At 50.2% G+C, this 57,671-nt stretch carries 45 protein-coding genes, 1 tRNA gene, 3 rRNA genes and 1 pseudogene; 17 read left to right on the top strand and 33 right to left on the bottom strand.

What is annotated here, in order from left to right:
- Positions 1–6 precede the first annotated feature (6 nt).
- Positions 7–1,191, bottom strand: a complete 1,185-nt coding sequence (locus O1Q74_RS20130; RefSeq protein ID WP_271875304.1) for a benzoate/H(+) symporter BenE family transporter — start codon at positions 1,189–1,191, stop codon at positions 7–9.
- Between the two features lie 91 nt (positions 1,192–1,282).
- On the opposite strand from O1Q74_RS20130, the gene O1Q74_RS20125 reads away from it, so the two are divergent.
- Positions 1,283–1,846 (top strand): helix-turn-helix domain-containing protein, encoded by a 564-nt coding sequence (locus tag O1Q74_RS20125; protein ID WP_271875302.1) that lies wholly within the window; start codon positions 1,283–1,285, stop codon positions 1,844–1,846.
- Positions 1,847–1,941: 95 nt separating this feature from the next.
- Here the strand turns inward: O1Q74_RS20125 and O1Q74_RS20120 are convergent, their stop codons facing one another.
- The 11 genes from O1Q74_RS20120 to O1Q74_RS20070 all read right to left on the bottom strand — a co-directional run bounded on the left by O1Q74_RS20120 (position 1,942) and on the right by O1Q74_RS20070 (position 15,861).
- Entirely contained in the window at positions 1,942–2,712 is a 771-nt protein-coding gene (locus O1Q74_RS20120; protein ID WP_271875300.1) for a molybdate ABC transporter permease subunit, read from the bottom strand.
- The gene (locus O1Q74_RS20115; protein ID WP_271879009.1) at positions 2,709–3,596 is read right to left on the bottom strand and encodes an extracellular solute-binding protein; all 888 of its coding nucleotides are present in this window, start codon (positions 3,594–3,596) and stop codon (positions 2,709–2,711) included. Before O1Q74_RS20115 ends, O1Q74_RS20120 begins: the two co-directional genes overlap by 4 nt.
- A 231-nt stretch (positions 3,597–3,827) precedes the next feature.
- Complete coding sequence (phoU, locus tag O1Q74_RS20110; protein ID WP_271875298.1) at positions 3,828–4,559, bottom strand: phosphate signaling complex protein PhoU; 732 nt, start codon at positions 4,557–4,559, stop codon at positions 3,828–3,830.
- A 13-nt stretch (positions 4,560–4,572) separates the two neighbouring features.
- Entirely contained in the window at positions 4,573–5,346 is a 774-nt protein-coding gene (pstB, locus tag O1Q74_RS20105; RefSeq protein WP_010681437.1) for a phosphate ABC transporter ATP-binding protein PstB, read from the bottom strand.
- A gap of 86 nt (positions 5,347–5,432) precedes the next feature.
- Positions 5,433–6,320 (bottom strand): phosphate ABC transporter permease PstA, encoded by an 888-nt coding sequence (gene pstA, locus O1Q74_RS20100; protein ID WP_015842339.1) that lies wholly within the window; start codon positions 6,318–6,320, stop codon positions 5,433–5,435.
- Complete coding sequence (gene pstC, locus O1Q74_RS20095) at positions 6,320–7,279, bottom strand: phosphate ABC transporter permease PstC (protein ID WP_015842338.1); 960 nt, start codon at positions 7,277–7,279, stop codon at positions 6,320–6,322. Before pstC ends, pstA begins: the two co-directional genes overlap by 1 nt.
- Before the next feature lie 170 nt (positions 7,280–7,449).
- The gene (gene pstS / locus O1Q74_RS20090) at positions 7,450–8,490 is read right to left on the bottom strand and encodes a phosphate ABC transporter substrate-binding protein PstS (protein ID WP_271875294.1); all 1,041 of its coding nucleotides are present in this window, start codon (positions 8,488–8,490) and stop codon (positions 7,450–7,452) included.
- A gap of 310 nt (positions 8,491–8,800) precedes the next feature.
- Positions 8,801–10,066, bottom strand: coding sequence for a Wadjet anti-phage system protein JetD domain-containing protein (locus tag O1Q74_RS20085; protein ID WP_271875293.1), 1,266 nt, complete (start codon positions 10,064–10,066; stop codon positions 8,801–8,803).
- A complete protein-coding gene (locus O1Q74_RS20080) occupies positions 10,059–13,520 on the bottom strand; it encodes an ATP-binding protein (RefSeq protein WP_271875291.1) in 3,462 nt (1,153 codons plus the stop codon). Before O1Q74_RS20080 ends, O1Q74_RS20085 begins: the two co-directional genes overlap by 8 nt.
- Positions 13,517–14,380: a DUF4194 domain-containing protein gene (locus O1Q74_RS20075; protein WP_271875289.1), complete on the bottom strand. Its 864-nt coding sequence runs from the start codon at positions 14,378–14,380 to the stop codon at positions 13,517–13,519. Before O1Q74_RS20075 ends, O1Q74_RS20080 begins: the two co-directional genes overlap by 4 nt.
- Positions 14,381–14,400: 20 nt before the next feature.
- Positions 14,401–15,861 carry a DUF3375 domain-containing protein gene (locus O1Q74_RS20070; RefSeq protein ID WP_271875288.1) on the bottom strand — a complete coding sequence of 487 codons (1,461 nt, stop codon included), beginning with the start codon at positions 15,859–15,861 and terminating at the stop codon, positions 14,401–14,403.
- Between the two features lie 124 nt (positions 15,862–15,985).
- Here O1Q74_RS20070 and O1Q74_RS20065 point away from each other — a divergent pair.
- A pseudogene (locus O1Q74_RS20065) lies at positions 15,986–16,174 on the top strand (IS3 family transposase); the annotation flags it as partial.
- A gap of 103 nt (positions 16,175–16,277) precedes the next feature.
- On the opposite strand, the gene glmS reads toward O1Q74_RS20065, so the two are convergent.
- Both glmS and glmU read right to left on the bottom strand, forming a co-directional pair.
- Positions 16,278–18,110, bottom strand: a complete 1,833-nt coding sequence (gene glmS / locus O1Q74_RS20060; RefSeq protein WP_271875286.1) for a glutamine--fructose-6-phosphate transaminase (isomerizing) — start codon at positions 18,108–18,110, stop codon at positions 16,278–16,280.
- Between the two features lie 185 nt (positions 18,111–18,295).
- Positions 18,296–19,666 (bottom strand): bifunctional UDP-N-acetylglucosamine diphosphorylase/glucosamine-1-phosphate N-acetyltransferase GlmU, encoded by a 1,371-nt coding sequence (gene glmU / locus O1Q74_RS20055; RefSeq protein ID WP_271875284.1) that lies wholly within the window; start codon positions 19,664–19,666, stop codon positions 18,296–18,298.
- Between the two features lie 315 nt (positions 19,667–19,981).
- Between glmU and pelX the strand changes: the two genes are divergently transcribed.
- Both pelX and O1Q74_RS20045 read left to right on the top strand, forming a co-directional pair.
- Positions 19,982–22,216: a pectate disaccharide-lyase PelX gene (gene pelX, locus O1Q74_RS20050; RefSeq protein WP_271875283.1), complete on the top strand. Its 2,235-nt coding sequence runs from the start codon at positions 19,982–19,984 to the stop codon at positions 22,214–22,216.
- A gap of 372 nt (positions 22,217–22,588) precedes the next feature.
- Positions 22,589–23,917, top strand: a complete 1,329-nt coding sequence (locus O1Q74_RS20045) for an IS4 family transposase (RefSeq protein ID WP_271875281.1) — start codon at positions 22,589–22,591, stop codon at positions 23,915–23,917.
- Between the two features lie 125 nt (positions 23,918–24,042).
- Here O1Q74_RS20045 and O1Q74_RS20040 read toward each other — a convergent pair whose 3' ends face one another.
- The 13 genes from O1Q74_RS20040 to asnC form a co-directional block, all read right to left on the bottom strand.
- A complete protein-coding gene (locus O1Q74_RS20040) occupies positions 24,043–24,462 on the bottom strand; it encodes a F0F1 ATP synthase subunit epsilon (protein ID WP_015842332.1) in 420 nt (139 codons plus the stop codon).
- Positions 24,463–24,481: 19 nt separating this feature from the next.
- Complete coding sequence (atpD, locus tag O1Q74_RS20035) at positions 24,482–25,864, bottom strand: F0F1 ATP synthase subunit beta (RefSeq protein WP_015842331.1); 1,383 nt, start codon at positions 25,862–25,864, stop codon at positions 24,482–24,484.
- 47 nt (positions 25,865–25,911) lie between these two features.
- The gene (gene atpG / locus O1Q74_RS20030; protein ID WP_015842330.1) at positions 25,912–26,775 is read right to left on the bottom strand and encodes a F0F1 ATP synthase subunit gamma; all 864 of its coding nucleotides are present in this window, start codon (positions 26,773–26,775) and stop codon (positions 25,912–25,914) included.
- A gap of 52 nt (positions 26,776–26,827) precedes the next feature.
- Complete coding sequence (gene atpA, locus O1Q74_RS20025) at positions 26,828–28,369, bottom strand: F0F1 ATP synthase subunit alpha (RefSeq protein WP_005976551.1); 1,542 nt, start codon at positions 28,367–28,369, stop codon at positions 26,828–26,830.
- 12 nt (positions 28,370–28,381) lie between these two features.
- Complete coding sequence (gene atpH, locus O1Q74_RS20020; RefSeq protein WP_271875276.1) at positions 28,382–28,915, bottom strand: F0F1 ATP synthase subunit delta; 534 nt, start codon at positions 28,913–28,915, stop codon at positions 28,382–28,384.
- Positions 28,916–28,929: 14 nt separating this feature from the next.
- Complete coding sequence (gene atpF / locus O1Q74_RS20015) at positions 28,930–29,400, bottom strand: F0F1 ATP synthase subunit B (RefSeq protein ID WP_010681466.1); 471 nt, start codon at positions 29,398–29,400, stop codon at positions 28,930–28,932.
- A 63-nt stretch (positions 29,401–29,463) separates the two neighbouring features.
- Positions 29,464–29,703 (bottom strand): F0F1 ATP synthase subunit C, encoded by a 240-nt coding sequence (gene atpE, locus O1Q74_RS20010; protein WP_005976545.1) that lies wholly within the window; start codon positions 29,701–29,703, stop codon positions 29,464–29,466.
- Between the two features lie 49 nt (positions 29,704–29,752).
- On the bottom strand, positions 29,753–30,553 hold the full coding sequence (gene atpB / locus O1Q74_RS20005; protein WP_010300092.1) for a F0F1 ATP synthase subunit A: 801 nt from the start codon (positions 30,551–30,553) through the stop codon (positions 29,753–29,755).
- Between the two features lie 22 nt (positions 30,554–30,575).
- Positions 30,576–30,959: a F0F1 ATP synthase subunit I gene (gene atpI / locus O1Q74_RS20000; RefSeq protein WP_271875263.1), complete on the bottom strand. Its 384-nt coding sequence runs from the start codon at positions 30,957–30,959 to the stop codon at positions 30,576–30,578.
- A gap of 622 nt (positions 30,960–31,581) precedes the next feature.
- Positions 31,582–32,202: a 16S rRNA (guanine(527)-N(7))-methyltransferase RsmG gene (gene rsmG, locus O1Q74_RS19995; protein ID WP_271875261.1), complete on the bottom strand. Its 621-nt coding sequence runs from the start codon at positions 32,200–32,202 to the stop codon at positions 31,582–31,584.
- An 82-nt stretch (positions 32,203–32,284) separates the two neighbouring features.
- Positions 32,285–34,174 (bottom strand): tRNA uridine-5-carboxymethylaminomethyl(34) synthesis enzyme MnmG, encoded by a 1,890-nt coding sequence (gene mnmG / locus O1Q74_RS19990; RefSeq protein WP_271875259.1) that lies wholly within the window; start codon positions 34,172–34,174, stop codon positions 32,285–32,287.
- Positions 34,175–34,564: 390 nt separating this feature from the next.
- Entirely contained in the window at positions 34,565–35,008 is a 444-nt protein-coding gene (mioC, locus tag O1Q74_RS19985) for an FMN-binding protein MioC (RefSeq protein WP_271875257.1), read from the bottom strand.
- Between the two features lie 89 nt (positions 35,009–35,097).
- On the bottom strand, positions 35,098–35,505 hold the full coding sequence (gene asnC, locus O1Q74_RS19980) for a transcriptional regulator AsnC (protein WP_223193289.1): 408 nt from the start codon (positions 35,503–35,505) through the stop codon (positions 35,098–35,100).
- Between the two features lie 206 nt (positions 35,506–35,711).
- On the opposite strand from asnC, the gene asnA reads away from it, so the two are divergent.
- The gene (gene asnA, locus O1Q74_RS19975) at positions 35,712–36,704 is read left to right on the top strand and encodes an aspartate--ammonia ligase (RefSeq protein WP_271875255.1); all 993 of its coding nucleotides are present in this window, start codon (positions 35,712–35,714) and stop codon (positions 36,702–36,704) included.
- Here the strand turns inward: asnA and viaA are convergent.
- Together viaA and ravA are read right to left on the bottom strand one after the other, a co-directional pair.
- Positions 36,701–38,179: an ATPase RavA stimulator ViaA gene (viaA, locus tag O1Q74_RS19970; RefSeq protein WP_271875253.1), complete on the bottom strand. Its 1,479-nt coding sequence runs from the start codon at positions 38,177–38,179 to the stop codon at positions 36,701–36,703. The genes asnA and viaA overlap by 4 nt on opposite strands.
- A gap of 5 nt (positions 38,180–38,184) precedes the next feature.
- Positions 38,185–39,684: an ATPase RavA gene (ravA, locus tag O1Q74_RS19965; RefSeq protein WP_271875251.1), complete on the bottom strand. Its 1,500-nt coding sequence runs from the start codon at positions 39,682–39,684 to the stop codon at positions 38,185–38,187.
- A gap of 337 nt (positions 39,685–40,021) precedes the next feature.
- Here ravA and kup point away from each other — a divergent pair, with 337 nt between their 5' ends.
- Complete coding sequence (kup, locus tag O1Q74_RS19960; protein WP_271875249.1) at positions 40,022–41,890, top strand: low affinity potassium transporter Kup; 1,869 nt, start codon at positions 40,022–40,024, stop codon at positions 41,888–41,890.
- Between the two features lie 169 nt (positions 41,891–42,059).
- On the opposite strand, the gene qseC is transcribed toward kup, so the two are convergent.
- Both qseC and qseB read right to left on the bottom strand, forming a co-directional pair.
- Positions 42,060–43,409, bottom strand: coding sequence for a quorum sensing histidine kinase QseC (gene qseC, locus O1Q74_RS19955; RefSeq protein WP_271875247.1), 1,350 nt, complete (start codon positions 43,407–43,409; stop codon positions 42,060–42,062).
- Positions 43,406–44,068 carry a quorum sensing response regulator transcription factor QseB gene (gene qseB / locus O1Q74_RS19950; RefSeq protein WP_271875245.1) on the bottom strand — a complete coding sequence of 221 codons (663 nt, stop codon included), beginning with the start codon at positions 44,066–44,068 and terminating at the stop codon, positions 43,406–43,408. The genes qseC and qseB overlap by 4 nt, the downstream gene beginning before the upstream one ends.
- 246 nt (positions 44,069–44,314) lie before the next feature.
- On the opposite strand from qseB, the gene O1Q74_RS19945 reads away from it, so the two are divergent.
- The 11 genes from O1Q74_RS19945 (at position 44,315) to rrf (ending at position 56,272) form a co-directional block, all read left to right on the top strand.
- Positions 44,315–44,710, top strand: coding sequence for a YgiW/YdeI family stress tolerance OB fold protein (locus tag O1Q74_RS19945; protein WP_271875243.1), 396 nt, complete (start codon positions 44,315–44,317; stop codon positions 44,708–44,710).
- A 197-nt stretch (positions 44,711–44,907) separates the two neighbouring features.
- A complete protein-coding gene (gene rbsD, locus O1Q74_RS19940; RefSeq protein WP_039325667.1) occupies positions 44,908–45,327 on the top strand; it encodes a D-ribose pyranase in 420 nt (139 codons plus the stop codon).
- A gap of 7 nt (positions 45,328–45,334) precedes the next feature.
- On the top strand, positions 45,335–46,840 hold the full coding sequence (gene rbsA, locus O1Q74_RS19935; RefSeq protein ID WP_271875241.1) for a ribose ABC transporter ATP-binding protein RbsA: 1,506 nt from the start codon (positions 45,335–45,337) through the stop codon (positions 46,838–46,840).
- 7 nt (positions 46,841–46,847) lie between these two features.
- The gene (gene rbsC / locus O1Q74_RS19930) at positions 46,848–47,816 is read left to right on the top strand and encodes a ribose ABC transporter permease (protein ID WP_015842315.1); all 969 of its coding nucleotides are present in this window, start codon (positions 46,848–46,850) and stop codon (positions 47,814–47,816) included.
- A gap of 25 nt (positions 47,817–47,841) precedes the next feature.
- Positions 47,842–48,729 (top strand): ribose ABC transporter substrate-binding protein RbsB, encoded by an 888-nt coding sequence (rbsB, locus tag O1Q74_RS19925; protein WP_271875239.1) that lies wholly within the window; start codon positions 47,842–47,844, stop codon positions 48,727–48,729.
- A 74-nt stretch (positions 48,730–48,803) separates the two neighbouring features.
- Complete coding sequence (gene rbsK, locus O1Q74_RS19920; protein ID WP_271875237.1) at positions 48,804–49,730, top strand: ribokinase; 927 nt, start codon at positions 48,804–48,806, stop codon at positions 49,728–49,730.
- A gap of 3 nt (positions 49,731–49,733) precedes the next feature.
- Positions 49,734–50,729, top strand: a complete 996-nt coding sequence (gene rbsR / locus O1Q74_RS19915; RefSeq protein WP_271875235.1) for a ribose operon transcriptional repressor RbsR — start codon at positions 49,734–49,736, stop codon at positions 50,727–50,729.
- Between the two features lie 428 nt (positions 50,730–51,157).
- Positions 51,158–52,699, top strand: a 16S ribosomal RNA gene (locus O1Q74_RS19910).
- Between the two features lie 86 nt (positions 52,700–52,785).
- Positions 52,786–52,861: transfer RNA gene (locus O1Q74_RS19905), tRNA-Glu, on the top strand.
- A gap of 251 nt (positions 52,862–53,112) precedes the next feature.
- Positions 53,113–56,019, top strand: a 23S ribosomal RNA gene (locus tag O1Q74_RS19900).
- 137 nt (positions 56,020–56,156) lie between these two features.
- Positions 56,157–56,272: ribosomal RNA gene (gene rrf / locus O1Q74_RS19895) — 5S ribosomal RNA — on the top strand.
- Together the 16S, 23S and 5S rRNA genes with 1 tRNA gene alongside form the textbook arrangement of a ribosomal RNA operon.
- 159 nt (positions 56,273–56,431) lie before the next feature.
- On the opposite strand, the gene mobB is transcribed toward rrf, so the two are convergent.
- Both mobB and mobA read right to left on the bottom strand, forming a co-directional pair.
- Entirely contained in the window at positions 56,432–56,953 is a 522-nt protein-coding gene (mobB, locus tag O1Q74_RS19890) for a molybdopterin-guanine dinucleotide biosynthesis protein MobB (protein WP_271875233.1), read from the bottom strand.
- Positions 56,943–57,521, bottom strand: a complete 579-nt coding sequence (gene mobA / locus O1Q74_RS19885) for a molybdenum cofactor guanylyltransferase MobA (protein WP_271875231.1) — start codon at positions 57,519–57,521, stop codon at positions 56,943–56,945. Before mobA ends, mobB begins: the two co-directional genes overlap by 11 nt.
- Positions 57,522–57,671: the final 150 nt, after the last annotated feature.

Genomic DNA, 57,671 nt, shown 5'->3' with positions numbered 1-57,671 from the left:
CTTCACTCAGCGTAACGCCACTTTTCCCCCAGACAGCACCAGCCAGGTCATCATCCCTCCAATCAATCCCCAAAACGCCGCGCCAATCCCCCACAGCGTCAGCCCAGAAGCGGTAATCAGGAAAGTAACCACTGCGGCATCACGCTGTGTTTCATCCAGTAAAGCGCGATACAGACTGCCCGAAATGGTACTCAGCAGCGCCAAACCGGCGATGACATGAATCAGCGTCTGCGGCAGCGCCGTGAAAAGCTGCCCGATCGATCCGCCGAAAACGCCCGCCAGCAGATAAACCCCACCGGCAGCGACGGCGGCAAGATAGCGCTTCTTCGGATCGGGGTGTACATCCGATCCCATACAGATCGCGGCAGTAATCGCGGCGATACAGACAGAAAAGCCACCGAACGGCGTCAATATCAACGCTATTAATGCCGTAACGGTAATCAGCGGTGACACAGGAACCTGATAGCCAGCGGCTTTCAGCGTGGCAATGCCCGGTGCGTTCTGCGATGCCATAGTGACAATGAAAAACGGAATACCGACACCCAGCAGCGACGCCCACGAAAAATGTGGCGTAATAAACATCGGTACAGCGAAGACCAGCGGTGAATCAGAGAGCGCAATTTGCCCTTTAAATAAGGCCAGCAGCAGGCCAGCAAGCAACGTCAGCACAATGGCAAAACGGGGCAACAGCCGACGGCTGAGCAAATAGGCCACGCACATTGTGAAAGCCAGCCAGAAGTCCTGTTGCAGGGAAAGAAAGGCATCCGCGCCAAATCGCAGCAGAATCCCCGCCAGCATCGCAGCAGAAATAGCCTGCGGAATCACATTCATCAGTCGGGCAAAGAGACCTGTGATCCCACAGATAAAGATCAGCGCGGAAGCAAACAGGAACACGCCGATCGCCTCATTGAGCGACGTCCCCGGTAGGCTGGTGACCAGCAGCGCCGCTCCTGGCGTTGACCAGGCCGCCAGTATCGGCGCACGGTAGTACAGCGACAGGCTAATAGACGCCAGCCCTTGGGCAATCCCCAGCATGCTTAACCAGCCGCCGATCTGCACCGCACTGGCACCCGCTGCTTCTGCCGCCTGAAAAATGATGGCGACCGAACTGGTGTAGCCCACCAGCACGGCAACAAAACCGGCGATGAGGGTCGAAAAACTGACATCTTTTAGCGCAAATGATGCAGGCATGGTATACCTTCATTCTTGTCGTGCGCTATAACGCACAGAAAGCGTTAACATAGCAGTGTGCTGCTATAACGCACAAGCAGGAGCCGCCTTGATGTCTGATGAGCTAACCCGCCGTATTGGCAATACGTTAAAAACGCTAAGAAAAAGTAAAGACTGGAGCCTCACGCGTGCAGCGGAGGAAACAGGAGTAAGTAAAGCGATGTTGGGCCAAATCGAGCGGGGAGAATCCAGCCCGACGGTGGCCACCTTGTGGAAAATTGCGACTGGTATGAATGTGGCGTTCTCTACTTTCATTGAACCGACGCTCGCAGCGGAAGACGTGACGTATCGATCGGGGACAGGTTCGGCATTCAGGGAAAACGAGGCAGGAATGCACGTTGTGCCACTCTTCCCCTTCGACGAAAAACTGCGTTTTGATATGTTGGTCATTGAACTGGCGGCGGGTGCCAGCAGCACCTCATCGGCGCATGAAAACGGGGTGATCGAGCATATTATTGTGCTAGATGGTCAGTTGGAAATGACCATTGATGGGCAGACACATTTACTGTCCGCCGGGGATGCTCTGCGCTTTGCCGCCGACAGAGAACACCGCTACCACAACCCTGCCGATACCATCGTGCGCTTCCACGATCTGATTCACTATCCTGAAAATTAAACGCTTCGTATCGACATATTGATATACCCATAATACTTCACGTTGTCGGTCCATCAGCCAAGGTCAGGAGAGTTTCATGTTCTATCACATCATTCCTATTCCCCCGATACTCGCACGTTGCGGCTCAAAGTCAGACATAGCATGGGTAATGGAATCGTTACCAACAACAGTAACCACAGTAGGCTATAAACCGCGTCAACACCATCATTTTGCAAATTGGTATATAACTTAACCGGAATACCCTGTGGAAAGTAGGCGAAGATCATAACAATACCGAATTCTCCCACAGCCCGAACCCACGCCAATGCCACGGCCGATGCCAGCCCAGGAAATGCCAACGGCAGCGCCAGATGCCGAAAACGTTGCCACCCAGATGCCCCCAATGTTTCCCCCACTTCGAGAATATCCTTCGGCACAGTAGCAAATGCGGAACGCGCAACCACAACAAAATAGGGCAGCGCACCGTAGATTTGAGCCAAAACAAACGCTCCAGGATTATTTACCAGTGTGACACCAACATGGGATAACCATTTGCCAACATCGCCATAAGGTCCCCAAACAGAGACCAGTAATATCCCCATAGCCAGCGGAGGTGTCAGCAGAGGGATCAACACAAGCAATTCCCCGATCACTCGCCGCCTTCCTGTCACACGAGACAACCACCACGCCACAGGAAGACCAAGCAGAATGATGAGACATAGCGCTATCCCCCCCAATCCTAACGATACTGCAATCGCATTTTTATCACGCCATGCAAGATGAAAATGGAACCAAGGCGTTTCGTGGATAAGCGTCAAAAATGGGAAACTCAATAACACCATTGCAGGGACGGATAACCATCCCGCAATTCGTCCCAAACCTGTCATTTCGTGTACAGCGCATCCCCCTTCGGGGCAGCATAACCATATTGATCAAACACTTTCTGACCTTCGGCGCTTTGCATAAATTGAACAAACTTTTCGCCCTGATCCATGCCATTCGGCGCATTTTTCAGGACTGCTGCGTAATAAACGAGAGGTTGTGTATGGATGATCTCACGGTTACCCGCACTGTCTTTGATAGGAAAACTGACGGTGTCATACCACTGTTTCGCCATAACGGGATTACTGAGATTTATTTCATCCGGCAGGGCAACGTAAGGCAAATGCGCCGAGCGAACTTCACTTTCGTAACCTGCAGCGGCGTCAATCTGCCCACTTTCAAGACGCGCTAACAAGCCACCTTCCTGATGAGTCTGCTCTGGATTTTGTAATTCACCGAGAATGGACTGTGCGATACCCGGTTGTTGGTAATATTTTTCCGCCAGCAACAAAGTGAAAACGATATTTTGACCTTTTGGGTCAACATAAGGATCGGTTCGACCGAAGCTAATATCTTTTTGCGACAATAATTTTAGCCAGGAATCATCATGCTTTTTATTCGCCGCCTCAAATTCTGTACCATGCTTCCCTTTCGGATTATAGGCAACCACCATACTCGTGCTGGCGATGGGTACAGCGGCATCAATCAATCCCGCATCTTTTAGAATCTGCATCGGCCCTGGGGTAATAGAAACAAATACATCAGCGGTCAGTTTATGACTGGCCAGCAAACGAGCCATTCCATAGGCTCCTTGCCCTTGTCCCTGGTAATCTCCTTGCTGTTGGTGAGCAAAAAGGGGACCAAGCCCCTGATCCATGACTTTCCCCATTGACCCTGCGTAAGTAACGCGAATATCCTTAGCCATCACAGACGTGGTGCTCAATGCCATCCATACCAACGCAACACAGCTCTTTACCGCAATACCGTCATTCATGACCACTTCTCTGTATAATTATTTATACAGCGATTATCCTCAACCTGATTCCGTGGGCAATATTAAAGCAGCCATTGTTGATGTATGGTTGAAGGTTAATTCAATGATGGTAAGGCCGGATACGACTAACGCTCTCCGGCACAAAACAGGCAAGCGACATTTCCGTCGCATCAAGAATACGCGGTATTACTCTTCGGCTTTTTTATCTTTCTGCGCCAGCAGTTTTTCCAGCGCATCGCCACCCAGGTGACGGAAGTCCTGACCTTTGACGAAGTAGAAGATAAATTCACAGATGTTCTGGCAACGGTCACCGATACGCTCGATGGAACGGGCGCAGAACAGTGCCGTCAGCACGCTGGGAATGGTACGGGTATCTTCCATCATGTGGGTCATCAACTGACGCACAATCCCTTCGTACTCTTTATCCACTTTTTTATCTTCGCGATAAATACGAATCGCTTCGTCCAGATCCATACGGGCAAACGCATCCAGCACGTCATGCAGCATCTGCACGGTGTGGCGGCCCAATGACTCCAGACTCACCAGCAGCGGCTGATGCTGATGGGAGAATTTTTCCAACGCGGTGCGACAAATTTTATCCGCCACGTCACCGATACGTTCCAGTTCAGAGATGGTTTTGATGATCGCCATCACCAGACGCAAATCGCTGGCGGTGGGCTGACGTTTCGCAATAATGCGCACGCAGGCTTCATCGATCGCCACTTCCATCATGTTAACTTTGGCGTCGCCTTCAATCACCTGCTGAGCCAGTTCCGCATCCTGATTATGCATTGCGGTGATGGCATCCGTCAGTTGTTGCTCCACCAGCCCGCCCATGGTCAGGACCTGCGTGCGGATATGTTCCAGTTCGGCGTTAAACTGACCGGAAATGTGTTTGTTCAGATTCAGATTATCCATGATGCTTTCCTAATCAACCGTAACGGCCGGTGATGTAATCTTCAGTCTGTTTCTGCCGTGGAGCAGTAAACAGGGTATCAGTATCGCTGAACTCAATCAGCTCACCCAAATACATAAACGCCGTATGATCTGAACAACGTGCTGCCTGCTGCATGTTGTGCGTCACAATGACCACGGTGTAATCTTTTTTCAGCTCGGAGATCAGCTCTTCAATGCGCCCGGTAGAAATCGGGTCGAGTGCAGAACAGGGTTCATCCAGCAGCAAGACATCCGGGCGAATCGCAATACCGCGTGCAATACATAAACGCTGCTGCTGACCACCGGACAAGCTATAGCCGCTCTGATGGAGCTTATCTTTCGTTTCCTGCCACAGCGCCGCTTTGGTTAGCGCCCACTGAACGCGCTCATCCATATCGGCGCGGGACAGTTTCTCAAACAGGCGAACACCAAACGCAATGTTATCGTAAATGGACATCGGGAACGGCGTCGGCTTCTGGAAAACCATCCCCACCTTGGCGCGTAGCAGCGCGATGTCTTGCTTATCGGTCAGGATGTTATTGCCATCCAGCAGGATATCGCCCTCGGCGCGCTGCTCAGGGTAGAGCTGATACATTTTGTTCAACGTGCGTAGCAGCGTGGATTTACCACAGCCGGACGGACCGATGAACGCAGTAACCTGATTCGCGGCGATATCCAGCGTAATGTTTTTCAACGCATGGAATTTCCCGTAATAGAAATTCAGATCGCGTACCTGGATTTTGTTGGATGTCTCAGTAGCCATACTCATCAAGACTTCTCTCTTTTTCCTGGCGCTGCCTGGCAACGCCTTGAATTTATTTACTGTTTCTCAACGAATTACGATTTCTTCGCTAATTAATGCTTCTTAGCAGAGAAAATAACGCGCGCCAAAATATTCAGCAGCAGAACGCACAGCGTAATCAGCAGAACCCCTGCCCAAGCCAACTGTTGCCACTCCACAAACGGACTCATGGCAAATTTGAATATGGTAACTGGCAGGTTGGCAATCGGATGCATCAGATCCGTGCTCCAGAACTGATTCGACAGCGACGTAAACAGCAGCGGTGCGGTTTCCCCAGCAATACGCGCGATAGCCAGCAGCACCCCGGTGATGATGCCCGATACCGATGCCTTCAGGGTAATCGCAGAAATCATTTTCCATTTCGGCGTACCCAGCGCATAAGCCGCTTCACGCAGGCTATCCGGCACCAGCTTTAGCATGTTCTCGGTGGTACGAATCACAATCGGCACCTGCAACAGCGCCAGCGCAATCACACCCGCCCAGCCGGAGAAGTGCTGCATCTTTGCCACCACCAGCGTGTAGACAAACAGACCGACGACAATTGACGGTGCTGACAGCAGGATATCGTTGATGAAACGAATCACTTCGGCGATCCAGGATTTACGCCCGTATTCCGCCAGATAGATACCCGCCATAATGCCCAGCGGCGTCCCCAGTAGCGTCGCCCATAGGATCAGTAATCCGCTCCCGACGATGGCGTTTGCCAGTCCGCCACCTGCCGTATTCGGCGGCGGCGTCATCTCGGTAAACAATGCCAGAGACATACCGTCTACGCCGCGGGTCACCGTCGAGAACAGGATCCAGATCAACCAGAACAGGCCAAATGCCATCGTGGACATGGATAAGAACAGCGCAATGCGGTTTTTCTGGCGACGCCAGGCCTGCATTTTACGCCGCGAGCGTGCCAGTTCGGCTTCTTGTTCTATGCCTAATGTAGCCATTAGCGCGCCCCCTCATTTTTTGCCAGACGCATAACCATCAGCTTTGAACACGCCAGAACAATAAAGGTAATCACAAACAGAATCAGGCCCAGCTCCATCAGCGCCGCCGTGTGCAGACCCGATTCGGCTTCAGCAAATTCGTTTGCCAGCGCAGAGGTAATACTGTTGCCAGGCATATACAGCGACGCGCTGTCGAGCTGGTAGGTGTTACCGATGATGAAGGTGACCGCCATGGTTTCCCCCAAGGCGCGCCCTAATCCCAACATCACCCCGCCGATAACGCCGTTTTTGGTGTAAGGCAGCACAATGCGCCAGATCACTTCCCACGTCGTACAGCCGATGCCGTAGGCAGACTCTTTCATCATGACTGGCGTTTGCTCAAACACATCACGCATCACCGCCGCAATGTACGGGATAATCATAATGGCCAGAATGACGCCGGCCGCCAGAATACCAATCCCGAACGCCGGGCCGGAGAACAGCGCGCCCACAATAGGAATGCCGGACAGGACGTTGCCTACCGGCTGTTGGAAGTATTCGGCAAAAAGCGGAGCGAAAATGAACAGCCCCCACATGCCGTAAACAATACTCGGTATGGCCGCCAGCAATTCAATCGCCACGCCAAGCGGGCGTTTCAACCATGCAGGTGCCAGTTCGGTCAGAAATAACGCAATCCCGAAACTAATCGGGATGGCAATAATGAGTGCAATCAGTGAGGTCACGACGGTACCGTAAATCGGCACCAGTGCACCAAACTGTTCTGCGGGCGCATCCCACTCTTTCGTCCACAAGAAGGCAAAACCGAACTTCTCGATGCTGGGCCAGGACGCCACAATAAGGGAAACAATGATGCCTCCCAAGAGCAGTAGCGTGACCAGCGCCGCCAGTTTTACCAGCGTGCTGAAGAGGATATCGCCATATTTTCCCGGGGCTTTGATAGTTGGCTTGTACTCAGCCATACGTCTCTCTTCTCATTTTTATAACTACATATGAAAGGCAGAGAGGTTATGATTGCCTCTCCGCCCCGATACGGCTTGTTATTCCACTACGTATTTCCCAGAACCTGACAACCTCATCACGATCTGGTTATCAACACGACTGTCGATGCAATACGTTGTTGATGCAATAATTAGTACAGCGCTTTACCGTTGCTGTCTTTTACCTGGGTTTTCCAGGCAGCACGGATTTGCTCAACCACTTCTTTTGGCAGTGTGGCGTAATCCAGAGCAGTCGCCTGCTCGCCGCCTTTCTTGAACGCCCAGTCGAAGAATTTCAACACTTCAGCGCCCTGCTCAGGTTTATCCTGCTTGGTGTGAACCAGGATGAAGGTGGTTGACGTGATTGGCCACACGTCCGCGCCTTTCTGGTTGGTCAGATCCTGAGCAAAAGATTTGCTCCAGTCGATCTCTTTAGCCGCGTTGCTGAAGCTCTGTTCAGTCGGGCTAACTGGCTTGCCATCAGCAGAAATCAGTTTGGTGTAAGCCAGGTTGTTCTGCTTGGCATACGCATATTCTACGTAACCGATAGAACCAGGCAGACGCTGTACGAACGCGGCAATACCATCGTTACCTTTACCGCCCAGACCGGTTGGCCAGTTAACGGTAGAGCCAGAACCGATTTTCTCTTTCCACTCCGCATTCACTTTCGCCAGGTAGCTGGTGAACACGAAAGAAGTACCTGAACCATCAGCACGACGAACGACAGCGATATCCTGATCCGGCAGTTTGGCATTCGGGTTCAGTTTGGTGATTGCCGGGTCGTTCCATTTTTTGATATTGCCCAGGTAGATATCACCCAGAGTTTTACCATCCAGCGTCAATTCGCCAGATTTGATACCAGGAAGGTTAACGGCCAATACCACACCACCGATAACGGTAGGGAACTGGAATAAACCATCCTGTGCTAATTTGTCGTCAGCCAGCGGCGCATCAGAAGCACCGAAGTCTACCGTTTTAGCGATAATCTGTTTTACACCGCCAGAAGAACCGATGCCTTGATAGTTAACTTTATTGCCGGTTTCTTTTTGATAAGAGTCAGCCCATTTAGCATAAACAGGCGCAGGGAATGTCGCACCGGCACCGGTGAGGTTAGCAGCAGCAAAAGCAGAGAATGCCGTCAGAGAAAAGGTTGCCGCAACAACACTGGCAAGAGTGGTACGCATCAGTTTCATAATCCCTCCTGTGGGATAATCGACGTGTCGACGTGGAGTCGTTATCAATCAGAGTTGTCAAATCAGAGTGTAGTTCGCAGGAGGAAAAATAGGACAATTTAGTGACAGTAAAATGTACACAATATGACATTTTTATGACAAATCGCGTTCGACGAGGAAATACAGGTAGCCCCAGCCAGCGCCCATTCAATAAAGGCGTTCTTCATACGCATCTTTAGCGGATACCGGCGGTGGGGTCTTCGTATTGCGAGACATAATTACTCCTTGAATGCATGTTATGCCTTAAACACGCAATTCATGACCGTCCCACTTAGTTAGCCCACTGCCGCACTTTCTCGTGGACAAAATCCATCGGCAAACGCTCTTGTTCTAAACGCGTACAGCCGTAATCACCATTGCGCAGAATTCTAAAAAGCATCAGCTCACGGTCAGTCAATGCAACAGGCTCTCTAGCTAACGATTCTGGCTCGTCAACCATCCTATCTCGGTAGGCCTCAACGGTCTCCAAATCCATCATCAGCGGGATAACCGAACTCAACTTGCTACGAACATCACTGAGTATGGCAAGTCCTTCAGAATCAACATCACCCCAATAGGCAACTCGCTTATTGCCAAGCCAATCAGCCCTCATCCATGAAACGTTCTTACCTCCTCCCGAAACAGCGATCGTGTCAGGGATATTATCGAGAGACAGGCATGACTGCTCATTCTCAATCACAAGAATATTTTTAGCAGGCAACTCGAAACCTAATAATGTTTCAGACGACATTCGTAACACTTTCAGACCTCCGAGGGAATCTACAGTGTTTTTACACAGCGGCCTTACTAACAACCAATCTTTTGGCTTGTCTCTGCAATCCAGCCAACTCAAAAGCCCCATTTCCTTTGCAGAGCAATCGATGATGGCAGCGATAACAGACTCAATAAATCCCAGATTTTTCTCTATGAATTTGGTATCGACAAATATGACAGGAAGAGCCCTTAAATAACATCCACTCCCCATGCCTTTGTGAAACTGAGGAATGAGTTTAACCAGTAATTGCATGTCTAAATCACTAAAATCGGATAAGATTTCCAGATTCGCAATTAGTACGGAGAACAATTCACGCTCATAGGTTGACCTTATTGGGTGGACAGTGCGTTTAGCAAATTCTATGGAGAGTGATTCAAAGATATTTGCAATTCTGGACTGCCAGCCTCTAAGCTGCTGCCCTGCCTCATCACCAAGCATTCGAGCAAGCGAGCTGATATCAGGTATTGTCAAATAGGTTGGCACTTTCTGCTCAGAAAGCGCTCTAAATGTTACGATATCCCAACGGACGTTAACTTGTATGGACTCATATGCAGCCTGTTCGCAGAACGACTTCCAGGAATCCACAAACTCCTGAAAATGACTGATATTATTCAGAGCTGCATTTCCTTTTGGCGGCTTCAGAGATATCTGTATCGGAAATTCGGTCTTACCAATAAGCAAGCTCTTTAAAGTCTTCCTATTGTTCCAATACTTAGCCCTCAGTACTTCAACGGCATCTTGCTGGAGAAGCCCCCATGGTGGTCGACTATTTGTTTCAGACATCACTAGGCTCAACTTCTGTGTTTCGCAACTCTTTCAGCTCGATTTCACCAGCTATTTCCTTTAACTGGGCTGATTCCTTCTGATGAGCCATGCGCTGATCTATTTCTTCCCATGTGACTTCGCACAGATGACTTTCATGGAGCGCTGGGGCGCGCTCAGCAATGAGTAGCGATCGTGCAGACTCCCTTGCCAGATTGAGGTTTTTATAAGGCGTAATCAAATTAACGTGTATATGCAATTCCTTGAATACTCTAAGAACGCGACGACTTACAGCCTCTGCGGTATTAGAAAACGCCTCATCCAGAAACACAGTGCAGTAAATTGGCCTGTTGTATCCATCCGGTGTTAATACATAAGCAAGACTTGCCGCAACGATAGTGCCAGCAAATGACTCTTTCTCACCACCAGACTTTCCACTGCTTGATTCAAGCACATCTCGAACTTCAAGCGTCTGCGAGTCAATCTCTTCAGCAAAAAATGACATTTGGTAACGCGGGTCTAGAAGCCTTTTGCTTTCTTCGTTGGTGGATGTGCCCGGTGCACTCGCCTTATCAAGAATATCAACCACGTCAGATAAGAGCCTGAATCGAGCTTCATGGTCATCACTCGTTGCCTGGCTCAGTGCACTTCTGACTTTTCGCTCAAATTCCAGCACATGTGGATATTTTTCACGCTTGGACCCCAGCCTTAAATGGCTTCCTTGTTTAAATTCAGTGCGCCTCAAAACCTGATTGATCGTATCTATTCTTTCTAAAATATCTTCTCTTTCAGATTCAAGCTTTGTCTTGATGCGAGCCAATGATTGAGTGGCATGCTTGTTCAATCGCTCTTTAAACTGATCAATTAGCTCTGGGAGTCCTTCCGTCTCAATATAAGCATAATGTTCCAGATAATATTGCAATCCTTCCAGCCCTGTAGGCCAGTCAACGGTGATAGGTTGCCATTTATCCTTTCCTCGGAACGACCCCATTATCCCGTTTGCGACATTCTCCGCTGTGCTCTTAGAGGAACGTATCTTGTCTAATTCGCCATCAATAGCTTTTTCAAAGTACGCTTGTCTATGGGCATCATCTAACCGAATTTTGCCCACCCTTGATTGAAGCCATTGCCTGACGTCATCTGTCATTCCGGCTGCGGCTAACTGCTGGTATTTGTCCAACTGTTCTTGAGCATGAGACTCATTGTTCCCTAGTGACCCTTTCTTCGTTAAAAGCTGCCCCTTGCTTTCCTGAATCTTTTTCAGGTGTTCTTTAGCCGTATCCCACCGGCTTCTGGCCACTTCAAGGTTGCCACCCGATTTTTCCAGTTCCTCCAGATCAGATTGCACACTTTCCAAACGTCTTTGCCAGTATGGTGCATTGATCTGCTCCCATGTGTACGAACTCAGGCGTTCCCAGAGATTGGCTCTCTCAGCGTTTTTATTGAGTGCTTCTCTTGCCTCACTTAAAGTCTTATCCAACTCAAACAAACGACGTTCCGCAAACCCTTTATCTGTATTTAGCAGCGCCAAGCGCGATTTGTTCGAGAATCCAAGACTCCAACTTCTGCGATCATCTATCTTCCGCTGATCTTTTTTCTCAAAACGGCCTCGCTCCATATGCACAAGGCCTTCCCTGGTCATTGAAAATAGAGTGGCATCAAGTTCATCCGTGCCAGACACACACTGTAAATCAAAATTGTGCAAATGACTTTTCAACCAATCTCGATACGCATGGTCTTTCCATATCAATTTGCGTAGATAACCCCGCTCACTGAATTCAGTGAAACCTGTGGATTTTTGATCTGTTCGAACTTGAGAGACAACTTGAGCCCGTACATGCAAACCAGTATGTCTAACATTGAGCCAGCGCGTGACCATCGAGTAATTCTTTTGGGGCACAAGCATAGTCGTTTTTAGTCCACCCAGTGCCCGTTCAATGGCCCCTTGCCATGGTTTTTCGTCATTTTTGACATCCAGCAATTCACCGATGAAAACAAGTTCCTCTCTTGGCAAGTCAAGTGATTCAATCATTTCATCTCGGAGCTTCTGGTAACGAACGTCGATATTTGAATCTGGACGAGCCTCTATATCCAGAATCTCGCCTTTAATCGCATTTAAATTTTTCTGTTGCTCACTTAGCTGAGCGGCAACATCACCAAAGCGATCTTGTGCCTGCTTAGTGTCTTCTTCAATTTTGGCCAAGTTCTCGATTGCCGTGCTCTTGTTAGTGAAAAAAACGCCTTCATTAATCTCCGAATTCAAGCTAAGTCTTCGGCAATCAACCTGATATTTAGATGAAACCTGAATTACATCATCAAGCTTGCCTTTAATATATTTAATATCGTTTTTCAGTGATTCAATTTTATCGCCACCAAGATTCAGATATTCTTCATGCCTCTTCTCAACGGATAACTGGGCATCACTTTCGTCGATTTCTACGCGGTTAATTTCTCTTGATATTGAATCCAGCGCTTTATCTATATCTTCTAACTTCTCCACCCAAAGAATGGAAAGCGCCTCACCAAAGTACGTCGCCAGGTTACTTTTTTCCAGCAGGAGTGAATCAAGGGACTTGGTGGCCTTTGCGATGGAATCGGCCAACTCAGGCAATCTGCTTAAATGGCTGTACTGCTCTTTCGCATCAATCAACTGTTCATGTATTGCTACGAGGTCGGAAAATTCCTCCACAACATTTTTCGCATCCTCTTTTACACCACTTGGTTCGAGCACTAATTCACGTATTAGCTTGGTTAGATCATCAATCTTTTTTAAACCAAGCGCTCGCGACAACAATGCAGGGGCGTTCTTGTTGTCCATATAGAGATGCTTTCGGTATAGCTCCTGATAATCTGAGAAATTACTGTCGCAATCTGTTATGGCAGGATCGTCCCGTAACCACTGTTTGAGTTGCCTCGTATTACCTTCACCAAAGGCATCAAGAAGTTCTTTAAGTTGGAGATTACGCAGGGCCACAAGATAAACACGCTTTACATCACTTAATGTATTTGTTGCGTTTGTCGTCCAGAAAAGTGCCGCTAAAGTGATACATGAACCATCGTCAGCTCGATAAAGTGCTCTCAGGCCGGTAACAACGCCCTTTTCCCTTTTACTTTTTACACGGGTTGAAGCACCATCATGAACCGAACCAAAACTTCCCCGCATATAAGACAGGAGAGAGCGGTCTGAGCGATCACCTTGTGCTGCGGCGACATTGAATGTTGCTTTGCCTGCTGGTAGAAGAAGAGCCATCAATCCATCAATAAAAGTCGACTTTCCGGCACCATTATCTCCCGTTACCAACGTTCCTTCTGGGTCAATAGCAGCAGTATGTAACCTATGAAAAGATCCCCAGTTGAACACTGACAGTTCAGACAACCTTATTTGCCCCTGAGAAAACAAATCATTATTGAATATTGAGTCACCGACCTCATTAGTAGAAGACTGAGCTAAGTTTTCGAATAAATCAGCAGTCATTTCTGATCACTCCCCACACGACCTGTTTCGTTGAGTTGCTCTTGGGCTAGCACAGTGTATTCAGTCAACATTGTCTCTAAAAAACTGGCATTCACTACATAACGAATGATCGGAGTGATTTCGTATCGATCTTCTTCGCTTCTGATCGTCGACAACACTTTCCGCTTAACCATCTCTTTTACTCTAATCAGTAGCTTTTTTCGATCTTTTGACGCGTGGTCAGTTATCGGAAGGAAGGGCGTCAGATAGGATTCTAAACGTTCGATATCAATCGTAATTTTTTGTTCTCCTGCAGACTCTCGATCCTGATAATGCTTTCTTAAAACCAGTAGTATCAATGTATCAAACAGGGAAAGGGTACGCTTTGGGATCAAGGTGGCTGAGTCGTCAGAATCTAACGCCTCATCTTCCAACCCATCATCTTCGATATTGCCAACATGCTCTGAGAGAGTAGTGGCCACGAATGCCACACCAGATTTCTGATCAAGTACCAGTTGGAGGTAAACTTCAGATAGATGCTTCCGTATCGCCAATTCATAACGGCAAAGCTGCTCAAATAGTTTCGGTTTTTGTGATGCCATAATGGAACCCTGCCGCATCAGATGAACCAAAACTCGCCGGGCATCATGAGGCATTTCAGAATCACTGAATTTGGCGCTCTCCGTTATTAACCCCACCCTGTCGCTTTCCAACGACTGATCTACGAAGTCTCGATTCGGAGCGTTGGGAATTAGATCATCTAAATTATGGGGATCATCCAATACCTCGCGGTTTCCTTCATTACCTTCGTTATGTAGCTTTTGATCGGATTTGCCTGTTACCATCGAGAAGAAGCTATTGGGTGGCGTGTTGTTCGTCATTGGCTTTCCTTTGCTACCCGCTAGAGGGTAAGTTCATCGATGTCTTCTGGGAATAGCTCGGCAGTTAATAGATAGGTAGGTATAGACGCTTTCAGCTTAACACCTTGCTTATCAACTACGATTACGTCTTCTTTTTCATCTAGCATGGTCGCATTCACCGCTTTTGCTATTCGCAAATACGCGACCAGTTCCTCCAACCCTGACGTCAACGGGTTTTCGTCTGCAAGCCTGGCAATCGACATCGGGCCGCGTTTTCTCAGGGTGTTAAGGATCTGATAAGCCACCAGCCTTACTTGAACAGCATCGAGACAATCAAGCACGTGAGCACTTGGTTCTCTTCTATTAGCGTTTTCTTCAACACCCGATGTATCGAGCTTGTCATCCGGGGTTCTTAATTTGATCGATTCAGGGGATTTAATTTCTATAGAACCTACAGGGAGACTAAGTCCCGTTTCTGTAGTCAAATCCAAACCTTCATCGCGCAGCAATACAGCTTGTCTTTCTAGCTTTGAAAGCAATCTATCAACCGCCTGATTTTCGGCAGCAGCGCCACTCTCTATATAGGAACGCAGGCTCTCTTCAGTACGCCGCCTGACACGAAAAACTCTTTCGCTCTCGCGACTCAGCTCACGCATAAGGTGACTAAGAAACTGATGCTGACTACTAGATAATTGCTGACCGATCGGTCTACTAAGAATGCTGCGGAGCTGCTCACGAAATTCCATTGAGCGGTTTTGATCACACAGCAACTGAAAAAAGCCTTCAAACGCACTTCCTGCTTCTGTAGTAGAAAGCAATGCTTCTCTTTCCATTACGGAGAGCAGCACATCCCCACGAGAGACGCCACCTTCTATAATATCAATCCTGAGTTCTCTATCTAGAGTCCTGATTTCGTCCTCTACACGACGAAAATCACCCGTCAGTACTGAAGCCAATTGATAGATCTGACGGATTCGCTCTCTTTGCTCAGATTCACTTAGAACTGAGATAACCCCAGCTTGAAGCGCCTCGATTTCACGTTGAATCTCTGCCTTTTTGCTTTCAAGCAAAGTCACTTTCTCATCAACGTTAGGGCTAATTGCAACCGCTAAGTCACGAACGGCTTCTTGAACAATACGCAAATGTGAGGCTGTTGTACCTGAATTGCGTTCATCGAGCCCTTTACAGAATCTAAGCGCTATTTCACTAGCGTCAGTTTTAGTCAGTGAATCATCCATTTCTCGTAACCAGCCATTCTTAATCCATTGATTTAGATAAGTGGCTGCCGACGTATCGGTTGGCCAAATGCCGAGCTCGCGGCTGCGTTCAATCTCAACATCCAACAAGATTCGAGCTCGACCATAGGGAACTTCACAGTCTTCCAAAAAGAGATCAGCAATGAACGCAAGGATATAAGGCGCATTATCGGCCTTTAACAACTTCCAAGCTGCGCTCTCGGCAAATAGCCGCCGGTACTTGGCTTGCAAACCTTGGAAGTTCAATCCTTTTCCCCCATACGAATCTCTCTTTACGGGCTGAGGCCACTGATTACTATAGAGCTGAACCCATCTATTGAAAAGCGCCCAAAAAATGAATGTCTACAAACTAACACAGCTAACTGCTCCTATTCACGGAGAGCGCTTCATCTGTCGGGAAATAATGCGAACGGCGGTGTTTAATTATATTGAGTGCGATTACAATCGCTGGCGACACTACAATGCCTGTAGTGGTCTCAGCTCGGAACAATTTGAAAATGAAAATCTCACTCAGGGCTGTGTCCACATTACGTGGGTAGGATCACAGCCCAAATTGTGATGAACCAAAAAAGTCCAGTATGCTTTTTAAGCAGCATTACTGGACTTTTTCATTTTATAAATATTTTGTCACCCGACAGTTATTTACCTTCGTTTTTTAAAAGTTACTCTACCGTAACGGATTTCGCCAGGTTACGTGGTTGGTCAACATCCGTGCCTTTAATCAGTGCGACGTGATAAGACAGCAGTTGCAACGGCACCGTGTAAAAGATTGGCGCAATCACTTCTTCTATGTGCGGCAGCGGAATAATTTTCATATTTTCGCTGCTGGTGAAACCAGCATCTTCATCAGCGAAGACATACAGTTCACCACCGCGTGCCCGAACTTCTTCGATGTTGGATTTCAATTTCTCCAACAGTTCGTTGTTCGGCGCTACCACCACTACCGGCATGTCCGCATCGATCAGCGCCAGCGGGCCGTGTTTCAGCTCGCCTGCCGCATAGGCTTCCGCGTGGATGTAAGAGATCTCCTTCAGCTTCAGCGCGCCCTCCATTGCGATCGGATACTGATCGCCACGGCCAAGGAACAGCGCATGGTGCTTGTCAGAGAAACCTTCTGCCAGAGATTCGATGAGCTTGTCCTGAGACAGCATCTGCTCAATACGCGCAGGCAGCGCCTGCAAACCATGAACGATGTCATGCTCAATCTGCGCATCCATACCACGCAGACGACCAACGCGAGCCACCAGCATCAGCAGAACGGTAAGCTGCGTAGTGAAGGCTTTGGTCGAGGCCACACCAATCTCTACGCCCGCTTTGGTCATCAGCGCCAGATCGGATTCACGCACCAGCGAGGAACCTGCAACGTTACAGATAGCCAGAGACCCCAGATAGCCCAGCTCTTTAGACAAACGCAGCGCCGCCAGCGTATCCGCCGTTTCACCGGACTGAGACAAGGTAATCATCAGGCTATTCTTACGTACGGCAGGCTTGCGATAGCGGAATTCTGAGGCGATTTCTACGTCGCACGGAATCCCCGCCAGCGCTTCAAACCAGTAGCGGGAAACCATACCAGAGTTGTAGGACGTCCCGCAGGCGATGATCTGAACGTGCTCAACCTTTGCCAGCAGTTCATCCGCTTTCGGGCCTAATTCAGAAAGATTGATCTCGCCGTGGCTGAAACGCCCTTCGAGGGTGTTCTTGATCGCCATCGGCTGTTCGTAGATCTCTTTCTGCATGTAGTGACGATACGCGCCTTTGTCACCGGCATCGTAATTCACTTTTGATTCAATTTCTTCGCGTGTAGCAAGCTGGCCGGCTTTATCAAACACGCGCACGTCACGGCGGGTGATTTCCGCGATGTCGCCTTCTTCCAGGAACATAAAGCGACGCGTTACGGGCAGCAGCGCCAGTTGATCGGAGGCAATAAAATTCTCACCAACACCACGGCCAATCACCAGCGGGCTACCAGAACGTGCAGCAACCAGTACGCTTGGATCACGGTTATCCAACACGACCATGCCATAGGCACCGCGTAGCTGTGGGATCACACGCTTAACAATATCAACCAGCGTTCCACCGTTCTGCTTCTGTTCAAAATGCACCAGATGGGCAACCACTTCCGTATCGGTTTCAGAAACAAAACGGTAGCCACGACCGATCATCAGTTCACGCAGCGGCTCATGGTTTTCGATAATGCCGTTATGGACGATAGTGATATGTTCAGAAACATGCGGATGTGCGTTTTCTTCAGAAGGTTCGCCGTGTGTTGCCCAGCGGGTATGGGCGATACCCGTACCACCGTGCAACTCATGCTCATCAGCGGCCTGAGACAGCACCTGCACTTTCCCCAGACGACGTAAACGAGCAACATGTCCTTCGCTATCAACAACTGCCAGACCCGCTGAGTCATAGCCGCGATACTCAAGGCGGCGTAAACCTTCCAACAAAATCTCAGCAACATCACGTTGCGCAACTGCGCCTACAATTCCACACATCGATGGTATTCCTATAAAAGTGACATATTGTGTCACCAGGGATGTCTTAGACCTGATTATTCCGGTTGTTCCGGGTTCCCCGAGCCTTGTAGAGAGTTGGGGATTATTATGTTTTGTTCTGTACTCTGGGAGACGCCAAAGCACAGGACAAAATGGCCTCCACAATAGGCAGAGGCATTAAAATACTATTTCTTTTTCACCGGACGCTGCCAGCCGGAAATATGCTGTTGTTTCACGCGGCTGATCACCAGCTCATTCTCTGCCACATCGCGCGTAACCGTCGTTCCCGCGCCGATTGTCGCGCCATTGGCTATGCTAACGGGCGCCACCAATTGACTATCCGAGCCGACAAACACGTCGTCGCCAATCACCGTTTTGTGTTTATTCGCACCGTCATAATTACAGGTGATCGTTCCCGCGCCAATATTAACACCGGAACCGATATCCGCATCCCCCAAATAGCTCAAGTGGCCTGCTTTTGATCCTTTACCTAAACGCGCCTTTTTCAATTCGACAAAGTTACCGACATGCGCGCCTTCAGCCAGCTCAGCGCCTGGGCGCAAACGGGCAAACGGGCCAACGGTACACTCTGCTTCTAACACCGCGTCTTCCAACACAGAGTAAGGGCTGATCTCACAATCGTCGCCAATGATGCTGTTTTTAATCACACAGCCTGCGCCGATTTTCACCCGGTTGCCTAGCTTAACATTGCCTTCTACGATGACATTGACATCAATCACCACATCGCGACCGTGAGTCAATTCGCCACGCAGATCAAACCGTGCCGGGTCGAGCAGCATGACACCAGCTAACAGCAGCTTGTCCGCCTGTTCACGTTGATAAACCCGCTCCAGCGCCGACAGTTGCAGACGGTTATTGATGCCCTCCACTTCACTCAGCCGCTCGGGATGAACCGCTTCAACGCGCTGGCCTTCTTCCGCCGCCATCGCAATAATATCGGTGATGTAAAATTCGCCCTGTGCGTTGTTGTTGTTCAAACGGCTTAGCCAGCGCTTCAAATCTTTGCCGTTGGCAATCAATATGCCAGTATTAATCTCGTTAATCTGGCGCTGTGCTTCGCTGGCATCTTTGTGCTCAACGATCCCGACTACAGCACCGTTCTCACGCACGATTCGCCCATAGCCCGTCGGATCGTCCAGTTTCACCGTCAACAGACCAATACCACCCTGCGGCTTAGCCTGACGTAAACGCCCTAGCGTTTGCGATGAAATCAGCGGCACATCGCCATACAGCATCAAGATATCTTCATCATCAGCAAAATGTGGAGCGGCTTGCTGCATCGCATGACCCGTTCCCAGTTGTTCCGCCTGTAGCACCCAGTTCAATGCCGGATCGGCCAATTCACGTTTTAGCAAATCACCGCCGTGACCATATACCAGATGAACGTGCTGTGCACCTGTTGTCATTGCCGCATTAATGACGTGCTGAACCATCGGCTTACCTGCCAGCTTATGTAACACCTTAGGAAGGTCGGAATACATGCGGGTTCCTTTACCCGCAGCAAGGATCACCACACTCATAGCACTATTCGACATAAGCATCCTGACAGTGCGAAGCCACCGCTCCGCAAGAATAAAAATGGCCAACCTGTTACGGCATGAATAACCAGAGTTTACCGAAACTCATGCATAACGCGGATACTTTTTGGTGAGTTTTTTCTGAAAATCTTGCACAACACGATGAATGCTCATGGCGGGAGAATGACGACCCCAAAAACCAGAAGTGGCACTGAGTTTCATAAAAAACAGACTTTGTTTTTAAGTATTTCCATTTGTGACGCAAGCAAAAGAAACAGCGTTTCATTTATAGCAATATACGCGGGCGAATAATTCAATAATGAAGGAGATACAATGAAACGTTGTTCTTCACCAAAATGTGACTCTTTACGGAAACACCGTTCTTCACGCCTCGCAGCCGTCGCGCTGACGAATGCATTACTCTTCAGCTTCAGTACACACGCCGCGACAGAATCAACACCTGTCTGGCACGGAATGGCTTTTGGTCAGTCGACAGATGTGAACTTCTCATCCAATGTCCTGCCGGAAAAAATTGGCGTTAACGACGTCACCATTAACGGCAAGAAATTAGCGCCGGGGGATAAGGCAGATTTGTCCGCACCGATCACGATCGAGAGTCGCGGCGGAAAGATTGCTAACACCCATGACGGACTGACATTCTTCTATACGCAGTTGCCTGCCAATGTGAACTTTACGCTTCAGTCTGATATTACCGTGGAACAATTTGGGCCAGAAAACGGTGCCAAACCTGCGGCTCAGGAAGGGGCGGGGATTCTGGTACGCGATATTATCGGCGTACCGCGTCAGGAACCGCTGAAAGAAGGGTATGAAGAATTCCCTGCCGCATCCAACATGGTGATGAATGCCATCATGACGCAGGATAAAAAGTCTCATACCGAAGTCAAACTACAGGCGATTTTACGTAATGGCGTCACGCAACCGTGGGGCAACGCAGGCGCGAAGATTACCAAAACCAGCTATCAGGAAAATGTGAATCTGGAGCAAACGCCCACCTTCCGCCTGAAACTGGAGCGTACCAACGACGGCTTCATTACCTCTTATGCGCCGAAAGGCACAGATAACTGGGTCTCGAAAGAAGTCAAAGGCGCGGACGTTGTTACCAAGTTGGATAAAGACCACTACTACGTCGGTTTCTTTGCTTCTCGTAACGCCAAAATCACCGTCAGCAATGCACAGTTGACGACGACAGCAGCCCAAACCAAAGCGTCACCGGAGTTTAAGGCTAAGGTTTATGATCCTCTGCTCCAGGTGATGTCATCACCGAAAACCACCAGCGAACACTATGTCGTGCAGGCGAAAGTCAATTACAACGGCACGATAACCGTATCACAAGACGGTAAGTCACTGGGTGATGCCAAGCAGGTAAAAGCAGGCGAGATGTTCTCTCTGCCAGCGAAAATTGCCGGTAATAGCGCTGAATTCAAACTCGCTTATCAGCCTGCGGAAGGGGATGATAAAGCGGTAAAAGAAAGTACGTTCAAGGTTGAAAAAGTGGCCTATGCAGACGCTAAAAATCTGTATGTTTCACCACAAGGCTCAGCCAGCAATGATGGCAGTAAAAATGCACCGCTCGATTTTGCCAGCGCCGTCGCCGCTCTGCCAGCAGGCGGTACCATTTGGCTCAGCGACGGCGATTACAGCGCGTCAGAAATTCCTGTCAGCGCCAGCGGCCAGCAAAAAGCCGTCAAAAACCTGTTTACTGTCGGTAATAAAGCCGTCATTCATGGCCTGCAACTGAAAGCGAGCCATTGGCATGTTAAAGGGATTGAAATCACAGAGAAACCGTTCCGTATCGAGGGGAGCTACAACACCATCGAACGCGTTCTGGCGCATCACGCTGACGATACCGGTATTCAGGTAACCTCAACGGCCGATGTAGGCAGACCACTGTGGGCCAGCCATAACCTGATCCTGAACTCAGAATCTCACAGCAACCAAGACCCAGGCAAGATTAACGCCGACGGTTTTGCGGTGAAAATGCGTGTGGGTGAAGGCAACGTGATTCGCGGTGCGTTCTCGCACAATAACGTCGATGACGGCTTCGACCTGTTTAACAAAATTGAAGACGGCGCAAACGGCGTTGTGGTGATCGAGAATTCAATTGCCATGAACAACACCAGCAACGGCTTCAAAATGGGTGGAGAAGGTCAGCCGGTGGCGCATCAGGTTAAACACAGCATTGCTGTGGGTAACAAACTTGATGGTTTCACCGACAACTTCAACCCTGGCGCCTTGATCGTTGAAGACAACATCGCGTTAGATAACGAACGCTTTAACTTTATTTTCCGCCCAAGCCCTTACTCTGGCCCGGAAAAACAAGGCGTCTTCAAGAACAACATTTCACTGAAGACCAAAGCGGGTAAATATGATGATGCGGTTGTCGGCAATATCGATAACACCAACTATTTCATCAAAGGCGACCGCTCTGTTAACGCGCAAGGTAAGGAAATCACCGTAAATAACTTCGTATCGGTAGCCATCCCTGAGACGTTTACGCGTGATGCCAAAGGCAATCTGGTACTTGGCGACTTTCTGAAGAAAAAATAAGTCACTTCAAATAAACCCCGCCTAATAAGGTGGGGTTGCTAATAAAACGCGTCGAGCGCGGTAGTAACGGATAGATCGTAAAGACGCTGTAAACACATCCATGTGCGCTCGGCTTGCGCAGATATGAATCTCATTCCTGAGATTCACCCTTGCAGGGCCGTCGCTAGCGACGTTCAAAAACGTTCCTGACGTTTTTGTCCCTGGCGCAAACGCTTTACTCTTCTATTCCGTTACTACCGTTTTCGTTCGGTAAATAGGTTTGTCTACGATCTGAATGCCTGCTCTTGCAGTAATGCTGATCAGTTAAGGATCAGTTGAACGATCCAATAGCTGTGTAAGAATCCGGAAATGTTCTTCATTTCCGGATTTTTTATGCGTATTTCTCAGGCCATCGACCTCGTTTCACGTTACGACTCGACCCGTAACCCTTTGACTTCTCTTGGCGACTTTCTTGACCCAGAACTTATTGCTCGTTGCCTTGCTGAGTCCGGCGTGGTCACCCTGCGTAAACGCCGTCTTCCTCTCGAAATGATGGTCTGGTGCATTGTCGGCATGGCGCTTGAACGTAAGGAGCCGCTTCATCAGATTGTCAATCGGCTGGATATTATGCTGCCCGGTAACCGTCCCTTTGTTGCTCCCAGCGCGGTTATCCAGGCCCGCCAGCGACTCGGAAGTGATGCCGTTCGACGGGTGTTCACGCACACTGCTCACTTGTGGCACAACGCTGTGGCACATCCTCACTGGTGTGGATTGACGTTACTGGCGATGGATGGCGTCGTCTGGCGCACACAGGAAACACCTGAAAATGATGCCGCCTTCCCGCGCCAGACTTACTGCGGCCAACCTGGCCCCTACCCGCAGGTCAAAATGGTCTGTCAGATGGAGCTGACCAGCCATCTGATAACCGCCGCAGCCTTCGGTACGATGAAAGACAGCGAATATACCCTGGCTGAGCAACTGATAGACCAGACCGCAGATAATACGCTGACGCTGCTCGATAAAGGGTATTACTCATTAGGGTTACTGAATGCCTGGAAGCGTGCGGGAGAACACCGACACTGGATGATACCGCTTAAGAAAGGTACCCGTTACGAGGAGGTCCGGAAACTGGGAAAAGGCGATCATCTGGTACAGTTGAAAACGACGCCACAATCCCGCAAAAAATGGCCGGGACTGAGTACAGAAGTGACAGCCCGATTACTGACCTATAGCCGTAAAGGCAAAACCTATCAGTTACTGACCTCGATGACCGATGGCATGCGTTATCCGGGAGGTGAAATGGTTGAGCTTTACAGTCACCGTTGGGAAATCGAGTTGGGTTACCGTGAAATCAAACAGACAATGCAACTGAGCAGGCTGGCACTGAGAAGCAAAAAACCGGAACTTGTGGAGCAGGAGTTATGGGGTGTGCTGCTGGCGTATAATCTGGTGCGTTATCAGATGATTAAAATGGCCAGTCAACTGAAAGGTTACTGGCCAAATCAGCTGAGCTTCTCAGAATCCTGCGGGCTGGTCATGAGAATGTTGATGACGCTTCAGGGCGCATCGCCGGGTCGTATCCCTGAGCTACTGCGAGATCTGGAAAGTATGGGGCAGATGGTGAAGCTGCCGATAAGAAGGGAAAGAGCCTTTCCGAGAGTAGTGAAAGAGAGACCTTATAAATATCGAAAAGCTGAGAAAAAATGCCAGTCAGTTGCTTAACTGACTGGCATTACTGCTCTTGCAGGCATTTTTTATCTCGGCGTATAACATATGCTAAAATGCTAAAATACAAAAAGGCCAGTCAGTGTGAACTGACTGGCCTTCAATTATTGCAAGCTTATCTGTTACATCGCTTTTCTGGTCAGCTCGATAACGCGCAGCTTCGCAATCGCTTTGCTCAGCTCTGCTGAAGCCTGAGCATAATCCACATCACCATGTGAATTGCGGATATGATCTTCAGCTTTGCGTTTCGCTTCCAACGCACGGGCTTCATCCAAATCCTGCCCACGGATAGCGGTATCAGACAGCACGGTAACGGTATTTGGTTGCACCTCAAGGATGCCGCCAGAAAGATAAATATACTCTTCCTCACCGTGCTGCTTAACGATACGAACCATACCAGGCTTAATGGCAGTAAGCAGAGGGGCATGTCCCGGATAAATACCCAGTTCGCCTTCGCTCCCCGTTACCTGGATCTTCTGCACCAGACCGGAGAACATTTGCTGTTCTGCACTCACGACATCCAGATGGTAAGTCATAGCCATGTCACCCTCCTACAAGGCGTTACAGTTTCTTGGCTTTTTCCACGACTTCGTCAATGGAACCAACCATGTAGAACGCCTGCTCTGGCAGGTGGTCGTATTCGCCTTCCATAATCCCTTTAAAGCCACGAATGGTGTCTTTCAGGGCAACGTATTTACCTGGAGAACCGGTAAATACTTCCGCTACGAAGAACGGCTGTGACAGGAAGCGCTGAATTTTACGTGCACGAGATACCACCAACTTGTCTTCTTCAGACAGCTCGTCCATACCCAGAATCGCGATGATGTCTTTCAGTTCCTGATAACGTTGCAGAATAGACTGCACGCCACGGGCAACATCATAGTGTTCCTGACCAACAACCAACGGATCCAACTGACGGCTGGTGGAGTCCAGCGGGTCAACGGCTGGGTAGATACCCAGAGACGCGATCTGACGGCTCAGTACCACGGTTGCATCCAAGTGAGCAAAGGTGGTGGCTGGAGATGGGTCAGTCAAGTCATCCGCAGGAACGTAAACGGCCTGAACGGAGGTGATAGAACCGGTTTTGGTTGAAGTGATACGTTCTTGCAGAACGCCCATCTCTTCCGCCAGCGTCGGCTGATAACCTACCGCAGAAGGCATACGACCCAGCAGTGCGGATACTTCCGTACCGGCCAGGGTATAACGGTAGATGTTATCGACGAACAGCAGTACGTCACGGCCTTCATCACGGAATTTTTCCGCCATGGTCAGACCGGTCAGTGCTACGCGCAGACGGTTACCTGGTGGCTCATTCATCTGGCCATAAACCAGTGATACTTTGTCGATTACGTTGGAATCGGTCATTTCGTGGTAGAAGTCGTTACCTTCACGGGTACGTTCACCCACGCCTGCAAACACGGAGTAACCGGAGTGCTCGATCGCGATGTTACGGATCAGCTCCATCATGTTTACGGTTTTACCTACGCCCGCACCACCGAACAGACCCACTTTACCGCCCTTGGCAAACGGACACATCAGGTCGATAACCTTGATGCCGGTTTCCAGCAGCTCTTGTGAGTTTGACAGCTCTTCATAGCTCGGAGCAGCGCGGTGAATAGCCCAACGCTCTTCTTCGCCGATGTCGCCTTTCATGTCGATGGGTTCACCCAACACGTTCATGATACGACCCAGCGTTGCTTTACCTACCGGCACTTCGATCGGGTGGTCCAGGTTATTCACGTTCAACCCGCGACGCAGACCGTCAGAAGAACCCATTGCGATACAGCGAACAATACCGCCGCCCAACTGCTGCTGCACTTCCAGCACCAGTTTCTCAGCGCCGTTCTCTACCTCAAGCGCATCGTACACCTTTGGTACGGCATCTTGCGGGAACTCGACGTCCACCACGGCGCCGATTACCTGGATAATCTTTCCAGTAGCCATCTTGAATCCTCTACGTAATTCGACAATACGTAATTCGTAAACCTGCTTTAAACCGCGGAGGCTCCCCCGACGATTTCGGTGAGTTCCTGAGTAATGCTGGCCTGACGAGCTTTGTTGTATACCAACTGCAGCTCTTTGATCAGGCTACCGCCGTTATCGGTCGCGGCTTTCATCGCAACCATTCGCGCGGCCTGCTCACTAGCCAGATTTTCTACGACGCCCTGATAAACCTGAGATTCCACATAACGGCGCAGCAGGGTATCCAGCAGCGACTTAGGATCGGGTTCATACAGGTAATCCCAGGATTTCTTCTTCAACTCACCGTCATCCGAAGGCGGTAACGGTAACACTTGAACAACAAGCGGTTCCTGAGACATGGTATTGATAAACTTGTTGCTTACGATATACAGCTTGTCCAGACGACCTTCGTCGTAGGCTTGCAGCATAACTTTAACCGGACCGATCAATTCTGATACGGAAGGGTTGTCTCCCATACCGGTAACCTGAGCAACAATGTTTCCGCCTACCGAACCGAAGAAAGAAACCGCTTTGGACCCAATCAGCGCTAAATCAGTTTCAACGCCTTTGTCACTCCAGGATTTCATATCAGCCAGCAGCTTCTTGAACAGGTTAATGTTCAAACCACCGCACAGGCCACGGTCAGTAGACACCACCAGATACCCAACGCGCTTAACATCGCGTTCTTCCAGGTACGGGTGTTTATATTCCAGATTTCCTAACGCAAGGTGACCAATCACATTGCGTATGGTTTCCGCATAAGGACGGCTGGCCGCCATACGATCCTGCGATTTACGCATTTTGGAAGCGGCGACCATTTCCATTGCTTTGGTGATCTTCTGCGTATTTTGGACGCTTGCGATCTTACTACGTATCTCTTTTGCGCCGGCCATCTTTGCTTCTCCTCAAAGCCTTGCGGCCTGCTTTACAGCAGGCCACCGGGCGTTACCAGGACTGGGTTGCCTTAAAAGTATCGAGGATGCCTTTAAATTTGCCCTCGATCTCATCGTTATAAGCGCCAGTCTGGTCGATTTGTTGCAGAAGTTCGCCATGCTCACGATCGGCGTAAGCCAGCAGTGCCGCTTCAAAGCTACCGACTTTCGACAGCTCAACATCTTCCAGATAACCACGTTCTGCCGCAAACAGAACCAGAGACTGCTGTGCGACAGACATCGGCGCATACTGTTTCTGTTTCAACAGCTCGGTCACTTTCTGACCGTGGCTCAACTGCTTACGGGTTGCATCATCAAGATCGGAAGCGAACTGAGAGAATGCTGCCAGCTCACGGTACTGTGCCAGTGCGGTACGAATACCACCGGACAGTTTCTTCATGATCTTGGTCTGTGCTGCACCACCCACACGGGATACGGAGATCCCTGGGTTAACCGCAGGACGAATACCGGCGTTAAACAGGTTGGATTCCAGGAAGATCTGACCATCGGTAATAGAAATTACGTTAGTCGGAACGAACGCAGAAACGTCACCCGCTTGCGTTTCGATGATCGGCAGAGCGGTCAACGAACCGGTTTTCCCCTTCACTTCACCCTTGGTGAATGCTTCAACGTAATCAGCGTTAACACGCGATGCACGCTCCAGCAAACGGGAGTGGAGATAGAAAACGTCACCAGGATAAGCTTCACGGCCTGGCGGACGACGGAGCAGCAGAGAAATCTGACGATAAGCAACGGCCTGTTTGGACAGGTCATCATAAATAATCAGCGCATCTTCACCGCGGTCACGGAAGTACTCGCCCATCGCACAACCGGCATACGGTGCCAGATATTGCAGAGCGGCAGACTCAGACGCGGTAGCGACGACGACAATGGTGTTTTCCAGTGCGCCATGCTCTTCCAGTTTACGCACCACGTTAGAAATCGTGGAGGCTTTCTGGCCGATAGCGACGTACACACATTTGATGCCGGAATCACGCTGGTTGATGATGGCGTCGATAGCCAGAGCAGTTTTACCTGTCTGACGGTCACCGATAATCAGCTCACGCTGACCACGACCGATTGGAATCATGGCGTCAACAGACTTATAGCCCGTTTGTACAGGCTCATCAACGGACTGACGTTCGATTACGCCAGGCGCAATCGCTTCAACCGCAGAGAAACCGTCATGATCCAGTGCGCCTTTACCGTCAATCGGTGCGCCCAGCGTGTTGACCACACGACCCAGCAGGCCACGGCCAACCGGAACTTCAAGAATACGGCCGGTGCATTTTACTTTCATGCCTTCAGCCAGATCCGCATACGGACCCATAACTACCGCACCAACGGAGTCGCGCTCCAGGTTCAGTGCGATCGCATAACGGTTACCCGGCAGAGAGATCATCTCTCCCTGCATCACGTCTGCCAGACCGTGGACACGGATGATTCCGTCGCTGACGGAAACAATAGTACCTTCATTGTGAGCTTCGCTCACCACATTGAACTGAGCAATGCGCTGCTTGATCAGTTCGCTGATTTCGGTGGAATTCAGTTGCATGCTCCAGTCCCCTTAAGACTGCAAGACGTCTGCCAGACGTTCCAGACGACCGCGAATGCTGCCATCTATCACCATATCGCCCGCGCGAATAACCACGCCGGCCATGACAGACTTATCAATTTTGCAATTCAGCTTCACTTTGCGTGACAGACGTTTTTCCATAGCGGCAGCGATCTTTGATTGCTGCTGCTCACTCAACGTGCTGGCAGAAATCACATCGACGTCAACCGTCGATTCCAGTGCTGCCCGCAGTTGAATAAATTGTTCCAGTACTTCAGGAAGTACCGGTAAACGTCCGTTTTCGGCCATCACCCTAATCAGGTTCTGACCGGCTTCATCAAGTTGATCACCACAAACGGCAATAAACGTTTTCGCCAGCTCAATCGGTGCAACCGCACCGGAAAGCAGCTCGGCAATCTGCTCATTGCGCGCTACTTCGGCCGAAAACGCCAGCATGTTCTGCCAGCGATCCAAGGCCTGATTCTCAACCGCAAAGTCAAAAGCTGCTTTGGCGTAGGGGCGAGCTACCGTGACAAATTCAGACATCAGCCCCTCCCTCCTTACAGTTCAGCGACCAGTTTATCAACGATGTCGCTGTTAGCAGCTTCATCCACGGAACGTTCAATAATTTTCTCGGCACCGGCAATCGCCAATACGGCAACTTGCTTACGCAGCTCTTCACGAGCGCGTTTACGTTCGGCTTCGATTTCAGCCTGCGCCTGCGCCACAATCTTGTTACGTTCAGCTTCCGCTTCAGCTTTCGCCTCATCCAGGATCTGAGCTCGGCGTTTGTTCGCCTGCTCGATGATAACCTGAGCATCCGCTTTGGCTTTCTTCAGTTGATCTGTCGCATTGGCCTGAGCCAAGTTCAAATCTTTTTTGGCACGTTCAGCAGAAGCAAGACCGTCAGCAATTTCTTTCTGACGTTTCTCGATGGCTGCCATCATCGGCGGCCATACATACTTCATGCAGAACCAGACAAACAGGACGAACGCAATGGCCTGGCCGAGGATTGTTGCATTAATATTCACAGCACAATGCCTCTTTCAAAGTTAAATAAGTTGATGTTTTAACCTCAGCAGAAAACATTCTGCTTAGGCCACCGCAAACATCACATACAGCCCCAGACCAACAGCGATCATCGGGATGGCGTCAACCAGACCCATGACGATAAAGAACTGTGTACGCAGTAAAGGAATCAGGTCAGGCTGACGAGCAGCACCTTCCAAGAATTTACCACCCAGAATGCCGATACCGATCGCAGCACCGATTGCCGCCAAACCCATCATTAACGCGGCAGCCATGTACAGCAGATCCACACTCAGGTTTTCCATGACAGTCTCCAGTTTGTTTCAGTTAAAAACGTTATTTGTTGAAAGAAAATCAATGCTCTTCAGATGCCATCGAGAGATAAACAACCGTCAGAACCATGAAAATAAAAGCCTGAAGCGTAATAATCAAAATGTGGAAAATAGCCCAAGGCACATTTAACAGCCATTGTGACCACCACGGCAACAGACCGGCAATCAGGATGAAGATCAACTCACCCGCATACATATTGCCAAACAGTCGCAAGCCTAAGGAAATAGGTTTGGACAGCAGGCTGACACCTTCAAGAATCAGGTTAATAGGAATAAATACTGGATGGTTGAACGGCTGCATGGTCAGTTCTTTAACAAAACCACCGAGACCCTTCATTTTGATGCTGTAGAACAGAACCAGGATAAACACCCCAAGCGCCATCGACAGCGTAATGTTCACGTCAGCTGTCGGCACGGCACGCAGATAAGCATGCGCCGGATCGTATCCCAGCAGACTATAGATACCTGCCCAGGCTTGCGGCAACAGATCGATAGGCAGCAGGTCCATCAGGTTCATCAGGAAAACCCAGACGAAAATGGTCAGCGCCAAAGGAGCAATCAGTTTGCTTTTGCCATGGAACATATCGCGCACGGTACCATCAACGAAACCGATTATCAGTTCGACGGCCGTTTGCAGCTTACCTGGCACACCGCTGGTCGCATGTTTAGCTACGCGGCGAAAGATAACCAGAAAGAGGATCCCAAGAGCGATGGAGAAAAACATCGAATCGACGTTGATCGACCAAAAACCCGTCCCTACCTGCAAATGCTGCAAGTGGTGACCGATATACTCTTGCGGAGTAGAGATTTCTCCAGCAGCCATGATGTCTCTTACCCTTTTGTTGTTAATTACGGCAACGATTAATTACGGCCGGTGCCACGATCTGCATAACCAGCACCGATAAATAAGTCAGGCCAAGCGGAAAGAATGCCGCTTTAAACACGCCTAACGCCACCACTAACAGTGCAATGGTGATAAATACCTTAAGCGCCTCGCCAATTGCGAATGACCAAGCCACACGCCCATCAGCAGGCTTGTGTGACTGGTGACGCAAGGCAAATAGCACAAACAAGACATTCGGCAACCAGGCTGCCAATCCTCCACCTAACGCAGAAGCGGCAGCATTGACGCTATTGAGGCTGAAAGCAGCACTCAACAAAGCAAAAGTCACTAACTGTAACAACAGTAGCCTGAAGGCCACTTTTCCGCTGTAAAGGGATACAGGCATGACGTTTGCTCTCTCCGTACCTTTTCAGAGGTATACCGAATGACGTATAAAACTGCCTTTACACCATTGAGTCAAGCAGCAAAAAACGAGCAAATTATACGGGTCATACCTGCGAATTCAATCGATAAGTAGCGAAAAGGTGAACAATTATTTAAATTTCTTTCTGAAGCCCCATTTTTACTAACAATCATCCCCGTTCATGATTGGTGTAATTAATTTCTAAAGGCCTCTAATCTGTGATGCGACTCACACAAAAGATTTTACGACTATTTATAACAGAACGTATTTTTTTTGCCCCCAGCAAAAAAAATCATTTATTTTATTAATTTTCAATAATTTAAAACAACCACCATTCGAAAAGCACAACAAAAAACCTTTCAACTGCCTATTGACATTATTGATATCGTTTTTTTACTCAATTAACACAAAAATAACACCATTTTGATGCCGATGATTTATTTTCGTTCGTTATTATTCAGTGCGAAAGCAAAAGGACGACGCCGAAAAAACGAAGATGTAAAATTTCAGTGATCGTGATGCATTCTGGAACGCTGCCACCGATAAACGAGGTGGCAACGTCACACGCAATATTTAGTTATAATTTTTTTGATAAAAAACAAAATTAGTTTGGTTTAAGCACGACCAAATGGCGCTCACCTTCCAGTTCGGGAACCGATAAGCGAACAACCTGATCCAATAGGACACCTTGTGGCAAGGATGACAATTCATTCTCTGGAAGTACGCCTTTTAGCGCATAAAACCGCCCTGTTGGTCTGGCCGGAAGATGACTACACCAGCTAATCATGTCCTGCAAAGAAGCAAATGCCCGGCTGATTACGCCATCAAAAGGCGGTTCTGCCGGAAATTCCTCAACGCGACTCTGCACTGGCGTAATATTTTCAAGCTGTAGTTCATGCTGTACCTGACGCAGGAAACGTACGCGCTTACCCAGGCTATCCAGCAAGGTAAAATGCGACTCAGGGCGAACGATCGCCAATGGAATTCCTGGCAATCCAGGCCCCGTTCCCACATCGATAAAACGCTGTCCGTGTAAATGCGGCTCAACCACGATGCTGTCCATGATGTGTCGGATAAGCATTTGCTGTGGATCGCGTACAGACGTCAGGTTATAGGCCTTATTCCACTTATTCAGCATATCAACATACTGTATCAGAAGATTTTTTTGCTTATCTGAAATCACAATACCAGCCGCATTGAGCAGATTATCGAGTGTGTTACGCACAATAAGATCCCGATGAGAAATATGAGGTTAATAATAAAAATAGCCGGATAACCGGCTATTTAGGGGATAAGTTTACCGTAAATCAGGCGCTGCGGCGCAGTAGACCCTGTTTTTTAAGCCAAATCAGCAGAATGGAGATCGCCGCAGGCGTAATGCCGGAGATCCGTGAGGCTTGGCCGATAGATGAAGGCTTGTGATCGTTCAGCTTGGCGATAACTTCATTAGACAACCCGCTAACCTGCTTGTAATCCATATCGGCAGGTAGCAGCGTATTTTCATTACGCAGTTGTTTCTCAATTTCATCCTGCTGACGGGCAATATACCCTTCGTATTTAACCTGAATTTCAACCTGTTCAGCTGCCTGCTCATCGGTCAATCCCGGAGCGAACAGCGGCAGCGTAGTAAGCTGAACGTAATCGACTTCCGGCCGGCGTAGCAGCTCTTCACCATTCGCTTCACGTGACAACGGCGTTTTCAGCAGTGAGTTAATTTGATCTAACTGCTCAGATTGCGGATGCACGTGAATATCGCGCAGGCGCTGACGCTCTTTTTCAATGCTTTCGAGCTTCTCGTTGAAACGTGCCCAGCGATGATTGTCAACCATCCCCAGTTCACGGCCGATTTCAGTCAAACGCAGATCGGCGTTATCTTCGCGCAGCATCAGGCGATATTCAGCACGTGACGTAAACATACGGTAGGGTTCTTTCGTACCCAGTGTACAGAGATCGTCAACCAGCACGCCAAGATAGGCTTGATCGCGACGCGGTGACCAACCTTCCTTATCGGCAGCCAATCGAGCTGCATTCAGACCTGCCAGCATGCCCTGTGCTGCGGCTTCTTCATAACCTGTTGTCCCGTTGATCTGTCCGGCAAAGAACAAACCATGAATAAATTTGTTTTCCAGCGTAGGTTTCAGATCGCGAGGATCGAAGAAATCGTACTCAATCGCATAACCAGGACGAACGATGCAGGCATTTTCCATCCCTGCCATTGAGCGAACAATCTGCCACTGGACGTCAAACGGCAAACTGGTTGAGATCCCGTTAGGATAAATTTCGTTGCTGGTCAGTCCTTCAGGCTCAAGAAAGATCTGATGCGTATTTCGATCGGCAAAGCGCATGACCTTGTCTTCGATCGATGGACAATAGCGTGGGCCGATCCCTTCGATGATTCCGGCATACATCGGGCTACGATCCAGATTATTACGGATCACATCATGAGTTTTCTCGTTGGTATGCGTGATATAGCACGGCATTTGCGCTGGATGCTGGTTCGCATTACCCAAGAATGAGAAAACCGGCATCGGGTTATCACCGTGTTGTTGAGCCAACACGCTAAAATCGATAGTTCTTGCATCAATACGTGGCGGAGTACCGGTCTTCAGGCGGTTGACGCGCAGAGGCAGTTCACGCAGGCGACGCGCGAGTGGAATGGAAGGCGGATCGCCTGCGCGTCCACCGCTGTAGTTATCCAGCCCAATGTGAATTTTGCCGTCGAGGAAAGTGCCTACCGTTAATACCACGGCTTTCGCACGAAATTTTAGTCCCATTTGGGTAACTGCACCGACGACACGATCGTTTTCCACAATCAGATCATCAACAGCCTGCTGGAAGATCATCAGGTTTGGCTGATTCTCCAGCGCGGTGCGAACAGCCTGACGATAGAGCACGCGATCCGCTTGTGCACGTGTTGCTCTGACCGCGGGGCCTTTACTGCTGTTTAGTATCCTAAACTGTATACCTGCCTGATCGACGGCACGCGCCATCAACCCTCCCATGGCATCGATCTCTTTAACCAGATGGCCTTTTCCAATACCGCCAATCGCTGGGTTACAAGACATTTGTCCCAGCGTATCAATATTGTGTGTGAGTAAAAGCGTCTGTTGGCCCATTCGGGCAGAAGCCATCGCTGCTTCTGTTCCCGCATGACCGCCACCGATGACGATGACGTCAAATGGATCTGGATAAAACATGGTACTGCTCCTCGCACTATTGCGAATGATGAGTGGCGAACGATTGTTATTTGCCCTGGGATGGGGATTCTACTCAACTTTGAGCCAACGACCAAGTCCGTTGGATCCTCGTTAATTAAAGAAAGATCTTTTTATTTAAAGATCTCTTTATTAGATCTCTTATTAGGATCGTCATGTTATGTGGATAAGTGATTATTCATATTAAAGATCAACAGAATGGCGTTGATCCTTACCTGTGAATGATCGGTGATCCTAGCCAGTATAAGCTGGGATCTTAATGCGGGTTTATGCACAGGACAAAAAACATACTTGGGTTGTTATTGGGATAACTACGGCTTTTACACCTGAATTAAGCATAGTTATCCACATTCAACTGCCGAATATTTCATCTTATTTGAGTAAATCAACCCACGATCCTAGCCATTCTTCAGCCGGATCTTCAGGAATCTGATGCTGGGTGATGTCGATCTCAAGGATTTCACCGATCCTTTTCGCCCCTAACTGGGTTAGCACACGATCCGCTGTTTGGATCGCGCCACAGAACGTATCGTACTCTCTGCTACCGATCCCTATCGCACCGAAGCTCACCTGAGAAAGATCGGGCTTCTGCTGTTCTAACTGATCAAACAGCGCTTTCAGGTTATCAGGAAACTCCCCTGCGCCGTGGGTGGACGTTACCACCAGCCATACACCGCTTTCAGGCAGTGCATCAAGCCCAGGACCGTGCAGAAGTTCAGTGGAAAAATCATCCTTCTCCAGCAGTTCAGCCAAATGCTCTGCGACGTATTCGGCGCTGCCAAGGGTACTGCCACTGATCAAGGTAATGTCTGCCATAGCGATCCCATCCGATAAAAGACGGGACATTGTACGCTGTGATCTGGCTGGGATCTACCTGTGGATAATATGGGTATAGGAAAAAAGCATTACGGCGTGATCGTCCGCATGATGGGGTTTTGCAGGGAGATGAGTGTTTCCGTGGACTGAATTTCATCAATTGTTTGGATCTTGTTGATAAGTACATGTTGCAGCGCTTCTATCGAGCGGCACATGACCTTAATAAAGATGCTGTAATGCCCGGTTGTGTAATAGGCTTCGACCACTTCTTCCAGATTGTTCAGCTTCTCCAGCGCCGAAGGATAATCTTTGGCGCTTTTCAGAATGATGCCGATAAAGCAGCACACGTCATAGCCCAGCTGTTTCGGGTTCACGTCCAGACGCGTGCCGACAATGATGCCCGCCTGTTTCATTTTCTCCACCCGAACGTGGATGGTTCCCGGACTGACAGAAAACTGTTTTGCCAGTTCGGCATAGGGGGTGCGCGCATTTTCCATTAAGGCGGAAAGAATGCCGCGATCGAGATTATCGATCTGATAAATTTCTGCCACTTTGAGCCTCCTATTTTAGCGAATAATGATTTTATACCGCGATAAAATGACGGATTAAAAGCACAAGAGCAATTTATTCATAAGATTATTGAATGGCTAGCGGTTTTTATTGCTTAATGAATAACTAAATACGATGAATAAGAGACGCGGCAATGAAAAAGCAGTACATCGAAAAACAGCAGCAAATCAGCTTCGTTAAATCTTTCTTCTCCAGCCAACTGGAGCAGCTTCTGGGATTGATTGAAGTCCAGGCACCGATTCTTAGCCGTATCGGTGATGGTACGCAGGATAACTTGTCCGGTACGGAAAAAGCGGTACAGGTTAAGGTGAAAGCCCTGCCAGATGCCACCTTTGAAGTGGTGCACTCACTGGCGAAATGGAAACGTAAAACGCTGGGCGCGTATGATTTTAGCAGCGGGGAAGGCATTTATACCCATATGAAGGCGCTGCGCCCGGACGAAGATCGTTTGAGCCCGATCCACTCGGTTTATGTCGATCAGTGGGACTGGGAGTGCGTGATGGGAGACGGCGAGCGTCATGCAGAGTACCTGAAATCGACAGTTACGCGTATTTATCAGGGGATCAAAGCGACAGAGGCTGCTGTACATCAGGCGTTTGGCATTCAGCCTTTCCTGCCGGAACAAATTCATTTTGTGCATACCGAAACGTTGCTGAAGCGCTATCCCGATCTGGATGCCAAAGGGCGTGAGCGAGCCATTGCGAAAGAACTGGGGGCCGTTTTTCTGATAGGAATTGGCGGCAAGCTGTCCAGTGGGCACTCTCACGATGTGCGTGCGCCTGATTATGATGACTGGACGACACCAGGCGAGCAGGAACTGGCGGGTCTGAACGGCGATATCGTCGTATGGAACCCGGTTCTGAACGATGCGTTTGAAATTTCATCTATGGGTATTCGTGTGGATGCAGAGGCTCTCACTCGCCAACTGGCACTGACGCAGGATGAAGAACGACTGAAGCTGGAATGGCATCAGGCGCTGCTACGCGGCGAAATGCCGCAAACGATCGGCGGGGGAATCGGTCAGTCTCGCCTGGTCATGCTGCTGCTGCAATTGTCGCACATTGGTCAGGTTCAGTGTGGCGTTTGGCCACAGCCGCTGCGTGAGTCGGTTTCCGGCCTGCTTTAATAAGCCTTGCCGTGCTGCCAGCGACGCATTAAGCGGCTTTTTAACCCGGTATCAAAGCGCCAGATATGGTCAAAGATGTGCATGATACCGGGTTTGCCATGATCGGACATCGCTACAGCATGGAAACGATGCTGTAGCTGCGTCTGACGGCTTTTCACCTTATTTACCACCTCATCCGGCAAGCGCTGGGCGATAAAATCCGAAATCACCACCGCGTCTGCATCATGCCAGAGCGCATCGTCCATCTTATCCAACAACGCCGACAGACAGGCGCTCATATCCGTGCCGCCACGGAATGACTGACTGAGAAAACGTATCGCCTGTTCTAATCCGTCCGCGGAAGTCAGTTCATATTGCACCACGCCCGTGGAAAACAGCATGACGTAGCAGCGGCGGTTGTCGGCGAGCGCGATGCGCATCAGCGCCAGACAGAAGGCTTTGGCACAGCGTTCGTTAAAGCCGCCCATGGAGCCTGACGTGTCAACGCAGACAATAAACGGGCCACGCGGCTGTTGTTCATTCTGTTGATGAACAACAGGGCGCTCGGTGATTTTTTCGCGCCAGCTCTCGCCCTGTAAGCGGTAGGTCAGTAGACGATGCTCTAAGAGGCGACGATAGAATTCATATTCCAGTTCGCTGATGCCCAGCGTGGCCAGCTCCGTCGGCATCAAACGCAAGATATCATCGCTCTGATGCACGCCGCTTACCTGCTCAGGTACGGTGGCAGGTTCTCGTACGCTTACCCGGAAGGCTTCCTGTGGCGCATCCTGCGTGAGGATGGATTTGGTTTCCCGGCTGCGTCCCAGTCGTTCCGCCAGTTTTTGTAATGCAGGCTGGCGTTGCAGAAAAGCACCGAAATCCAGTAACGGGCGAGGATCGGTTTGAATACGCTGCGCTGCGCTGAGATCCCAGAGCCGCCCGGCCGCATTTTCATTTTCAGCCAAAATCGGTTCGAGCTTGCCGCTGAGCGTCAGGCGCTGTTGCAGTTCATCCAGCAGGATCTCCCGCTCCTGATCCATCAATTGCTGATGCAGTGAAACGGTTTGCAAAGTAAGGCTCAACCGCCAGCGCTGAAGAAAGAGCGCATGGAGCCCACTGGTGATCTTCTGCCCTAAGGTTCGCTCTGGGGAAGTCATAAGCTGTGAGGCCTGTGTCAGAAACGGTGATTCCACGTTGCTCAGCGTATCCATAATCGCAGGCAGGCGGGTTTGAAACGTCTGGTTGTCGATCGATTGTGAACGCTGGTAGCAGCTAAATTCTTTTTCCAGCTCTGGCGGTACCTGGGTGGTACGCAGGCGCTGCTTTAAGGTTTCTTTCCAATGGGGAAGGTCGTTGAGTAACGCGGATTTTAGGCTGGGATACTTTTCAAAGAAGAAAGCGAGCTGCGGCGTCGCTAATAGCGTGACGACGAGGTCGTCCAGCAGCTCGTTTTCATCGATAGACAGCAGCATTTCCAGTGATTCCAGCGTGATCATCGGCGTTAGTCCTGTTGCTCTGATTGCTGGATTTGCTCAGCAACCTGTTGCAGGCTGGCTTCTATCTTGGCCAACCACTCGCTGGGAACGAACAAGCAAGGCTGATGCTGGCTGAATAAGCGGCGTTGCTCACGTAGCTGTAGTTTCAGCTTTTCATATTCATCGGTAATTTCGGCAGGAAGCGCAACGTCGCGCTTTTCTGGCAGAGAAAGAATCGAGGTTTGCAGACTGATATCGCGAACGGTTAGATGTTGGCGATCGTCCACCATCAGATCGAGGCGTTGGGTAAAGCCAATACCGTTGAGCTTACCCCGGATTTCTCCGCCTTTTTGCAGCCAGCTTTGTAGTGCATTTTTCTCAATGATCAGATGGCTGACCTCAATATCGTGCAGGATCAGCGGGCGTTGCAGTACCAGATCCAACGTGTCTGCCGTGATAGTGTCAGGCAGTGTGTAGTGGAATTTCCGTCCGAGGAAGAGCCCCTGTTTCTCTACCGAAAATGCCTGCAATTCGCTTTGTTCACGCTGGTATTGCTGGCGTTTGGTATTCACCTGTTGCAGACGGAACAGCAGGCTTTTTTGCTGGTAGGCGCGTTCGGTAATCAATAGCTCAAGCTGGCGCTCTATGAGCGTCAAGGTGCTTTGGTCATGCCAGAGACAGTCTTTCAACAGAATGATATCAACCGGCGTAATGGCATCCCGTCCGCAGAAAAATGCGCTGGCCTGAAGCAGGCGCAGGGCTTTTTTCCAGCGTCGATCGGAAATGTAAGGCGCTTGGTCCAGCGCATCGAGCTGCTGACGCAGCGTGTAAATCAGCTCGAAACCGAACTCTGGCAATGCGATATGCTCAATGTCCTTCTGCCACTGTTGGTACTCTTCATCGCTGACGCTGAGAGCAGGCGTAACGGGGTTGTCGCGTTCGCTGCTGTTGTTCACGAGGAGCGCCCGGAAATTCTGTTTTTCCTGGACACGATCGAGCCACAGACGGATGAGCATGCGGTCGTAGAGCGCTTCCAGACCGCCATCCGCCTCCGGCAGTTCATTCGAGGCCGCGACCAGCAGACGCATGGGGATGGTGTCTTCGCTGTTGCCATTGCGGAAACGTCGTTCGTTAATGGCCGTCAGCAGCGTATTCAAAATAGCGGGACCCGCTTTCCAGATTTCATCCAGAAAGACGATTTCGGCTTCCGGCAGGTAACCCGCAGTCAAACGCTGGTAGCGACCTTCATCTTTTAGCGCCTGAATGGAAAGGGGGCCAAATACTTCTTCCGGCGTGGAAAAGCGGGTCATCAGGTACTCAAACGCGTTCGCATGACGAAAAGCGAATTTAAGACGCCGGGCGATCATACTTTTGGCTATACCTGGCGGCCCCAGCAGAAAAACGCTTTCTCCGCTTAGTGCTGCCAGTAGGCAGAGACGAATGGCGTGCTGCCTTTCGTAGAGCCCGTGTTCTAGCGCATGGCTGAGACGAGAAATTCTTTCAGCCAATGCCGCAGTTTGACGCATAATTAATCCGTTATTCCCATGATGTGATGTACTGAAATCGTTTATTTTTTAAACTTCCTGCTTTGCTGAACGTCGTACTTCAGAAAAACCCTACTTTCAGGAAGACAATAGTAATAATAAACGGCAGATCACAGATTTTTATTAGAATACTTTTACGGATTATTACACCCTAACGGGGTGAGTAAGCAATAAATCACCCTTTACAGGATGTTTCTTAAGCAGGCGATCCGCACAATAAAAATGGGTTTTTATCCTGATTTGTGCATACTGTGCGCTCTTGGACGGGTTGCTGTGAACGATGCGCTTCGCGGACTGATTAATAACAGAAGATAGGTTTATGAGCTCAGAACATAAACGTTCGCTTCCAGCTGTCACGCTGGCGGCCATCGGGGTGGTTTATGGAGATATAGGAACCAGCCCTCTTTATACGTTAAGGGAATGTTTATCAGGGCAGTTTGGTTTTGGGGTCGAACCTGATTCGGTCTTTGGCTTTCTTTCACTGATCTTTTGGCTGTTGGTCCTCGTTGTTTCTCTGAAATACCTGACCTATGTGATGCGTGCCGATAACGCAGGCGAAGGTGGGATTCTGACCTTAATGTCGCTAGCCGGACGCAATACCTCCGATCGCATGACGTCCGTGCTGGTCATCATGGGGTTGATTGGTGGCAGTTTCTTCTATGGAGAAGTGGTCATCACGCCGGCCATCTCGGTGATGTCGGCGATGGAAGGGCTGGAAATCGCCGCGCCGTCAATGGACAGCTATATCGTCCCGCTCTCGATAGTCGTTCTGACATTACTGTTTATCATTCAGAAACACGGTACGGGTAGCGTCGGCAAGCTGTTTGCGCCCGTGATGCTGATTTGGTTTTTGACGCTCGGTGTGCTGGGCGCGCGCAGCATTATCGCTAACCCCGAAGTCTTGCAGGCGTTGAACCCGATGTACGCCGTGCGCTTCTTTGTCGAATATAAAGCTGTGTCGTTCTTCGCGCTGGGAGCCGTGGTGCTGGCGATTACCGGCGTTGAAGCGCTGTATGCCGACATGGGGCACTTCGGTAAATTCCCGATTCGTCTTGCCTGGTTTACGGTGGTGCTGCCGTCACTGGTATTAAATTACTTCGGGCAGGGCGCGCTGCTGTTGAAGAACCCGGAGGCGATCAAGAATCCCTTCTTCCTGCTGGCGCCAGATTGGGCGCTGATTCCACTGATGATATTGGCGACGCTGGCGACAATCATTGCTTCGCAGGCGGTGATTTCCGGTGTGTTCTCCCTGACTCGTCAGGCGGTGCGACTGGGCTACTTGCCGCCGATGCGTATCGTACACACGTCAGATATGGAATCCGGTCAGATCTATATCCCCGCGATTAACTGGATGCTGTATATGGCCGTCGTCATTGTGATTGTCAGCTTTGAGCATTCGAGCAATCTGGCCGCGGCTTACGGTATTGCGGTAACGGGCACGATGGTGATTACCAGTATTCTGTTCTGTACGGTGGCGGTGAAGAACTGGCTCTGGAATCGCTATCTGGCGTGGGTATTGCTGGCAGGGTTACTGGTTATCGATGTACCGATGTTTTTGGCGAATGTGGTCAAGATTCTGTCCGGCGGCTGGCTGCCGCTGGCGCTGGGTATGGTGATGTTTATTATCATGACGACGTGGAAAAGCGAGCGTTTTAGGCTGCTGCGTCGGCTGCATGAGCATGGTAACTCGCTGGATGCGATGATTGCATCGCTGGAGAAATCGCCGCCGACGCGTGTACCGGGAACCGCTGTCTATTTCTCGCGTGCGACTCGCGTGATCCCGTTCGCGCTGCTGCATAATCTTAAGCACAATAAGATCCTACACGAGCGCGTGGTGTTGTTAACCATGCGAACGGAGGATGCGCCGTATGTGCTGAATGCGCGTCGCGTAACGGTTGAACAGCTTTCGCCGACGTTCTGGCGAGTGATTGCCAACTATGGCTGGCGTGAAACGCCGGATGTGGAAGAGGTCTTCCAGCGCTGCTGGCAGGAAGGGTTAACCTGCCAAATGATGGAAACCTCTTTCTTTATGTCCAATGAATCGCTGATTATCGGTGAGCGCCCGTGGTATCTGCGCTTGCGCGGTAAGCTATTCATGATGCTCAGCAGAAATGCGCTGCGAGCGGCAGATCAGTTTGAAATACCGCCGAACAGACTGATTGAGCTGGGGATACAGGTCGAGATTTAAGCGTTCCCACGATTAGGGCGCTATGTTGGGATAAGATCGAGATATACGGTCGACCATGGGGCGAGGCGTCCCTGCGGGAACCTCATCCCCGTGTTTCCCTAATAACAAGCAGCGAGTTGCTGCGATTGGTGAAGCCCCCTCAGTGCAGTAACGATAGAGAGGGGCATCCTTACCAATTCACCGACACAACCAGCCCGCCTTGGGGCTGGTTGGTAAACGTAACCCGCATGTGGTGCAGTCTGGCGATGTTATTGACGATAGAAATCCCTAGACCACTGCCAGATTTTTCCTGCCCCGGTGGGCGATAAAAGCGCTCGCCGATTCTTGCCAGCGCTTCCTCGCTGATGCCCGGTCCGTTATCGACTACCTTAAAGCCGCGTTCCATTAGTGCCAGACTGACCGTCCCGCCTTCATGGCTGTAGCGAATGGCGTTATCCAGCAGATTACGTACCAGCAGAGTCAGCAACAGCGGATGGCCTTGCCGGATAACCGGGGCGTCCGGTAAATCCAGTGTCAGTTCGATACCCGCGGTTTGCGCTGTAGGGTAATGCGCAATCACCGCCTGTTGCAGTAAGTCATTAAACTGAACGGGCTGCATCCCTTCGGGGGACGCGTCGGCATCCAGTCGCGACAGCGTCAGGAGCTGATCCACCAGCCGCGTGGCACGATCGATACCTTTGTCCAGATTGAGTAGAGCATGGTGCCGCATGGCTTCATCGTCATGCGCCAACTGCGCGACTTCTGTTTGAACTTTCAGCGCCGCCAGCGGGCTACGCAATTCGTGAGCGGCATCGGAGGTAAAACGGCGTTCTCGAACCAGCATGTCGCTGATACGAGAAAACAGGTGGTTCAGCGCGTTAACCAGCGGGCGAACTTCTTGTGGAATGTGCTGCGTCGCCAGCGGTGTGCTTTCATCGGGGGAACGTTGCTGAAGCTCGGCGGTTATACGTTTTAGCGGCGAGAGTTCACGCGTGACCAGCCAGAATAGTAGCGCCAGCATGATCGGCAGGGCGAATAACCAGGGCATCAGGTTGGTTTTTACAATATCCAGCGTCATGTCTTGACGGTATTCCCATTCCTGCCCAACCGCGATCGCATAGCGATTATCCGCCGTGGTTAGCCAGACGATGCGCCAGTCCTCGTCATCATCGCGTAATTTGCCGTCAGTGAAGCCGTTGCGCTGATAATCAAAAATGAAATCTTTGCCGTTCTCGCCATCGTTCAACACCATTTTCCCGTCGCGGGTAAAAATAGCGAAGGCCAGCGCATCATCTTCCTGTTTACCGCGGTTTTTATGCACCAAACTCTTGGTTTTGGGCAGAGAAGTCGACTGAATTCGCAATTCATCGGGGTTCATGGTGGCCAGACGTTTGGCAAACAGCATTTGCTGGGTATCAAATAGCTCATTGATGTTATGGCGCGTTTGATACCACGAAAGCAGACTGGCTACGCACCAGCAGATCAAGGTCAGCAGTGTAAAACCGGTAATCAGGCGTAGGCGCAGGCTGAGTCGGTTCATGGTGCGTCTCCCAGAATATAGCCAACGCCATGCACGGTGCGGATAAACCCGCTGCCCAGCTTTTTGCGCAGATGGTGGATGTGTACTTCTACTGCATTGCTGGAGACATCATCGTCCCAGCCGTAGAGCTTTTCTTCCAACTGCGCGCGCGTGAGCACGCGGTTCGGGTTGAGCAAAAACAGTTCCAGCAGCGCCAGTTCGCGGGATTTTAATATCAACGGCTCATTGTTAAGCGTGACGCTCCGCGAACTCGGTTCCAGGGACACCGCGCCATGCGTTAATGCCGGTTGAAGTTGACCGTGGCGTCGGCGAATCAGCGCCTGAAGACGAGCGGCAACTTCCGTCAGCGCAAAGGGCTTACATAAATAATCATCGGCACCCTGCTGGAGCCCTTCCACACGCTGTTCCAGCGCATCCCGAGCGGTCAGAATCAGCACCGGTTCGTCATGCCCAGCCTGACGCCACTGGCGCAGGATATCCATTCCGTCCATACCCGGCAGGCTGAGATCGAGCACAACCGCATCATAGGGCGCAGCCTTCAAGGCAGCGGCACCCGCTTTTCCTTCCGTAAACCAGTCAATATTAAAACCCAGTTTGATTAAGCCTGCTTTCAGGCCGTCGCCAATCAGGCGATCGTCTTCGATTAACAATATTCTCATGGCTGCCTCACAGGAAATGTGCTGCTCCTTTTCCGGTTTTATACGAAATCGGGAGGCGGTATGTACAGGACAAATCGCTGAAATCGGGCGATTTTGGCAATATAAAAAAATAAAAATGCAGACGCTGATTCCTTAAGATTCTGTTAAGAACAGTTTGTTTTAATCCTTCCCGAAAACCAATTACTCCCGCAGGTTGACTGCGAAATCGTTGACAGTGAAACGACAGACAAAATAAGGAAGGTAAATATGAAAAAAGCAGCTGCGTTACTTGCCATTACCGCTCTGGTTTCTGCACCGGTATTTGCCGCGCAAAGTAGCGGTGGTTTCGTCAACCCGGAAACGCCGGCGGTTGGCACGCATAAAGGGGGATTCATCGATCCGCAGGGTTCCCTCACGACGGTAGATAAGGCTAAAGATCTGCGTGACGACAGTTGGGTTACGCTGAGCGGTAATATTGAAAAACGGATCGGTGATGAGAACTATCTGTTCCGCGATTCAACAGGCACGATCGAGGTTGAAATCGATCACAAGCGCTGGAATGGCCAGATGATTTCACCCACTGATAAAGTGGAAATTCAGGGGGAACTGGATAAAGACTTCAACTCCGTCGAACTGGATGTGAAGCAGATTCGTAAACTCTAAATCGTTATCCTCAATTCCCTATTGGCGGACTTTTGCCCGCCAATTTCTCTATCTTCTATAACCGCCTCTTGTTCTCTTTATTTTTTTGTTAGCGAAACGTTTCGATAGCGATCACATTTTTTTTATCTCTTCGTTGCCTTTCTCACTTCTTTTTCTAGAATGTTATTAGCGAAACGTTTCGCTGGTGGGGTGATAAGATGAAAAAAGCAGCATTATTGAATTCAGATATTTCTTCCGTGATTGCTCGACTGGGCCATACCGATAGCCTGGTTATTGGTGATGCGGGTTTGCCGATTCCTGAAACGACGACGCGTATCGATCTGGCGTTAACACATAACGTGCCGACGTTTTTGCAGGTGGTGAGTGTGGTCACCAGTGAAATGCAGGTCGAGGCCGCTATTCTGGCGGAAGAGATTATTGAAAAGAACCCCGCAGTCCATGACGCATTACTTGATCAATTGAAGCAACTTGAACAACACCAGGGAAACTCAATTGCATTGCACTATGTTAGCCATGAAGAATTTAAAACCCAAAGCGGCAAAAGCCGGGCCATCATTCGCAGCGGAGAGTGCTCTCCGTATGCCAATGTCATCCTGTGTGCTGGCGTAACGTTCTGAGGCATCCATGCAACCTTTACTGCAACTGCAAGGCATCACGAAATCTTTTCCCGGCGTTAAAGCGCTGTCCGGTGCGGCGCTCAACGTCTATCCGGGGAAAGTGATGGCGCTGGTGGGCGAGAACGGTGCGGGCAAGTCCACCATGATGAAAGTCCTGACCGGGATCTACCGTAAAGATGCGGGTAGCATCCATTTTCTGGGGCAGGAGGTGGATTTCAACGGGCCAAAAGCGTCCCAGGAAGCAGGTATCGGTATCATCCATCAGGAACTTAACCTGATTCCCCAGCTTACGATTGCCGAGAATATCTTTCTCGGGCGTGAATTTACCAACCGTTTCGGCCGTCTCGACTGGAATAAGATGTATGCGGAAGCCGACAAGCTGCTGAAGCGCCTTAATCTGCGCTACGATAGCCGTCGTATGGTCGGGGATTTATCGATTGGCGATCAGCAAATGGTGGAAATTGCCAAGGTGCTGAGCTTTGAATCGAAAGTCATCATCATGGATGAACCTACCGATGCCCTGACGGATACCGAAACCGCTTCGCTATTCAGCGTGATCAAAGAGCTGCAATCTCAAGGATGCGGCATTGTCTATATTTCCCACCGTCTGAAAGAAATCTTTGAAATTTGCGATGACATTACTGTGTTCCGCGATGGTCAGTTTATCGGCGAGCGTCCGGTTAGTGATTTACAGGAAGATACGCTGATTGAAATGATGGTGGGCCGCAAGCTGGAAGATCAGTACCCACGTTCGAGTAAAGTGCCAGGAGAGGTCCGCCTTAAGGTGCAAAACCTGTCCGGGCCGGGCGTCGATAGCGTCAGCTTTACGGTGCGGAAAGGTGAAATCCTGGGTGTTGCAGGGCTGATGGGCGCGGGTCGTACCGAGTTGATGAAGATTCTTTACGGCGCACTGCCGCGTACCGGCGGCAATGTGACGCTTGATGGCCGCGACGTGGTAACCCGAAAACCGCAGGATGGTTTGGCGAACGGCATTGTTTACATCTCGGAAGACCGTAAGCGTGATGGCTTGGTGTTGGGCATGTCGGTAAAAGAAAACATGTCGTTAACCGCACTGCGCTATTTCAGCCATGCGGGCGGTCGTCTGAAACATGCCGAAGAGCAATTGACGGTTGCCGACTTTATTCGTCTGTTCAACGTTAAAACGCCATCAATGGAGCAGCCTATCGGCCTGCTTTCCGGCGGTAATCAGCAGAAAGTGGCGATAGCCCGCGGTTTGATGACGCGTCCGAATGTTCTGATCCTCGATGAACCGACGCGTGGTGTCGATGTCGGGGCGAAGAAAGAAATTTATCAGTTAATCAATCAATTCAAAGAAGAAGGGCTGAGTATCATCTTGGTGTCATCCGAAATGCCCGAAGTCTTGGGAATGAGCGATCGCATCATTGTGATGCATGAAGGGCGCTTGAGCGGTGATTTCCCGATTGAGCAAGCAACCCAGGAAGTACTGATGGCTGCGGCCGTTGGTAAGCAATACGGCGCAAAGCAGGAGTAAGTCAGACATGAGTTCTCAATCTATCGCGGCAAAACGCTGGTTCAGCAAAGAGTGGTTACTGGAGCAGAAATCACTGATCGCGCTCCTGATCCTTATTGCGATTGTTTCCGCCATGAGCCCTAACTTTTTCACCCTGAACAACCTGTTCAATATTCTTCAGCAGACGTCAGTGAACGCCATTATGGCCGTCGGCATGACGCTGGTTATTTTGACCTCGGGGATCGATTTGTCAGTGGGGTCGCTGCTGGCGCTGACAGGGGCTGTTGCAGCTTCCATCGTCGGGCTGGAAGTCAATGCGCTGGTGGCCGTGTTTGGCGCGCTGGCGCTGGGGGCGCTGATTGGTGCGGGCACCGGCGTCATTGTCTCCAAAGGTAAAGTGCAGGCGTTTATCGCTACGCTGGTCATGATGTTGCTGCTGCGCGGTGTGACGATGGTCTATACCAACGGCAGCCCGATTAATACCGGCTTTTCCGACGTGGCGGATGCGTTTGGCTGGTTCGGTATCGGCCGTCCGCTGGGGATTCCGACGCCAATCTGGATCATGGCTATCGTGTTCGCAGCGGCCTGGTACATGCTGCACCATACGCGGTTGGGACGCTATATCTATGCGCTGGGCGGCAATGAGTCTGCTACTCGTTTGTCCGGTATCAGCGTTGATAAAATCAAGATTATTGTCTATTCCCTGTGTGGGCTGCTGTCTGCCCTGGCGGGAATTATCGAAGTCGCACGTTTGTCCTCTGCACAGCCTACGGCGGGGACAGGGTATGAACTGGATGCCATCGCGGCTGTAGTATTGGGTGGCACCAGTCTGGCTGGAGGAAAAGGGCGTATCGTTGGCACGCTGATCGGCGCACTTATCCTTGGTTTCCTCAACAACGGACTGAATTTATTAGGTGTTTCTTCTTACTACCAAATGATCGTTAAAGCAGTCGTCATCTTGCTGGCGGTTCTGGTAGATAACAAAAGCAGTAAATAACCTTCATTCACACAGGAATTGAGTTATGAATATGAAAAAGCTGGCTACTCTGGTTTCCGCTGTTGCGCTGAGCGCGACTGTCAGTGCTAATGCCTTGGCCAAAGATACGGTTGCTCTGGTGGTTTCTACGCTGAATAACCCGTTCTTTGTTTCAATGAAAGAGGGTGCGCAGAAAGAAGCTGACAAACTGGGTTACGAGCTGATTGTGCTGGATTCCCAGAATAACCCCGCAAAAGAACTGGCTAACGTTCAGGACTTGACGGTGCGTGGAACCAAAGTTCTGCTGATCAACCCGACCGATTCTGATGCGGTCGGTAATGCGATCAAAATGGCCAATCAGGCCAAGATCCCTGTTATTACACTGGACCGCGTTGCCAGCAGTGGTGAAGTTGTAAGCCACGTCGCTTCTGATAACGCCTTCGGTGGTAAAGTTGCTGGTGACTTCATTGCCAAGAAACTGGGTGAAGGCGCTAAAGTGATTCAGTTGGAAGGGATCGCCGGAACGTCTGCCGCGCGCGAGCGTGGTGCAGGCTTCATGAAATCTGCTGAGAAAAATAAATTCGCGATGCTGGCCAGCCAACCGGCCGACTTCGATCGTACTAAAGGGCTGAACGTGATGCAGAACCTGCTGACCGCGCACCCTGACGTTCAGGCGGTATTTGCTCAGAACGATGAAATGGCATTGGGCGCACTGCGTGCGCTGCAAACCGCAGGTAAGACTGATATTCTGGTCGTCGGTTTTGACGGTACGCAGGATGGCGTGAAGGCCGTTGAGTCAGGCAAGCTGGCTGCGACTGTTGCTCAGCGTCCCGATCAGATCGGTGTGATCGGCATCGAGACGGCGGCGAAAGTGCTGAAAGGCGAAAAAACGCAGGCCATCATTCCGGTTGACCTGAAGCTGGTAGCAAAATAATTAAAGAATAAAGCAGGGCTCGCGCCACCCGTTTGTGGTGGCGCATTATTAACGTAGTAGCGGGATTCGACATAATGAAAACGGGTAAGCTGGTGGTGCTGGGCAGTATTAATGCTGACCATATTCTCAATCTTGAGCAATTTCCCCGCCCGGGTGAAACGGTGATCGGTGAGCAATATAGCGTTGCTTTCGGTGGGAAAGGTGCCAATCAGGCCGTTGCCGCTGGCCGAAGCGGTGCAGATATCGCCTTTATTGCCTGCGTCGGAGACGATGATATTGGTGCCCGTATTTGCCAGCAGCTATCCAAAGACAATATTGATGTTTCCTCCGTTGAGGCTATCTCCGGGGAAACAACTGGCGTTGCGCTGATTTTTGTTAACGCCGACGCTGAGAACATGATCGCGATTAACGCCGGCGCGAATGCGGCCGTGACGCCTGATTATCTCCGTCGTCATCAGCAGCACATCATTGATGCCTCGGCGTTGCTTATGCAGCTTGAGTCGCCTCTGGAAACGGTCATCGCGGCAGCCAAACTGGCGCATGAACACCAGACGAAAGTGATTCTTAACCCCGCTCCTGCGCGTGAATTGCCTGATGAGTTATTGTCGCTGGTCGATATGATCACGCCGAATGAAACCGAAGCGCAGTTCCTGACGGGAATGACTGTTGAGACGGAAGAAGATGCGGCTCGCGCAGCACAGGTTCTGCACGATAAAGGCATTGAAACGGTTCTCATCACATTGGGTAGTCGTGGTGTATGGCTAAGTGAAAATGGTCAGGGGCAGCGTATTCCGGGGTATCGTGTAAAAGCCGTGGATACTATCGCCGCAGGGGATACGTTCAATGGCGCGCTCGTTACCGCGTTGCTGGAAAATAAACCGATGTCCTCCGCAGTAAAATTTGCCCATGCGGCAGCGGCGATAGCGGTGACTCGCCGAGGTGCTCAGCCCTCTGTCCCATGGCGTGAAGAGATCGACGCATTTTTGCAAACCCAGGGGTGATCTTTGGCCACCATGAAAGATGTCGCCCGTCTTGCGGGCGTTTCTACTTCTACCGTATCTCACGTCATTAATAACAATCGCTTTGTCAGTGATGCCATTCGCGAAAAAGTGATGAAGGCCGTTGAGGATCTCAACTATGCGCCGTCGGCGCTGGCCAGAAGTCTGAAGATAAACCAGACCCGCACCATCGGCATGTTGCTCACAGCCAGTAATAACCCGTTTTATGCTGAAGTGGTACGTGGTGTTGAGCGTTGTTGCTATGAGCGTGGCTATAGCCTGATTCTGTGCAACACCGAAGGCGATCGCGACAGAATGAGCCATAGTCTTGAAACGCTGCTGCAAAAGCGGGTCGATGGCGTATTGCTGATGTGCACCGAAAGCCATCGCCCTTTGCCCGAAATGATGAGCCGTTATCCTTCTATTCCTATGGTCATGATGGATTGGGCACCCTTTGAAGGCGTCATAGATGTCATTAAAGATAATTCTCTGCTCGGTGGCGAGATCGCAACGAATTACCTCATCTCGCGCGGTTATAAAAAGATAGCCTGCATTGCGGGGCCGAAAGATAAAACGACAGCCTATAACCGACTAGAAGGTTATCGGCAGGCGATGCAGCTCGCTGGTCTACCCGTTCCCGCTGATTATGAAATTTTCGGCGATTTTGAATTTGAAACGGGTTATCGCGCTATGCAGCAGTTATTAGCGCTGGAAGATAAGCCAGAAGCCGTGTTCACCAGTAATGATGCGATGGCTGTTGGTGTGTACCATGCGCTTTATCAGGCAGGGCTTTCGATTCCTCAAGACATGGCGGTTGTGGGTTACGATGATATTGAACTGGCTCGCTATATGTCCCCACCTCTTACAACGGTTCATCAACCCAAAGATGAACTTGGCGAACTGGCGGTTGATACACTCTTGTATCGTCTGGAGCATCCCAATACCGAACCGAATGTATTGGTGCTGACGCCGGAATTAATGGTGCGTCAGTCTGTACGGTGAGATTTTCTCCCAATTAGCGGCGAAAAATCCGGCATAACGGCGTCTTTTAATGCGCTTTGCTGAAAAAATCCCCACTCGATAATTTTTTTGCATTTAGCGCTTGTCAGGCGGCGAGAAGTCCCTATAATGCGCCTCCACTGACACGGCAACAGCGCAAACGCAGTTGTGATGACAGGAAAAAGATTTCATAAAGCAGTCAGCAATGACTTGACTTTAAAGCGGATTAGCATAGTATATGCGACCCGCGCCACGAGAGATTGTGGCACCGCTCTTTAACAATTTAATCAGACAATCTGTGTGGGCACTCACAAGACCGTATCTTAACGATATAAAAAGTCTTGAAGAGTGAACAACAGTAAATTCATTACGAATAAACAGTTTTAATTCTTTGAGCATCGCTGACGAGTTCAGCAAATCAAACAAATCTTAAATTGAAGAGTTTGATCATGGCTCAGATTGAACGCTGGCGGCAGGCCTAACACATGCAAGTCGGGCGGTAGCACAGAGGAGCTTGCTCCTTGGGTGACGAGCGGCGGACGGGTGAGTAATGTCTGGGAAACTGCCTGATGGAGGGGGATAACTACTGGAAACGGTAGCTAATACCGCATAACGTCTTCGGACCAAAGCGGGGGACCTTCGGGCCTCGCGCCATCAGATGTGCCCAGATGGGATTAGCTGGTAGGTGAGGTAATGGCTCACCTAGGCGACGATCCCTAGCTGGTCTGAGAGGATGACCAGCCACACTGGAACTGAGACACGGTCCAGACTCCTACGGGAGGCAGCAGTGGGGAATATTGCACAATGGGCGCAAGCCTGATGCAGCCATGCCGCGTGTGTGAAGAAGGCCTTCGGGTTGTAAAGCACTTTCAGCGGGGAGGAAGGCGGTGAGGTTAATAACCTCATCGATTGACGTTACCCGCAGAAGAAGCACCGGCTAACTCCGTGCCAGCAGCCGCGGTAATACGGAGGGTGCAAGCGTTAATCGGAATGACTGGGCGTAAAGCGCACGCAGGCGGTTTGTTAAGTCAGATGTGAAATCCCCGAGCTTAACTTGGGAACTGCATTTGAAACTGGCAAGCTAGAGTCTTGTAGAGGGGGGTAGAATTCCAGGTGTAGCGGTGAAATGCGTAGAGATCTGGAGGAATACCGGTGGCGAAGGCGGCCCCCTGGACAAAGACTGACGCTCAGGTGCGAAAGCGTGGGGAGCAAACAGGATTAGATACCCTGGTAGTCCACGCTGTAAACGATGTCGATTTGGAGGTTGTGCCCTTGAGGCGTGGCTTCCGGAGCTAACGCGTTAAATCGACCGCCTGGGGAGTACGGCCGCAAGGTTAAAACTCAAATGAATTGACGGGGGCCCGCACAAGCGGTGGAGCATGTGGTTTAATTCGATGCAACGCGAAGAACCTTACCTACTCTTGACATCCACAGAATTCGGTAGAGATACCTTAGTGCCTTCGGGAACTGTGAGACAGGTGCTGCATGGCTGTCGTCAGCTCGTGTTGTGAAATGTTGGGTTAAGTCCCGCAACGAGCGCAACCCTTATCCTTTGTTGCCAGCGGTTAGGCCGGGAACTCAAAGGAGACTGCCAGTGATAAACTGGAGGAAGGTGGGGATGACGTCAAGTCATCATGGCCCTTACGAGTAGGGCTACACACGTGCTACAATGGCGTATACAAAGAGAAGCGACCTCGCGAGAGCAAGCGGACCTCATAAAGTACGTCGTAGTCCGGATTGGAGTCTGCAACTCGACTCCATGAAGTCGGAATCGCTAGTAATCGTAGATCAGAATGCTACGGTGAATACGTTCCCGGGCCTTGTACACACCGCCCGTCACACCATGGGAGTGGGTTGCAAAAGAAGTAGGTAGCTTAACCTTCGGGAGGGCGCTTACCACTTTGTGATTCATGACTGGGGTGAAGTCGTAACAAGGTAACCGTAGGGGAACCTGCGGTTGGATCACCTCCTTACCAAGAAGATGTGCGTTGAGTGAAGTGCTCACACAGATTGTCTGATGAAAATAATGAGCAAAAGCGTCAACAAAGTACGGTGTCGTGTCCCCTTCGTCTAGAGGCCTAGGACACCGCCCTTTCACGGCGGTAACAGGGGTTCGAATCCCCTAGGGGACGCCAGCGCATCCGACCATTCCGGTGAAAGCGGGGGTCTTCAGTAAGTCAACTACTTACCTCATATCTTAAAACTGATTAGTAATAGTCAGGGTTTAAGATATTGCTCTTTAACAATCTGGAACAAGCTGAAAATTGAAACATGACAGCTGAACATGCATGACTGCCTTCGGGTGAGTTGTGATGAATCAGTCTGTCAATGAGTCTCTCAAATAATCGCAGCGCGAATGTGTCTTCAAGACACCTTCGGGTTGTGAGGTTAAGCGACTAAGCGTACACGGTGGATGCCTAGGCAGTCAGAGGCGATGAAGGGCGTGCTAATCTGCGATAAGCGTCGGTAAGCTGATATGAAGCGTTATACCCGACGATACCCGAATGGGGAAACCCAGTGTGTTTCGACACACTATCATGACATGAATCCATAGTGTCATGAGGCGAACCGGGGGAACTGAAACATCTCAGTACCCCGAGGAAAAGAAATCAACCGAGATTCCCCCAGTAGCGGCGAGCGAACGGGGAGGAGCCCAGAACCTGAATCAGTTTGTGTGTGAGTGGAAGCGTCTGGAAAGTCGCACAGTAAAGGGTGATAGTCCCGTACACAAAAATGCACAAGTTGTGAGTTCGATGAGTAGGGCGGGACACGTGACATCCTGTCTGAATATGGGGGGACCATCCTCCAAGGCTAAATACTCCTGACTGACCGATAGTGAACCAGTACCGTGAGGGAAAGGCGAAAAGAACCCCGGCGAGGGGAGTGAAATAGAACCTGAAACCGTGTACGTACAAGCAGTGGGAGCCTACTTGTTAGGTGACTGCGTACCTTTTGTATAATGGGTCAGCGACTTATATTCTGTAGCAAGGTTAACCGAATAGGGGAGCCGCAGGGAAACCGAGTCTTAACTGGGCGTTAAGTTGCAGGGTATAGACCCGAAACCCGGTGATCTAGCCATGGGCAGGTTGAAGGTTGGGTAACACTAACTGGAGGACCGAACCGACTAATGTTGAAAAATTAGCGGATGACTTGTGGCTGGGGGTGAAAGGCCAATCAAACCGGGAGATAGCTGGTTCTCCCCGAAAGCTATTTAGGTAGCGCCTCGTGAATTCATCTTCGGGGGTAGAGCACTGTTTCGGCTAGGGGGTCATCCCGACTTACCAACCCGATGCAAACTACGAATACCGAAGAATGTTATCACGGGAGACACACGGCGGGTGCTAACGTTCGTCGTGAAGAGGGAAACAACCCAGACCGCCAGCTAAGGTCCCAAAGTCATGGTTAAGTGGGAAACGATGTGGGAAGGCACAGACAGCCAGGATGTTGGCTTAGAAGCAGCCATCATTTAAAGAAAGCGTAATAGCTCACTGGTCGAGTCGGCCTGCGCGGAAGATGTAACGGGGCTAAACCATGCACCGAAGCTGCGGCAGCGACACTCAGGTGTTGTTGGGTAGGGGAGCGTTCTGTAAGCCTGCGAAGGTGTCCTGTGAGGGGTGCTGGAGGTATCAGAAGTGCGAATGCTGACATAAGTAACGATAATGCGGGTGAAAAACCCGCACGCCGGAAGACCAAGGGTTCCTGTCCAACGTTAATCGGGGCAGGGTGAGTCGACCCCTAAGGCGAGGCTGAAAAGCGTAGTCGATGGGAAACAGGTTAATATTCCTGTACTGGGTGTTACTGCGAAGGGGGGACGGAGAAAGCTAGGTTATCCGGGCGACGGTTGTCCCGGTTTAAGCGTGAAGGTGGGTGACTTTGGTAAATCCGGGTCATCATTAACACTGAGGCGTGATGACGAGTCACTACGGTGATGAAGTAACTGATGCTACGCTTCCAGGAAAAGCCTCTAAGCTCCAGGTAACACCGAATCGTACCCCAAACCGACACAGGTGGTCAGGTAGAGAATACTCAGGCGCTTGAGAGAACTCGGGTGAAGGAACTAGGCAAAATGGTGCCGTAACTTCGGGAGAAGGCACGCTGGTGTAAGGTGAAGTCCCTCGCGGATGGAGCTGAGACCAGTCGAAGATACCAGCTGGCTGCAACTGTTTAATAAAAACACAGCACTGTGCAAACACGAAAGTGGACGTATACGGTGTGACGCCTGCCCGGTGCCGGAAGGTTAATTGATGGGGTCAGCCGCAAGGCGAAGCTCTTGATCGAAGCCCCGGTAAACGGCGGCCGTAACTATAACGGTCCTAAGGTAGCGAAATTCCTTGTCGGGTAAGTTCCGACCTGCACGAATGGCGTAATGATGGCCAGGCTGTCTCCACCCGAGACTCAGTGAAATTGAACTCGCTGTGAAGATGCAGTGTACCCGCGGCAAGACGGAAAGACCCCGTGAACCTTTACTATAGCTTGACACTGAACCTTGAGCCTTGATGTGTAGGATAGGTGGGAGGCTTTGAAGCGTGGACGCCAGTCTGCGTGGAGCCGACCTTGAAATACCACCCTTTAATGTTTGATGTTCTAACGTGGGCCCGTAATCCGGGTTGCGGACAGTGTCTGGTGGGTAGTTTGACTGGGGCGGTCTCCTCCCAAAGCGTAACGGAGGAGCACGAAGGTTAGCTAATCCTGGTCGGACATCAGGAGGTTAGTGCAAAGGCATAAGCTAGCTTGACTGCGAGAGTGACAGCTCGAGCAGGTGCGAAAGCAGGTCTTAGTGATCCGGTGGTTCTGAATGGAAGGGCCATCGCTCAACGGATAAAAGGTACTCCGGGGATAACAGGCTGATACCGCCCAAGAGTTCATATCGACGGCGGTGTTTGGCACCTCGATGTCGGCTCATCACATCCTGGGGCTGAAGTAGGTCCCAAGGGTATGGCTGTTCGCCATTTAAAGTGGTACGCGAGCTGGGTTTAGAACGTCGTGAGACAGTTCGGTCCCTATCTGCCGTGGGCGTTGGAAGATTGAGAGGGGTTGCTCCTAGTACGAGAGGACCGGAGTGAACGCACCACTGGTGTACGGGTTGTGATGCCAATTGCATTGCCCGGTAGCTAAGTGCGGAAGAGATAACCGCTGAAAGCATCTAAGCGGGAAACTTGCCTCGAGATGAGTCTTCCCTGGACACTTGATGTCCCTGAAGGGCCGTTGAAGACGACGACGTAGATAGGCTGGGTGTGTAAGCGTAGCGATACGTTGAGCTAACCAGTACTAATGACCCGGGAGGCTTAACCTTACAACACCGAAGGTGTTTTGTGGTTGACTCATAGAGAAGTGTTTTGATATTTAGCTTGTTCGAAGATTGGTTCTGATGGTTGTACACAAACACACGAAAGTGAGTGAAGTACAACGGTTGGAATGAAACAGAATTTGCCTGGCGGCGATAGCGCGGTGGTCCCACCTGACCCCATGCCGAACTCAGAAGTGAAACGCCGTAGCGCCGATGGTAGTGTGGGGCTTCCCCATGTGAGAGTAGGGAACTGCCAGGCATCAAATAGTGGAAGGCCCCTGTCGAAAGACAGGGGCTTTTTGCTGTGTGCGTGTTGGGGAAGGCAACACCGTCAGGAAGACCCATCATGAATCTCTATCCCGTGGTGGAAGATCGACGCTATCAGCCAATGATAATGTAAACGGCGACCTACTCCGAACTACAGACGGTTATTTTTAAGCCATTGGTGAATAAAATCAGCAACTTGCTCAGGCTGATTGATATCAAGCACCGGAAGTATGGTGCGTATCTCGGTATCTGCCGCAATAGCGATAACATATTCATCGATCAAATCACTTAATTCTCTGCCTAACGATTGGCGAAATAGGGCTATTTTAGCAATCTTCTCGTGTTTAAAGCCCTCAACCAGCACCAGGTCGAGAGTCGAGGCATCCATTTTCTCTACCAGATCGTAAATATTTGGCTCTTCCTGCTCTGGGGTCTCCGTCATTAATGCCCACCTTTGATTGCTGGCAACGATGGTTTGTGCTGCGCCAGCTTTACGCAATTCATAGCTGTCTTTGCCTGGTGTATCAATGTCCATTTGGTGGTGCGTATGCTTAATTAACCCGACTCTAACTCCATGATTAATCAGCAGAGGAATGACGTGTTTAAGTAACGTTGTCTTACCTGTACCGCTATAAGCGGCGATAGTTAGTAAAGGGGGATGATTAGAATCCACTGCGTTGATCCTCCCAATTAGATAAATCTTCAGGTGAGTTCAGATTGTGAAACGCCTCAGGCTGATCGTTAAATGAAATGGCTTTTGCTCCAACCTGTTCCATAAATAGCATCAACTTACGATTTCCGAGATGTAGATAGGTCTCTAGTGGTTCAATAAGATTTTTATTAATTAAGAGTAATGTGGGATGTGGACGCTCTCCGTCAGTGGCATAAGCCGCATTCTCTTCCCCCCGTTTTTGCCACAAGCGATGTACCAGATCGAGGGGGAAAGCAGGGACATCGCAGGGGACGAACACCACCCACTCGGACGTGGCGGCATGTAATCCACTTAGAATGCCCGCCAGCGGGCCTAAAAAACTCGTATCAGTATCGCTAATAATGCGGCATCCACTTTGCGCATACACAGCCTGATTGCGGTTGGCACTGATAATAACCTCATCGACCTGCGCTTTAAGCCGAGAGAGAACGTGTAGATATAGCGGCTCACCGTTTAGTGCTACCAGACCCTTATCGTGTCCGCCCATACGCGTTGCCCGTCCGCCTGCGAGAATAACCCCTGTAATCATTTTACTTCCCAATTATCTATACCCACTTTCCTCTGTTCTGAACGTTTCTGAGGGATAAACCCTGTACTATTCTCTGAAAACTTTCGCAGAAGACCAAGTTCTTTCCTCATGTGCGCAAGGCTGTTATTTTTATCACTATATGCTCAATAT

It is taken from the genome of Pectobacterium sp. A5351, assembly GCF_028335745.1.
GTDB lineage: Bacteria > Pseudomonadota > Gammaproteobacteria > Enterobacterales > Enterobacteriaceae > Pectobacterium.
The sequence above is the reverse complement of the archived record's forward strand: the minus strand, read 5'-3'. Positions and strand labels throughout refer to the sequence as shown.

What these genes read in the sequence shown, in the direction of transcription:
- O1Q74_RS20085 (WP_271875293.1), bottom strand. Translation starts at nt 10,066, where the DNA reads ATGTCTGAAACAAATAGTCGACCACCATGGGGGCTTCTCCAGCAAGAT.
- glmS (WP_271875286.1), bottom strand. Translation starts at nt 18,110, where the DNA reads ATGTGTGGAATTGTAGGCGCAGTTGCGCAACGTGATGTTGCTGAGATT.
- viaA (WP_271875253.1), bottom strand. Translation starts at nt 38,179, where the DNA reads ATGATCACGCTGGAATCACTGGAAATGCTGCTGTCTATCGATGAAAAC.
- atpB (WP_010300092.1), bottom strand. Translation starts at nt 30,553, where the DNA reads ATGGCTGCTGGAGAAATCTCTACTCCGCAAGAGTATATCGGTCACCAC.
- O1Q74_RS20115 (WP_271879009.1), bottom strand. Translation starts at nt 3,596, where the DNA reads ATGGCATTGAGCACCACGTCTGTGATGGCTAAGGATATTCGCGTTACT.
- O1Q74_RS20075 (WP_271875289.1), bottom strand. Translation starts at nt 14,380, where the DNA reads ATGACGAACAACACGCCACCCAATAGCTTCTTCTCGATGGTAACAGGC.
- O1Q74_RS20045 (WP_271875281.1), top strand. Translation starts at nt 22,589, where the DNA reads ATGCGTATTTCTCAGGCCATCGACCTCGTTTCACGTTACGACTCGACC.
- atpI (WP_271875263.1), bottom strand. Translation starts at nt 30,959, where the DNA reads ATGCCTGTATCCCTTTACAGCGGAAAAGTGGCCTTCAGGCTACTGTTG.
- mobA (WP_271875231.1), bottom strand. Translation starts at nt 57,521, where the DNA reads ATGATTACAGGGGTTATTCTCGCAGGCGGACGGGCAACGCGTATGGGC.
- asnC (WP_223193289.1), bottom strand. Translation starts at nt 35,505, where the DNA reads ATGGAAAATGCGCGCACCCCCTATGCCGAACTGGCAAAACAGTTTTCT.
- atpD (WP_015842331.1), bottom strand. Translation starts at nt 25,864, where the DNA reads ATGGCTACTGGAAAGATTATCCAGGTAATCGGCGCCGTGGTGGACGTC.
- atpE (WP_005976545.1), bottom strand. Translation starts at nt 29,703, where the DNA reads ATGGAAAACCTGAGTGTGGATCTGCTGTACATGGCTGCCGCGTTAATG.
- mnmG (WP_271875259.1), bottom strand. Translation starts at nt 34,174, where the DNA reads ATGTTTTATCCAGATCCATTTGACGTCATCGTCATCGGTGGCGGTCAT.
- rbsB (WP_271875239.1), top strand. Translation starts at nt 47,842, where the DNA reads ATGAATATGAAAAAGCTGGCTACTCTGGTTTCCGCTGTTGCGCTGAGC.
- mioC (WP_271875257.1), bottom strand. Translation starts at nt 35,008, where the DNA reads ATGGCAGACATTACCTTGATCAGTGGCAGTACCCTTGGCAGCGCCGAA.
- phoU (WP_271875298.1), bottom strand. Translation starts at nt 4,559, where the DNA reads ATGGATAATCTGAATCTGAACAAACACATTTCCGGTCAGTTTAACGCC.
- pstB (WP_010681437.1), bottom strand. Translation starts at nt 5,346, where the DNA reads ATGAGTATGGCTACTGAGACATCCAACAAAATCCAGGTACGCGATCTG.
- O1Q74_RS20120 (WP_271875300.1), bottom strand. Translation starts at nt 2,712, where the DNA reads ATGACAGGTTTGGGACGAATTGCGGGATGGTTATCCGTCCCTGCAATG.
- atpA (WP_005976551.1), bottom strand. Translation starts at nt 28,369, where the DNA reads ATGCAACTGAATTCCACCGAAATCAGCGAACTGATCAAGCAGCGCATT.
- ravA (WP_271875251.1), bottom strand. Translation starts at nt 39,684, where the DNA reads ATGCGTCAAACTGCGGCATTGGCTGAAAGAATTTCTCGTCTCAGCCAT.
- O1Q74_RS19945 (WP_271875243.1), top strand. Translation starts at nt 44,315, where the DNA reads ATGAAAAAAGCAGCTGCGTTACTTGCCATTACCGCTCTGGTTTCTGCA.
- atpG (WP_015842330.1), bottom strand. Translation starts at nt 26,775, where the DNA reads ATGGCCGGCGCAAAAGAGATACGTAGTAAGATCGCAAGCGTCCAAAAT.
- rbsK (WP_271875237.1), top strand. Translation starts at nt 48,804, where the DNA reads ATGAAAACGGGTAAGCTGGTGGTGCTGGGCAGTATTAATGCTGACCAT.
- kup (WP_271875249.1), top strand. Translation starts at nt 40,022, where the DNA reads ATGAGCTCAGAACATAAACGTTCGCTTCCAGCTGTCACGCTGGCGGCC.
- atpH (WP_271875276.1), bottom strand. Translation starts at nt 28,915, where the DNA reads ATGTCTGAATTTGTCACGGTAGCTCGCCCCTACGCCAAAGCAGCTTTT.
- pstA (WP_015842339.1), bottom strand. Translation starts at nt 6,320, where the DNA reads ATGGCTACATTAGGCATAGAACAAGAAGCCGAACTGGCACGCTCGCGG.
- rbsC (WP_015842315.1), top strand. Translation starts at nt 46,848, where the DNA reads ATGAGTTCTCAATCTATCGCGGCAAAACGCTGGTTCAGCAAAGAGTGG.
- rbsD (WP_039325667.1), top strand. Translation starts at nt 44,908, where the DNA reads ATGAAAAAAGCAGCATTATTGAATTCAGATATTTCTTCCGTGATTGCT.
- pstC (WP_015842338.1), bottom strand. Translation starts at nt 7,279, where the DNA reads ATGGCTGAGTACAAGCCAACTATCAAAGCCCCGGGAAAATATGGCGAT.
- O1Q74_RS20080 (WP_271875291.1), bottom strand. Translation starts at nt 13,520, where the DNA reads ATGACTGCTGATTTATTCGAAAACTTAGCTCAGTCTTCTACTAATGAG.
- O1Q74_RS20130 (WP_271875304.1), bottom strand. Translation starts at nt 1,191, where the DNA reads ATGCCTGCATCATTTGCGCTAAAAGATGTCAGTTTTTCGACCCTCATC.
- O1Q74_RS20125 (WP_271875302.1), top strand. Translation starts at nt 1,283, where the DNA reads ATGTCTGATGAGCTAACCCGCCGTATTGGCAATACGTTAAAAACGCTA.
- asnA (WP_271875255.1), top strand. Translation starts at nt 35,712, where the DNA reads ATGAAAAAGCAGTACATCGAAAAACAGCAGCAAATCAGCTTCGTTAAA.
- rbsA (WP_271875241.1), top strand. Translation starts at nt 45,335, where the DNA reads ATGCAACCTTTACTGCAACTGCAAGGCATCACGAAATCTTTTCCCGGC.
- pelX (WP_271875283.1), top strand. Translation starts at nt 19,982, where the DNA reads ATGAAACGTTGTTCTTCACCAAAATGTGACTCTTTACGGAAACACCGT.
- glmU (WP_271875284.1), bottom strand. Translation starts at nt 19,666, where the DNA reads ATGTCGAATAGTGCTATGAGTGTGGTGATCCTTGCTGCGGGTAAAGGA.
- pstS (WP_271875294.1), bottom strand. Translation starts at nt 8,490, where the DNA reads ATGAAACTGATGCGTACCACTCTTGCCAGTGTTGTTGCGGCAACCTTT.
- qseC (WP_271875247.1), bottom strand. Translation starts at nt 43,409, where the DNA reads ATGAACCGACTCAGCCTGCGCCTACGCCTGATTACCGGTTTTACACTG.
- qseB (WP_271875245.1), bottom strand. Translation starts at nt 44,068, where the DNA reads ATGAGAATATTGTTAATCGAAGACGATCGCCTGATTGGCGACGGCCTG.
- O1Q74_RS20040 (WP_015842332.1), bottom strand. Translation starts at nt 24,462, where the DNA reads ATGGCTATGACTTACCATCTGGATGTCGTGAGTGCAGAACAGCAAATG.